Origin of the sequence: Bordetella saccharivorans (assembly GCF_045862855.1) — a bacterium.
In the GTDB taxonomy this organism is placed as follows: domain Bacteria; phylum Pseudomonadota; class Gammaproteobacteria; order Burkholderiales; family Burkholderiaceae_B; genus Bordetella_A; species Bordetella_A petrii_F.
Window position 1 is genome coordinate 2115166 of sequence record NZ_BAAFZO010000001.1, and the last position, 54097, is coordinate 2169262.

Below are 54097 nucleotides of genomic sequence, written 5' to 3' on the forward strand. Positions count from 1 at the left end.
CAAGCGGTCAAGACACTGTCGTCGGTGGGCCTGGTGCGCGCCGATGCCGACCCGGCGACGTTCTACGCGCCCGACCTGGTGCAGCCACAACGCTACGACGCCATGGTGCGGCCATGACGCAATGGGCAGTCGCGGCGCGCGAGGTCGGCAAGCAGTATCCCGGCGCGCGCGGAGTGCGCGCGCTCGATTCGGTATCGCTGCAGTTGCCGGCCGGGCGTTTCCTCAGCATCCTGGGCCCCAGCGGCTGCGGCAAGAGCACCTTCCTGCGCTGCGTGGCCGGGCTGGAAACCATCAGCCAGGGCGAGCTGGCGGTCGAAGGCCGGCCGGTGCAGGGGCCGCCCGACGGCATCGGCATGGTGTTCCAGCGCGATGCGCTGCTGGACTGGCGCAGCATCCGCCGCAACGTGCTGCTGCCGGTCGAGTTCGCCCACAAGCCGGCGGACGCCTACGCTGACAAGGTGCGCGCCTTGCTGGCGCTGACGGGGCTGCAGGACTTCGCCGAGAGTTATCCGCACGAGTTGTCGGGCGGCATGCGCCAGCGCGCCGCCATCTGCCGGGCCCTGGTCGACGATCCGCGGCTGCTGCTGATGGACGAGCCGTTCGGCGCCCTGGATGCGCTGACGCGCGACCAGATGAATGTCGAATTGCAGCGCATCTGGATGGAAACGCGCAATACCGTGCTGTTCGTCACGCACGGCATCGCCGAGGCGGTCTACTTGGGCGACGCCGTCATGGTGTTCTCGCCGCGTCCCGGCCGCGTGGTGGAGACCATCGCCATCGACTTGCCGCGGCCGCGCCCGCTGGCCATCCGCGAAACCCCCGAGTTCGGCCGCTACGTGAGCCATATCCGCGGCCTGTTCCAGCAGATGGGCCTGATCGACGAAGGAGGGCGCGCCGCATGACCGGCATTTCACGACAACTGCTGCACGGCGCGGCCGGCCTGGCTTCGCTGCTGCTGTTCCTGCTGCTGTGGGAAGTCCTGGCCCGCGCGCTGCATGTGCGTCCCATCATGCTGCCGCTGCCGACGCAGATCGCCGCCGAGCTGGCGGCCGACTGGCGCTGGTACGCCGGCCATGCCTGGTACACCCTGCTGACCACCGTGGGCGGCTTCCTGGCGGCGGTGGTGGGCGGCGTACTGACGGCCGTGCTGCTGGTCGGATCGCGCTGGTTCGAGAGCGTGTGCTATCCCCTTATCGTGGCGCTCAACAGCGTGCCCAAGGTGGCCGTGGCGCCACTGTTCGTCATCTGGCTCGGCACGGGCGCCGAGCCCAAGATCGCCATCGCGTTCCTGATCGCGGTGTTCGCCATCGTGGTGGACACCGTGCACGGACTGAAGTCGGTGCCGCAGGACGTGCTGGACCTGGGCCGGGTGCTGAAGGGCTCGCGGCGCGATTTCTTTTTCAAGGTGCGGCTGCCGGCCGCCCTGCCTTCCATCGTGACCGGCATGAAGGTGGCGATCTCGCTGGCGCTGGTGGGCGCCATCGTCGGCGAGTTCGTCTCGTCGCAGCGCGGCCTGGGCTACGTGATCATGAGCGCGCAGGGCACGTTCGACACCGTCCGGGTGTTCGCCGCCCTGTTCGTGCTGGCGCTGATGGGCATGGCGCTGTTCGCGCTGCTGGCCTGGCTGGAGCGCAAGGCCACGCCATGGCGCCGCCACGATGCCGGGCATTGACGGCGGCAAGGCGCGCCGGCGGCGGTGCCAGTCAGCCATCATGCGCCGCCAGGTGCCAGACACGCAAGGCGCCTGACACCACCCCATAGCAGCAGGTGTCAGACACCTTGCGTGTCTGGCACCAACGCATCAACCGCATTACAGAGAAAACCTCCAATGACACCCCCAAGGGAATCTTCATGAAAGCATTACTCGCTATCTCGCGCGGCATAGACGCGCTGAACCTGCGGGTGGGGCGAGCCGTGACGTGGATCACGCTGCTGGTGGTGCTGGTGAGCGCCGGCAACGCCCTGGTCCGCAAGGTGTTCGAGACGAGCTCGAACGCGTGGCTGGAACTGCAGTGGTACATGTTCGGTGCCATGTTCCTGCTCACGGCCGGCTACACCCTGCTCAAGAACGAACACGTGCGGGTGGACATCCTGTCCTCGCGCCTGTCCAAGCGCACGCAGATCTACATCGAGATCTTCGGCGTGTTGTTTTTCCTGTTGCCGATGGCGATCCTGATCATGTACCTGTCGTGGCCGATGTTCATGGACTCGTACGTGTCGAACGAGCAGTCGTCGAATTCGGGCGGGCTGGTGCGCTGGCCGGTCAAGCTGCTGATCCCGGTGGGGTTCGGGCTGCTGGTGCTGGCGGGCGTGTCGCGGCTGATCAAGTGCGTGGGGTACCTGCTGGGGCAGGCGCCGGACCCGCTGGCGCGCGCCGAGGGCAAGAGCGCCGAGGAGCAACTGGCCGAGGAGATCGCCCGTGAAGCGCAGGCGCGCGAAGCGGCCCTGCAACACCAACAGGACAAGGGCCGCTGATCATGATGGAATTCTTTCTGGCGAACCTGGCGCCGATCATGTTCGGCACGCTGGTGGTGTTCCTGCTGCTGGGCTTTCCGGTGGCGTTCGCGCTGGCGGCCAACGGGATCCTGTACGGGCTGGTGGGCATGGAGCTGGGGCTGTTCAACGCCTCGCTGTTCCAGGCGCTGCCGCAGCGGGTGTTCGGGATCGTGGCCAACGACACGCTGCTGGCGGTGCCGTTTTTCACGCTGATGGGGCTGGTGCTGGAGCGCTCGGGCATGGCCGAGGACCTGCTCGAGACGATCGGGCAGGTGTTCGGGCCGCTGCGCGGGGGGCTGGCCATCGCGGTGGTGGTGGTGGGCGCGATGCTGGCGGCGACCACCGGGGTGGTGTCGGCCTCGGTGATCTCCATGGGGCTGATCTCGCTGCCGATCATGCTGCGCTACGGCTACGACCGGCGGCTGGCCACGGGGGTGATCGCCGCCTCGGGCACGCTGTCGCAGATCATCCCGCCGTCGCTGGTGCTGATCATCCTGGCCGACCAGCTGGGCCGCTCGATCGGCGACATGTACCGGGGGGCGATGCTGCCGGGGTTCCTGCTGGCCGGGGCGTACATCCTGTACGTGGTGGTGGTGTCGGTGCTCAAGCCGTCGGCCGCGCCGGCGCTGCCCGAGGAGGCGCGGGCCTTCCGCGAGCCGAACGGCTCGCGCGGGGGGCGCTCGCTGCTGGTGCTGATGCTGGTCTCGGCGCTGTCGGCCTACCTGATCACGCAGTGGATCGAGAAGGCCGATGCGCCGGTCGACGAGAAGGTGGTGCTCAGCCTGCTGCTGTGGGGGCTGACGGCGTTCGTGATCGCCATCGCCAACAAGCTGTTGCGGCTGAAGATGCTGTCGGCGCTGGCCGAGCGGGTGACCTTCGTGATGATCCCGCCGCTGTTCCTGATCTTCCTGGTGCTGGGCACGATCTTCATCGGCATCGCCACGCCGACCGAGGGCGGGGCGATGGGAGCGGTGGGCGCGATCGTGATGGCGCTGATCCGCCGGCGGCTGACGCTGGACCTGCTGCGCCAGGCGATGGACACGACCACCAAGCTGTCGTGCTTCGTGGTGTTCATCCTGGTGGGCTCGACGGTGTTCGGGCTGACCTTCCGGGGCGTGAGCGGCGACCTGTGGGTCGAGCACCTGCTGACCAGCGTGCCGGGCGGGGAGTGGGGGTTCCTGATCGTGGTCAGCGTGCTGACCTTCGTGCTGGCGTTCTTCCTGGACTTCTTCGAGCTGGCGTTCATCATCGTGCCGCTGTTGGGGCCGGTGGCCGACAAGATGGGCATCGACCTGATCTGGTTCGGGGTGCTGCTGGCGGTGAACATGCAGACCTCGTTCATGCACCCGCCGTTCGGCTTCGCGCTGTTCTACCTGCGCTCGGTCGCGCCCAAGGACGCGTACCGCGACAAGGTCACCGGCCAGCGCATCGAGCCGGTGACCACCGGGCAGATCTACTGGGGCTCGGTGCCGTTCATCGTGATCCAGCTGGCGATGGTGGCCGCGGTCATGCTGTTCCCCGGCCTGGTCATGCACTACAAGGCTGGCCAGTCCACCGTCGATCCCAGTACGGTCAAGATCGAGATCGAGGGCTCCTATGGCAGCGGCGTCTACGGGGGCGGGGCGGTCGATCCGGCGGCGGCGTTCAAGTAGCGCCAGCGGCGCCGGATTCTGTCACGATTCGGTCAGCCTGGCCCGGCAAAATATAAGGGATTTCCCTAGTAAGGGTAATCCCTTGCCCTCGTCAATGGCCCATTTTCCGGGGCATTGCGCCGGGCATTCGCCCACGACCCGCGCCATTACTGGACTGTGAGTATTTACTCACTTTGTCGTCACAGACAAAAACTCATTGATTCTTGAAGTTGCGCACAAATGTCACGATTTTGATTCTTCCCGACATAAAGTTGCGGCTATCATGCAGACATAAGACACCATCGAGTGCCCCCCGGGAAGCTGCCGGGCTTCAAGGCCGAACGGTGCGCCCCTACCAACGTACATGCAAGGAGTCGGAGATGGAACAGATCCCGTTCAATTCGTCCGCCCCCAACACGCTAGGCATCGAGCTCGAACTGCAGCTCATCAATCCGCGCAGTTTCGACCTGGCCGCAGCCGCCGACGAACTGCTCGCCCAGATGGCGAACCACCCCATCGCAGACCGGGTCAAGCCAGAAATCACCCGGTCCATGATCGAACTGAATTCCTCGGTGCACGAGCACCCCATGGGCCTGCTGGCCGAAATGCGCGAAATGCGCGACGCGCTCTGCGAAGCGGCCGACGCGGTCGGCGTGGCGGTGGCCGGCGGCGGGGCGCACCCCTTCATGCGCTGGCAGGAGCGCGCCATCTCGGATTCCCCGCGCTTCCAGTACTTGGCCGAAATGTACGGCTACCTGGCGCGCCAGTTCACCGTATTCGGCCAGCACATCCACTTGGGCGTGCCGTCCGGGGACGCCGCCGTGCGCATGGTGCGCGGCCTGTCGCCCTATGTGCCGCATTTCATCGCCCTGTCCGCTTCCTCGCCCTATTACGAAGGGGTCGACACGCTGTTCTCGTGCTGCCGCCTGAACGCCGTCAGCAGCTTCCCGCTGGCTGGCCACCTGCCGGCCGAGGTCACCGACTGGTACCGCTTCGAGGCCCACATGGCGCAGTTGCGCGCCAGCGGCCTGGCCGAGAGCATCAAGGACCTGTACTGGGACATCCGGCCCAAGCCCGAATTCGGCACGGTCGAGATCCGCGTCTGCGACACGCCCCTGACGGTCGAACGCGCCTGCCAGCTGGCGGCGTTCGCCCAGGCGCTGGCGGTGCTGGTCTCGCGCGAGCCCGAACCGCCGCAGACGGCCTGGCTGGCCTATCGTAGCAACCATTTCCAGGCGTGCCGGTTCGGCCTGCAGGGCAGCTACGTCACGCCCGACGGCCAGCGCCTGCGGCTCATCGACCATCTGCGCGGCCTGTTCCAGCGCCTGCTGCCGATCGCCGACGAACTGGGCACCGGCGACATGCTGGCGGCGCTGCGCGACGAGTCGATCCGCAGCGGCAACGACGCGCGCTGGCTGCGCAGCCAGTTCCACCGGGTGCGCGACCTGCCGCTGGTGGTGGATTCCATGACCCGCGCCTGGCGCGGCGAAGGCGAGGCCGCGCCGCCGGCCGAAGTGCCGCGCCGCCGCATCCGCGCCACGTCCGAGCCGGTGCACGGCGGGGTGCAGGCCCTGGCCACGCCCGAAGTCGGCGTGCCGGGCTGGCGGCCCGACCGCCTGCACTGACGCCTAGCCCGCGCGGCGGCCGCCGATGGCGCTGACCGACAGGCGCGTTTCGCCCGGCGCGGCGCGGCGGGCGGCGGCACGCCAGGCATGGCCGTAGGCCACCTCGATACTCAGCGGAATCACCCCTTCGGCATTGCGCTGCGCCTCCAGCGCGGCGCACAGGCGGTCGCGCCAGGCGCGGCCGGCCAGCCCGCGGCGCCGGTCGCGGGCCGGGTTGCCGCCCAGCGCGCGCACGTCCTCCAATAGCCGCTGCGGGCTGCGGTACGTCAGGGTCAGGGTTTCCTGGTCCATCACCGGGTCGGCAAAGCCGTTTTCGACCAGCAGGTCGCCGAAATCGTGCATGTCCACGAACGAGGGCGTGGCGGTGCGCAGGCCGGCGTCGTCGACCGCCTGGCGCAGTTCGCGCAGGGTGCCCGGCCCCAGACAGGAGAACATCGCCAGCCCGCCGACCTTGAGCACGCGGCGCCATTCGGCCAGCGCCGCATGCGGCTCGGGGTGCCAGTGCAGGGCCAGGTTGGACCACACCAGGTCGAGCGATTCGGCCGCCAGCCCCGTGTCGGCCAGGTCGCCCCGCACGAAGCGCGGACCGTCGCCGCCGCGCCCCACCAGCTTGCCCAGCCATTGCGTCACACCGCCCGCCGCATGGCGCTTGCGGGCATGCGCCAGCAGCGGCTCGCAGGCATCCAGCCCCAGGTAGGCCGCCTCCGGGTAGCGTTCGCGCAAGAGCGGCAGGTTGTCGCCGGCGCCGCAGCCCGCGTCCAGCATGGATGCCGGGCGCAGGCGGATGTACTGCAGGCGGCCCAGCATGCGGCGGGCGACTTCGCCATAGAGGAACTGCGCATCGGCCAGGTCGCCGCGCCGCGCGAACTGCTGTATGACGTGGGCAGGAACCAGGGGCAGGGTGGGGGGCGTGGCGGAAGCGGACTGGGACATGAAGGTCGCGCCGCCGGGCGGCGGCGCTGCAAAAGCGTGCTGTGATATCGGCCCGCGCCAACTTGCACAGGCCGCCATGCCGTCCATTATTGCCCATCCGCGTTTTCTCTTCCCGCTGCGCGCCGCCGTCCGGCGGGTGGTGGCGCGCCTGCCTTCCGATTGCCCGCTGTGCGGCGGGACCGCGGCCGGCGGCCTGTTGTGCCATGGCTGCGCCGCCGATATCGTCCATACCATGCGCGACGGCAGCCGCCGCTGCGGCCGCTGCGCCCTGCGGCTGGCGCCCCGTACGGGCGCCTGCCCCGATTGCGCGCCGGTCGCGCCGGCCTTTGCGCGCACCATCGCCGCGTTCGACTACGAGCCGCCGTTCGACAGCCTGATCGGGCGCTACAAGGGCGAGCGCCGCCATGGCCTGAGCACCGCGCTGGCCAGTTTGCTGGCCGACGCGGTGGCGCGCGCCGCGCCGCTGCCGGCGGGCACGGTGCTGGTGCCGATTCCGGCCAGCCGCGCCTCATTGCGCCGCCGCGGCTTCAACCCCGCCGCCGAACTGGCCGCCAGCGTGGCCGACCGGCTGGGCCTGCCGGTGCGGCGCGGTGCGCTGCGGCGCCTGCGCGAGGGGCCGCGCCAGGCGGCCGGCACCCGCCAGGCGCGCCGCCGCGGCGCACAGGGCCTGTTCGCATGCGCCGCGCCGCTGGCGGGGCTGCCCGTCGGGCTGGTCGACGACGTCATGACCACCGGCAGCACCGTCGACGCCGCCGCCCGCGCCCTGCTGCAGGGCGGCGCGGTCGAGGTGACCGTCCTGGTGGCGGCGCGCACGCCCCTGGCACAATAGCGGTCGTCACTGCGCCGGCCTGGCCCGGCGCGCCAGGAAAACGCCATGTTCCACGTCGTGCTCGTCTGTCCCGAGATCCCGCCCAATACGGGCAATGCCATCCGCCTGTGCGCCAACACGGGCGCGCAACTGCACCTGGTGCGGCCGCTTGGTTTCGAGCTGGACGACGCGCGTCTGCGCCGCGCCGGGCTCGACTACCACGAGTGGCAGCCGGTGCAGGTGCACGACACGCTCGAGGCGGCGCTGGCCGCCACGGCCGCGCCGGCCGGGCACATTTATGCCCTGACCACGCGCGCGCAGCGCCATGTCGGCGATGTGGCCTTGCGGCCCGGCGACGTATTCGTGTTCGGCCGCGAAACCGCCGGGCTGTCCGACGAACATATGGCCTTGTTCGCGCCGCAGCAGCGGCTGCGCCTGCCCATGCGCGAGGGCCAGCGCAGCCTGAACCTGTCGAACGCGGTGGCGGTCACCGTGTTCGAGGCGTGGCGCCAGAACGGCTACGCCGGCGCGGCATAGCCTGGCGGCGCTAGCGGCCGTCGTAGTCGGCGGCTTCCAGCGGATACAGCGGCCGCGCGCGCTTGCGATACGGATAAACGTCGTAGTCCGACGTGGTCGGGCCCGGGCTGTCGCATTCCACCAGGCCGGCCGAGATCGGCACGAACACCGGGCGGCAGTACATGCGCGACTTCAGCAGCAGGTAGCGGGCGCGGCGCGGGTCCTGGCCGACGCTCTCGAACACGCCCAGGTCCCAGGGCTCGTGCGGGTGCTCGTTGAGCACCAGGCGCACCGCGCCGGTGTCCAGCACCACGCTGCGGCCCATCTGGCACAGCATGCCGGTGTAGGTGGGGCCGCTGATGCGGTACTGGCCGTCGGTGATGGCGCGCACCACGCCGGTCAGCGCGACCGGGCGCGCGTGGATGCCCAGGTGGGCCAGCGAGCGCTTGTTGCCGACTTCCACCGTCACGCGCGCGCCGACGCCGGCGGCGATCAGCCGCGCCACGGCCTCGGGGTCGCACAGCGGGCCGGCCAGGATGTCGTCCATGCCGGCCGCCAAGGCGGCTTCCAGCACCGCGGTGGTGTCGCAGGTGCCACCGGAATTGCAGTTGTCGCCGTGATCCAGCAGCAGCACCGGGCGGTCCTGGCCAGCGGCCAGCTCGCGGGCGCCCGCCAGCGAATCCGCCAGCGGCTCGCTGCGGTACACGAAGCCGTCGCGGTCGCGCCAGATCTGCGCCGCCACGTCGGCCGCGGCGCGGTCGGCCGCCGCCGCGTCGCCGTCGGCCACCGCGATCACGCTAATGCAGGGGTGGGCAATGTCGGCCAGGCCGAAGCCCGCCAGCACCGATACCGCCAGCAGGCCTTGTTGTTCGAGGCGGCGCGCCGCCTCGACCGCCGCCTGCATGGCGCCCTGGTCGGTCGCCGAGCGCAGCGTGTGCGTGATCAGCGGCAGGCGCCGCCATGCCATGACCGGCCTGCAGCCGCCTTCCAGCATGCCGAACAGCAGCCGCCCGGCGTGCTCGCCGGTCTCGTACATGTCCACGTGGGGATAGGTCTTGAAGGCGACGATCACGTCGGCGTTGTCGATCATGGCCTGCGTGACGTTGCCGTGCAGATCCAGCGCCACGCCGACGGGCACGCCCGGCGCGGCGGCGCGCACGCGCGCCAGCAGGCTGCCTTCGCCGTCGTCGCGGTGTTCGGCCACCATGGCGCCGTGCAGGTCCAGCAGGATCGCATCGCAGCCCGACGCGGCCGCCACGATGCGGTCGCACATCTCGTCGTAGGCCGCGGCGGCCACCGGGCCGCTGGGGTAGGCCCAGCCCGACACCGGGGTGGCCAGCGTCGCGCCGCGCGCCTCGGCCAGCTCGATGAAGGCCGACATGGCGGTGCGCTGGCCCTTGTTGGCGCGGTAGGCTGCCTCGTCGTACTGCGGGCCGCCGTCGCCGAACGACGACAAGGGCGTGGGCACCGGCGAGAAAGTATTGGTCTCGTGGTTCAGGCGGGCGATCAGGACTTTCATGCGGGATGCTTCCAGTGGGCGCTACGCGGCACGGCGCAGCATGGCGTGCAGCAGGACATTGCAGCCTGCTTCCAGGTGGTCGGGGCGGGCGTCCTCGATCTCGTTGTGGCTGATGCCGTCCTTGCAGGGCACGAAGATCATGGCGGTTGGCGCCACGCGCGCCATGTAGACGGCGTCGTGGCCGGCCCCGCTGATGACGTCCATGGCCGACAGGCCCAGCGCCGCGGCGCCGTCGCGCACCGCGCCGACCAGGGCCGGGTCGAACGGCTGCGGCGGGAAGTACACCACTTGCTCGACCTGCACGTCGAGCCCCTGGGCCGCCGCCGCGCAACCGTCGCGCAGCGCGCGGTCCATGGCCGACAGGGTGGCGTCGTCGGCCGCGCGCATATCCACGGTCAGGCGCACGCGGCCGGGGATCACGTTGCGCGAGTTGGGGTAGTTCTCGATCCAGCCCACGGTGCCGCGCCCGTGCGGCGCGTGGTCGAGTGCAATGCGGTTGACCAGGCGGACCAGCTCGGCGGCCCCCAGCAGCGCATCGCGGCGCAGCTCCATGGGCGTGGGGCCGGCGTGGGCTTCCATGCCGGTGACCGTGATGTCGTACCAGCGCTGGCCCAGCGCGCCCTGGACCACGCCGATGACCGTATCGTGGGCTTCCAGCACCGGGCCCTGCTCGATGTGCGCCTCGAAGTAGGCGCCCACCGGGGTCTGCCCGGCCGGTTCGCTGCCGGCGTAGCCGATGGCGCGCAGCGCGTCGCCCACCGAGGTGCCGTCGCGGTCGCGCTGCGCCAGCGCGTGTTCCAGCGTGAACGCGCCGGCGAACACGCCGGAGCCCATCATCACCGGCACGAAACGCGAGCCTTCTTCATTGGTCCAGACCGCCACCTCCAGCGGCGCCTCGGTGACGATGCCGTGGTCGTGCAGGGTGCGCAGCACCTCGATGCCGGCCAGCACGCCGAAGTTGCCGTCGAACTTGCCGCCGGTCGGCTGCGTGTCCAGGTGGCTGCCAGTCATCACCGGCGGCAGGTCGTCGCGACGACCGGGGCGGCGCATGAATATGTTGCCGATGGCGTCCACCCGTACCGCGCAGCCCAGTTCGCGGGCCCAGGACACGACCAGGTCGCGGCCCTGGCGGTCCAGGTCGGTCAGCGCCAGCCGGCACACGCCGCCTTTGTCGGTGGCGCCGATGCGGGCCAGCTCCATTAGGGAATCCCACAGGCGCCGGCCGTCGATGCGCAGCGCGGCGGTGGCGGAAGTTTGGCGCGTGTCCATGATTGCTCCTAATAATGTGACCGACCCTAGACGCCCACGCTCAGGTAGCGGTCCTTGATGGCGTCGTCGCGCCGGAAGGCTTCGTTGTCGCCTTCGAACACGATGGTGCCCTGCTCAATAATGTAGTGCCGGTCGGCCAATTGCGTGCAGACCTCCAGGTTCTGTTCCACCAGCAAAATGGCGATGCCCTGCTGGCGGATCAGCTTGAGCTGGGCGACGATCTCCTCGACGATGACCGGCGCCAGGCCTTCCACCGGTTCGTCCAGCATCAGCAGGCGCGGGTGGTTCATCAAGGCGCGGCCGATCGACAGCATCTGCTGTTCGCCGCCCGACAGTTGCCCGCCGCCGTTGCGGCGCCGCTCTTTCAGGCGCGGGAAGATGCGGTAGATGTCGTCCAGCTGCCAGGGCGAGTCGCGGCGCGCGGCCAGCTTCAGGTTCTCTTCCACCGTCAGCAGCTTGAAAATGCCGCGGTGCTCGGGCACCAGGCACACGCCGCCCGCCGCCACCTTGTGGGCCGGCAGGCCGCCGATGGCCCGATCGCGGAAGGTGATGGCGCCCTGGGTCGGCGCCAGCAGGCCGGCAATGGTCTTGAGCGTGGTGGACTTGCCCGCGCCATTGCGGCCCAACAGCGTCACCAGCTCGCCTTCCCCCACCGACAGCGTCACGCCCTGCAGGATATGGCTCTTGCCGTAGCAGCTGTGCACCTGTTCCAGTCGCAGCGTCATTGACCGCCTCCGGTGATCATGTTGCCCAGGTACGCGGCCCGCACCCGGGCATCGTTGCGGATCTCGCCCGGCTTGCCCTCGACCAGCACGCGGCCCTGCTGCATCACCGTCACCGTGTCGGAGATATCCATCACGATGTTCATGTTGTGCTCGATCAGCACCACCGTGTAGTCGGCCGCCAGCGCGCGGATCAACTGCTTCATGCCGTCCAGGTCGTCGATGCCCATGCCGGAGGTGGGTTCGTCCAGGAAGATCGCCTGGGGCCGCGCCGCCAGCGCCATGCCGACCTCCAGCCGGCGCTGCTGGCCGTGCGACAGCGCCGCCGCGGCGCTGTCGGCGCGCCGCTGCAGGCCCAGCTTTTCCAGGATGCTGTCGACCAGTTCGGCATGCGCGCGCGGGCCGTCCGGGCGGCGCCAGGCGTCGAAGGCGCCGGACGGGTGCGCGCCTTGCACGGCCAGCCGCAGGTTCTCGCGCACGCTCAGGTTATTGAACAGGCTGGTCACCTGGAACGAGCGGGCGATGCCGTGGCGCACCCGCACGTGGTCCGGCGCACGGGTGACGTCGCGGCCGTCGAACACGATGCGGCCCTCGCTGACCGGCACGGTACCGGTCAGCATGTGGAACAGCGTGGTCTTGCCGGCGCCGTTGGGGCCGATCACCGAATGCACGGTGCGTGGCATCACGGCCAGGTCCACGCCCGCCAGCGCGGTGAACTTGCCGTAGCGCTTGACCACGCCGGTGGCTTGCAGAATGGGCTGGGCGGCGCTGTTCACGATTCGGCCCCCTCGGCCCGCGCGGCGCCGTCGCGCCGCAGCGCCTGCCACAGGCGCACGCCCAGGCCCCACAACCCCTTGTGCATGAACAGGCTCACCGCGATCAGCAGCATGCCCAGCAGCAGCAGCCAGCGCGGCCACAGCGCCGACAGCCAGTCGGCCATCAGCACATAGAACGCCGCGCCCAGCAGCGAGGCGAACAGGTTGCCGGTGCCGCCGATGACCGTCATGACCAGGATCATCTCGCTGGCGTGGTATTCGATGTTCGACAATGGCGCGATGCCCGTCATCAGCGCATGGAAGGCGCCGGCCAGCGCGGTCACCGCGCCCGACAGCGCGAACACCGCCAGCTTGAACAGGCGCGTGTTGTAGCCCACCGCCATGGCGCGCGCCTCGTTCTCGCGGATGGCCAGCAGCGTGCGGCCGAACACCGAATCGGTCACGCGCTGCAGCAGCCAGAACACCAGCAGGAAGCAGATCGCCACGAAACCGTAGAACTGCCAAGGCGAATCCAGCGGCATCAGCGTCAGGCCCAGCAGCGACGGCCCCGGCCGGGGAATATCGAGCAGGCCGTTGTCGCCGCCGGTCCAGTCGGGCAGGCTGTAGGCCAGGAAGTAGAACATCTGCGCGAAGGCCAGCGTCAGCATCACGAAATACGCGCCGCGCTGGCGGATCGCGAACCAGCCCACCGCGGCGGCCACCAGCGCGCCGGCCACGATCGTCAGCAGCAGGGTGGGCAGCAGCGGCAGGCCGGCGCGCGTCAGCAGGATGCCGGCGGCGTAGCTGCCGATGCCGAAGAAAATGCCCTGGCCGAACGACAGCAGGCCGGTATAGCCCAGCAGCAAGTTGCAGCCCAGCACCGCCAGGGCGTAGATCAGCACTTCGGTGGCCAGCGAGCCGGACGTCATGACCAGCGGCAGGGCCAGCGTCACGGCGGCCGCCAGCAGCAGGGTGAGGTGTCGCGCGAACCAGTCCATCATCCTCTCCCCAGCAGGCCATGCGGCCGCAGCAGCAGCACGGCGGCCATGGCGATGTAGATCATCAGGCGCGCGCCTTCCGGCCACAGCGTGCTCATCACGCTTTGCACCACGCCGATCAGCAGGCCGCCGACCAGCGCGCCGCCGAAACTGCCCATGCCGCCCACCACCACGATGACGAACGCGATGCCCAGCGCCTCCAGCGCCATGAACGGATCGACGCCGCGCACCGGCGCGGCCAGCACCCCGGCCAGCGCCGCGGTGGCCGCGCCCAGCGCGAACACCAGGCTGAACACGCGGAACACATTGATGCCCAGCAGCGACACCATCTCGGTCGACTCGCTGCCGGCGCGCACCGCGCTGCCCAGGCGCGTGCCTTCCAGCACCCACCACAACAGCAGCGCGAACACTGCCGTGAAGCCGATCAGGAACAGCCGGTACTTGGGATAGATGAAGCCGCCCCACATCACCACGCCCTGCAGGCCGGCGGGGGTGGCGACGTTGTCGCCCAGCGGCCCCCACACCAGGATGACCGCCTCCTGCAACACCAGCGCCAGGCCGACCGTGATGAGAATGTGGAACTCGTGCGGCTGGTCGTACACGTGCCGCAGCAGGATGCGCTCGGCCAGCCAGCCCAGCAGGCCGACGACCACCGGCACGACCGCCAGCGCGACCCAGAAATTCAGGCCCCAGGCCAGCGCCTGGAAGCAGAAGTAGGCGCCCAGCAGGTAGAACGCGCCGTGCGCGAAATTGACGAAGCGCAGCAGCCCGAAAATAATGGACAGGCCCACGGCCAGCAGGAAGTACAGCATCCCGATGCCGAGGCCGTTGATGATCTGCAGCAGGTAGACATTCATGGGCGAGGCGGGCGCTCCCGGTCGAGGAAAGACGCGGCGGCCGGCGGCCGCCGCGGGCGGGATCAGAGCTTGCAGCCCGTCTGCTCGACCGGCAGGAACGACTTGCCGAAGCTCAGGATGTCGGCATAGTCGTCGGCCGCCTTCATGGCCGACTTGGCCTTGCCCTTGAGCAGGTAATAATTCTTCAGCACTTGGTGATCCCCCCGGCGGATCTCCTCCGGCCCGGTCAGGCCGTCGTACTGCATGTCCTCCATCACGGCGATCACCTTGGCCGGATCGTCGGTGCCGGCCTTGATGATGGCGTCGATCAGGATCTTGGTGCAGATGTACGAGCCGGCCAGGCTGTAGTTAGGGCTGGCCTTGAACTTGTCGGCGCAGCGCTTGACCAGCTCGTGGTTCAGCGGCGCATCGATGGCATGCCAGTACTGCGCGCCGAAATACACCCCCTCGCACAGGTCGGCGCCGAGCGACTCGAACTGCTCCAGGCCGGACGCCCAGGCCATCAGGATGGTGGTGTTCTGCTTCATGCCGAAATTGGCCGCCTGCCGCAGCGCGTCCGACGACTGCGAGCCGAAATTCAGCAGCAGCAGCACGTCCGGCTGGGCCGCCATGGCGTTGGTCAGGTAGCCGCTGAATTCCTTCTCGGTCAGCGAGTGATAGCTGTTGCCGACGTGCTCGATGCCCTTTTCCTCGAAGATGCGCTTGGCGGCCGACAGCAGGCCGTCACCGAACACATACTGGGGCGTGATGGTGTACCAGCGCTTGGCCTTGGGCAGCGACTCGATCAGCGGACGCACCGTGCGCTCGATGGCGCCATAGGTCGGCACCGACCAGCGGAACGTGGCGCGGTTGCAGTCCTTGCCGGTGATCTCGTCGGCGCCGGCGGTGGTGATGAAGACCCCGCCGGCTTTTTCCACCTGCTTGCCCATGCCCAGGGACTCTGACGACAGGATGCCGCCGGCGAAGAACCGCGCGCCTTTCTGCTGCGCCAGTTCCTGCACCTTGCGCACCGCCGTGGCCGGCTTGCCTTCCGTGTCCAGCAGCGTATAGGCCAGCGGGCGGCCCAGCGCCTTGTCGTACTGCTCGATGGCCAGCTTCATGCCCAGGTCGGCGTACTTGCCGTTGGCCGCGAACGGGCCCGACATCGGCACCGGACAGCCGAACTGGATCGGCCCGGCGCCCTGCGCGAAGACGCTGCGGCCGGCCAGCGACCCGGGCAGGGCCGACGCAGCGGCCAGCTTCAAGAGATCACGACGCTTCAAGGCATTCTCCTTGCGGCGCGCCCCGCTGGGCGCGCATGGAACATCGGTGGATCAGCACGGCCGGCGCGGCCGCCGCTCGCCGGGGCGAGACACGAATCTATTTATCATGATAAATAGGATGAAATCGATCATATCGGCAGGCAAATTTGCGCGTCAATACGAGGGGCATCAGGTATAACCCTTGGCTGCCCGCGCAGCCGGGCCGCATCGACCACAGGAGACAACATGACGCGCCAACCGGACATCTCGGGCCTGGGCCTCGCGATCGGTAAGCCCAAGCGCGGCGACCTGGTCGCCGAGGAGATCAAGCGCCTGATCACCGAGCGCGACCTCAAGCCCGGCGACCGCCTGCCGCGCGAAGGCGAGCTGCAGCAGCTGTTCTCGGTCAGCAAGAGCACCATCCGCGAAGCGCTGAAGTCGCTGGAAGTGCAGGGCCTGATCAAGATCAGCACCGGCCCGTCGGGCGGCGGGCAGATCGTCGAGGTGCCGCTGAACCGCACCTTCCAGCTGATGCAGAACTACCTGTTCTTCAAGGAAGTGACCATCGACGACATCTACACCGCGCGCAAGCTGCTCGAACCGGAGCTGGCGGCGGGCGCCGTGCCGCACCTGACCGAAGCCGACTTCGAGGCCCTGGAACACAGCATCGACTGTTGCGATCCGTCGTCCGGCAAGACCCGCGACGTGGTCGCGCAGCGCACCGAAGACCTGAACTTCCACGACATCCTGGCGGCCGCCAACCCCAACTCATTCCTGCGCTTCACCTGCCAGATGATCAACGAAATGCTGCGGCAGCTCACGGTGTTCGAGAACGACACGCCCACCCGCACCCAGCGGCGCTTCGGCGACGCCAATGCGCAGGTCCACAAGGCCATCGTGGCCGCCGCGCGGGCGCGCGACGCGGAACAGGTGCGCAAGCTGATGGCCGAGCACATGCAGGAGGCGTCGGGCTTCGTCAAGCAGCTCAATGGCAAGCTGCAGGGGCGGCTGATACTGGATTCGGAGATGTCGCGGCGGGCGCCGGCGCGGCGGGGGAGATAAAGCTTCGCGAGGGCTGGGCCCGCGCCGCTACTGCACTTCCTTGTCCACGTGCTGCACCACCAGGTCGATGACGCGCGGCGTATTCTTCGATGCCAGCGCCTCGATGATGGCGCAGTGTTCCTGGTGCAGCGTCTCGCGGCTTTCCGGCACGAAGCCGTAGACGCGCCAGGCCTGGGTCCACAGTTGGTGGATCTGCCGCTGCATGGCGGACAGAATCGGGTTGCCGGCCAGCTCGGCCACCTTGGCTTCGAAGCTCAGGTCCAGGCCGGCATTTTCCTCGAACTCGTCCTTGGCGGTCTTGTCCTGGGCGTTCTCGTCGATCAGTTCCTTCAGGACGCGGATGCTGCTCTTGTTGGCCTTGATGGAATACGCCTCGAAAACCGCGCGCTCGACCGCCGTGCGCGCCGCGATCAACTGCTGCATGAACTCCGTGTTCACGCCCTGCGCCAGCAACGCATTGAGGTTGTCGCCGCCGGTGGCGATGGCTTGTTTCTCGACGAAGTAGGTGCCGCTGCCCACGCGGGTCTCAATGCGTCCGGCGGCTTCCAGGACCTTGAGCGCCTGGCGGATCGACGAGCGGCTCACGGAAAAGCTCTCGGACAGCTCCCGTTCGGATGGCAGCTTGTCCCCGATCTGGAACTGGCCGCTGTTAAGCAGATTCTCGAGCTGCTGGCAGACCTCCTGGAAGATGTCTGTGCGCTTGATGGGGAGCATTGAAAAACGGGGCTTGCTCATGTGGCTCGATGCCGGACATCCGAAATGAGGGACTAGGAACTTTACCATTCTTCGGTCAAATGGTCCGTCCACTTTCCCATACATCGCTGCCAACTCGCCCGCAATTGGGGTAAATCTGGGTAAATTGGTTAGTTGTCAGACCACTTTTAGTCGGATAGCATACCAATCATCCCAAGCTCCATCCGTGGGCGGAACGGCGCGCGGGCAGCAAATCCAGGAGACAGCAGCGATGTACAGAAGCAATTTCGAACCCGGCTCCACCCGTTGGGCGGTGCGGCGCAGCCAGTGGCGCAGCATGGGCATCCGCGAAGAGGACATGGACAAGCCCAAGATCGCCATCATCAACACCTCCAACAAGCTGTCCTGCTGTTATGTGCACCTGGACGCCATCAGCGCCCTGGTGCAGCAAGCCATTCGCGATGCCGGCGGCCTGGCCTTCGAGGTGCGCACCGTCGCCCCCAGCGATTTCGTCACTAGCGCTGGCAAGAAAGCGCGCTACCTCATGCCGACCCGCGACCTGATGGTCAACGAAGTGGAATGCATGATGGAAGGCGCGGTGCTGGACGGCATGATCTGCCTGTCGTCCTGCGACAAGACCACGCCCGCCCACCTGATGGCGGCCGCGCGCCTGGACGTGCCGTCCCTGCTGCTGACCTGCGGCTACCAGGTCGGCGGCAAGTGTTCCAACGAAAAATTCGAGGACCAGTTCTTCGACATCGACGACGTCTACGAGCAGATCGGCGCGCTGGCGACCCGCACGATCACGCTCAAGGACCTCACCGACATGACGGACGTGGCGATCCAGTCGCCCGGCGTATGCGCCGGCCTGGGCACCGCCAACTCCATGCACATCGTGGCGGAGGCCATGGGCATGACCCTGCCCGGCAATTCTCCCATCTGGGCCAACGGCCGCCGCCTGAACGAATACGCGCAGGCCGCCGGCCGCCAGATCGTCGAACTGACCCGCCATGGCGTCTCGGCGCGCCAGATCATCACCGAAAAGGCCATCCGCAATGCGGTCATGATGGTGCTGGCGGTGGGCGGCTCGGTCAACACGGTGCGTCATATTGCCGCCATCGCCACCGAGGCCGAGCTGCCGCTGGACGTGGTGAAGCTGTATGAGGAATACGGCAAGTCCATCAAGCTGCTGACGGCCGTGCGCCCCAACGGCCCCTTCCGCACCGAAGACCTGGAAGCGGCCGGCGGCACGCCCGCCGTCATGAGCCAGTTGCGCGAGCACCTGCACCTGGATGCCCTCACCGTCACGCGCCAGCCCCTGGGCGAGAACATCGCCGATGCCCGCGTCAAGGACGCCAAGATCATCCGGTCGCAGGCCGACCCGGTCAGCCAGCGGCCCGGCGTCGGCATTCTGCGCGGCAACCTGGCGCCCAACGGCGCCATCGTGAAGCTGTCCGCCGTGCCGGGCGAGCGGGCGGGGTTTTCCGGCCCCGCCAATATCTACGAAGGCGAGGACGAAGCCATTGCCGCCCTGGGCGCAGGCAAGATCAACAAGGGCGACGTGATCGTGCTGCGCAACATGGGCCCCAGCGGCGGTCCGGGCACCGTGTTCGCCTGCAGCTTCGTGGCGGCCCTGAACGGCGCCGGCATCGCCGAACACGTGGCAGTCGTCACCGACGGCGAGCTGTCCGGCCTGAACCGCGGCATCATCGTCGGCCAACTGATGCCCGAGTCGGCCGCCGGCGGGCCGCTGGCAGTGGTCAGGCAAGGCGAGACCATCCATATCGACTTCGCCAACCGCAAGATCGACATGGACGTCCCGCAGGACGAGATCCACCGCCGCCTGGCCGAATGGCGGCCGCGCGAGCTCGAACTGGGCGGCGGCAACAGTACCTATCTTCTGCAGTACGCCCAGCTGGTGCAGCCTATCGAACAGGGTGCGGTGCTGGGCAAGCGCAAGGTGCACGCGCACACCCCGTGATCCGGGCGGGCGCCCCGGCCCGGGCGCCCGCGCCGGCGAACCATAACAACGACATACGGAGATAGCCCATCATGTCTACGCAGGCAGAGGCACAGAAATCCAGGAAAGCAGGCTTGGCGGCGTTCATCGGCACCGTCCTGGAATGGTATGACTTCATCATCTATGGCACGGCGGCAGCCATCGTGCTGAACAAGGTGTTCTTCCCGAACAGCGACCCGCTGGTCGGCACGCTGGCCGCCTTCGCCACCTATGCGGTCGGGTTCCTCGCCCGTCCGCTGGGCGGGCTGTTCCTCGGCTACCTGGGCGACAAGGTCGGCCGCAAGACGGTGCTGGTGTTGACGCTCTTCCTGATGGGCGGCGCCACCACCGCCATCGGCCTGCTGCCCGGCTATGACAGCATCGGCCTGTGGGCGCCGGCATTGCTGGTGCTGATGCGCCTGATCCAGGGCTTCGGCGCGGGCGGCGAATACGCGGGCGCCGTGGTGCTGTCGGTAGAGCACGCGCAAAAGGGCAAGCGCGGCGCCGCCGGCGCCTGGGCGCCCCTGGGCTTTGCCGCGGCCACGCTGCTGGCCAACGCAGTGTTCTTCTTCTTCCTGAACGTGCTCAGCGAAGAGCAGTTCATGGCCTGGGGCTGGCGCATTCCGTTCCTGCTGGGCGCAGCCTGCGTGCTGGTCGGCTACCTCATCCGCCGCAACATCGAAGAGCCGCCGGCCTTCGAGAAAGCCCAACAGTCGTTGCAGACCAAGAAAATCGGCCTGCTCTCGGCCATCAAGCACCATCCGCGCAGCTTCTTCATCGTCATCGGCTCGCGCATGGGCGAGAACGGCTTTGCCTACCTCTACCCGGTGTTCTGCGTGTCGTACATGGTGACCACGCTGCACATGGAAAAGTCGCTGGCATTGTGGGCCGTCATCATCGCCTCGGCCATCCAGCTGGTGACCATCCCGTTCTACGGCGCGCTGTCCGACCGCATCGGCCGCAAGAAGGTCTACCTGGGCGGCGTGGTCTTCTCGGTGCTGTGGCTGGCTCCCTTCTTCATGCTGCTGGATGTGCAGGCGTTCTGGGCCGTGGCCCTGGGCTTCGCGGTCGGCCTGGGTTTCGCCTACCCCGCCATGCTCTCGCCGCAGGCGGCCTGGTACGCCGAGCTGTTCGACACCGAGTTCCGCCTGGCCGGCTTCGCCTTCTCGCGCGAGCTTGGCTCGCTGCTGGCCGGCGGCCTGGCCCCCTTCATCGCGACGGCGCTCTACACCTATTATCAGCATTGGTGGCCCATCGTGGTCTACATGGGCGCCATGGGCGTCCTGACCGTGATCGCGCTCGCACTGGGGCCCGAAACCGTGCACAAGAACATCGATTGACGCGGGCGCGGGCCGCCACCACCGGCGGCCGCGCCCTTGAAGGAGGCAGCATGGACAGCAACAACAACGATTTCCCGGCCTGGCACCTGGTCAGCCGCTACGACGCCGTGCCCGACCTGCCGGTCCTGGCCGAGGTCGATGTGCTGGTGGTGGGCGGCGGCGCCGCCGGGGTGGCCGCCGCGACCACGGCGGCCGAGCACGGCAAGCGCACCATGGTGATCGAGCGCTACGGATTCTTCGGCGGCGCGGCCGTGGCCGGCATGTCGGGCACCATCTGCGGCATGTACCTGGCCAGCGACGTCCATGCCGAACCGCGCCAGGTCGTGCAGGGGTTCACCGAGCGCTTCCGCGCCGAACTGGCGCGCCGCAACGGTGTGACGGGGCCCCAGCGCTACGGCAAGACCTGGACCGTCACCCACGACCCCCTCATGTGGAGCGAGACGGCGGATCAACTGGTCGAGGCCGCCGGCGCCAAGACGCTGTTCCACACCAGCGTGAGCGGCGTCATCGTGGAGGACGGCGCCTGCGCCGGCGTGGTCATCGAATCGGCCGCCGGGCGGTCGGTGGTCCTGGCCCGGCGCATCATCGACGCCTCCGGCGATGCGGCCGTGGTCGCGCGCGCCGGCTACCGCTATGTGTTCGGCGACCACGGCAAGATCCAGAACCCCACCATGTTCTTCCGGCTTGGCCAGATCGACATGCCGCGCTTCCTGGCCTACTGGGGCGAGGACACCATCAACCCGCCCAAGGTCAGCGAGGCGATCGAGCAGGCCGACGCCGCCGGGCGCTACGACCTGCCGCGCAAGAAAATCTGGATCTTCCCGACCACCCGGCCCGGCGAACTGCTGGTCAACGCGACCCGGCTGACCGCGCGCGACGGCCACATGCTGAACGTCATCGACCCGGAAGACTTCACCGAGGCCGAAATCGCCGGGCGCCGCCAGGTGCGCCAATACGCGGCCTTCCTGGCCGACACCATCCCCGGCTGCGAAGCCAGCTACGTGATGAACACCGGCACCCAAGTCGGCGTGCGCCAGACGCGCAGTATCGTCGGCGTGGAAACGCTGACCAACGACGACGTGCTGTCCTGCCGCAAGCGCGACGACGGCATCTGCCGGGTGCCATGGCCGATCGAGCTGCACGCGGGCGAAAAGCCCAAGCTGCACTGGCTGCTGGACGACTACTACGAGGTGCCGTACCTGGCGCTGGTGCCCGAGCAGGGCGAGAACCTGATCGTCGCCGGCCGCTGCCTGAGCGCCCAGCATGAAGCGCTGGCTTCGGCGCGCGTCACTGCGCAGTGCTTTGAATATGGCCGGGCAGCCGCCGTCGCGGCCGTCCTGTCGCTCGATACCGGCCGGCGCTTGCGGGATATTCCGGGCGAGGAGGTGCGGGGGAGGATGCGGGGGTTGGGGAGTGCGCTGTAGGCAGTGGGGCGGGCAGTCTATCTGGGGTTTCTCACGCGCACGGTGTGTGGCTATCAATGATGACGTCGACGGGTAAAGAAGCCAGCAGGCGTGCTGTTTTCTTTCGATCCGTTCGGGTCGGTCACCGAGTTTTGCAATACTGGTCCAGGTACTCTTGCAATACGACCGCCCGATCCCCGGCAAAGACGCCCGCCAGGTACCCGTCCGGCCTGACCAGCGCGGCAGCGCCCTTCGCGAGGCCGTAGAACCTGGCGAACTGGTCCAGGTGGTCTTCGATCTCCATGCCAGGCCCAATGCTGTGGATGTGCAAGCCTGCGCTTGGCAGAAAGGTTGAGGGGCCGTTGACCAGTAAGGTCCAGTGCGTGCCCTTGAACACGCAGAACAGGCGCGTGGGGCTGCCGCCTGCGCCACGCACAATGGCATCGGGCGCACGATTGCCCGGGACAAGCCTGCTGTCGGCTTGCGACGGAAGCGATAGCGGCGAGGCGGGATAACCGATGTCCAGTTGCTGGACTTCACGGGTCCGCCTGTTGTCCCCCGTCTTGAAACCAGCAAGCAACCGTGTGGACAGGCCAAGCACTTCCGCGGCCACGGGCCGGCGTTCGGCTTCGTAGGATTCCAATAGCCCCTCGGGTGCGCCAGCGAGCACGGCCGCTAGCTTCCAGCCCAGGTTGTAGGCGTCCTGCACGCTGGTGTTGAGGCCTTGTCCGCCGGTGGGAGGATGGACATGTGCTGCATCACCGACCAGGAAGACGGGGCCATCCCGGTAACGGTCGGCTAGCCTGGCGTTCATGGTGTAGGTCGAAGACCAAGCAACTGAATGGACGGTAACGTCCGCGCGCGCGGTGTGCAGGGCAACGCGTTCAGTCAACGCAGCAGCGGAAAGGTTGATGTCGCCCTCCAGAGGAACGGGCGCCTGGATCTGGAACAGGTCGGTGCCCGCGAGCGGGCAGATGGCCAGGGGCCCCGCGCCGTTACCGTCGAACTGGTGCCACACATCGCGCGACAACCCTTCCAGCACGACATCGGCCACGATTGCCCGCACGCCTAAAGTCCTGCCCTGAAAGCCTATGCCCAGAGTGCGACGCACCAGGCTGCGCCCGCCGTCGGCGCCCACCAGGTAGCGGGTGTGGAGCCACTGCTCGCCCTCCGGGGTGGCCAGCACCGCTTCTATCCCGCCGGCGCCGACCTCCATTCCGATCAGCTCCACACCATACTCAGGTGCATGGCCCAGTTCCAACAGGCGCTCGCGCATTATCGCTTCGGTCTTGAACTGCGGAACCATCAACGGAAGCGAGTAGGGCTCGGCAGGCGTAGGTGCGGCAACCGTCGTCACTTCCTGGTCCACATGACAGCCGTCAGCCGAGTATTTCCGAACCTTGGGATAGATGCCACCCGCAGCCATGGCTCGGTCCAGGATTCCCAGGTCTTCGAAGACCTCTTGGGTGCGCGGTTGAATCCCTTTCCCGCGTGAGCCCGGAAAGGGGGATGGGAGCTTTTCGACAAGGGCAAAGCGCACGCCGCGACGCGCCAGTTCTATTGCCAGGGTCAGGCCGGCAGTCCCGGCGCCGCAGATCAGGACGTCAACGGGCTCACGCATATCAGTTCTCCAAAGTATGTGTAATATGCACATATTTAGAGGGCAGTCTATGGCCACAAAAGAGAAAGTGCAAGATACACATATCTCGGCGCAGTTGAAGGACCTTCATCGGTCCTTGATCACGATCGTGAGCGTGATGAACCGCCCTAGGAACGACGAACGACTGATCGCGGAAGCCGGCGTGCAGTTGGACCAGGCGCTCTTTCGCCTATTGGTGGTGATTGAAAGGGTGGGCCCGATCGGGGTGGTGGACCTGGCGGATCGCCTCGGCAGGGATTACACGACCATCAGCCGCCAGGTCGCCAAGCTGGAACGGATGGGGATGGTGATGCGGCACGCGAATCCGGAAGATCGCCGGATGCGCGAAACGGTGGTGTCTTCCAAGGGCAAAGCCGTGACTGACAAGCTTGACCAAGCCCGCGAGCGCCTGGCACGGGGAATCTTTCAGGACTGGGCCGCCGAAGACGTCGCGGATTTAGTGCGCCTGATGCGGAAATTCGCAGAGGCGCTGGAACTGGGTACACGAGCTTGAGGTGGCTCGCGTTGAGGCATGAAGCGCGTCGAACGCTTGGACTTGCCACGCTGCTGCTGCGCTGCGCCCCATAACGTAAGAAACAGGTCGCAAAGGCCAAATGGAAGAAATTCCCTTGAAGCTCTTGATTCGAGCCGCACTGAACGAGGACAAAGAGGCCCTTGGCACGCTCAAGCCGCGATCGACCGGCCCTAGCATGGGGCAACTTGTCGACGGCCGACCTTGGCCGGAAACGGACGTTCGTGTCCATCAAGCAACAACGAGATCCAGGCTCTCGTAATGGTGGTACCAGGCTTCAGTCGAGCCGCCCCCCACCCCCAAACCGCAAATACCAAAACAAAGCAACTTCATCCCGCACCTCATCAAGCGCAGAATAAACATAGCGGTCATACCCCCCCAATACGAACCCGTACCGTTGGTAAAACACGCAAGCACCCACGTTATTAGACTGCGTCTCCAGCCGCACCCCCGCCAGGCCTTCGCCCCGCGCCCACGCGACGGCCGCATCCATCAGCTTGCGCGCGGCGCCCAGGCGCCGATGCGCGGCGTCGATCGCGATGTCGTCGATGCTGGCAAACCGGTTCCAGGCGTGTGAGATGGCGAGGTAGCCGACGGCCTGGCTGGATTTCGTCTCCACCACGAACAATGCCCGGTCGCGGGCATTGAGATAACCGGCCAGCTCGTCCGCATCGAACGCATATTGCTTGGCGCGTGGTGGCTGCACTGGCTCGGTATGGGTGATGCCTGGCCCATCGAAAGGCCCCATGGCAACGCGCTCGATCGTGAACGAGAAATCGCATGCGGCCAGTGCAACCAGGTCGTGGGGATGGGCCAGGCGGATTTCTATCATGCGGCAATTTCCTTTGCGCGAGTTCAGGCAATATAGCGAAGCCGCCATCCGGGCGAAACTTTGCATCGGCCGAGCCGGCAGCGACCGCTCGCGTTTGTCCGGCCAGCACGAGTTTAGTAACCTGGGCGGTACGCCTGGAGGACTGAGTATGTCACGCACACTGCCAACCCTGCATGGGGAATTCGTCGAGCGGGTTCGCAGCGTAGTGCAGCGCGACCGGCGGCTGACTGCCTTGCTGGCCGGCGGTTCGTATATCCACGGAGGACTCGATCGACATTCGGACCTCGATTTTGTCGTGGTCGCGGAGGAAGAGAGCTACGGCGAGGTCATGGCGTCGCGAAAAGAAATAGCGACGCGGGTCGGAGATTTATTGGCGGCGTTCAGCGGCGAGCACGTCGGGGAACCGAGGCTGCTGATCTGCCTTTACGGGCCACCGCTGATACATGTCGACCTGAAGTTCGTGACGGCGTCCAGCCTGGACCGCCTTGTCGAGCGCCCCGCCGTGTTGTTCTCGCGCGATCCGGGCCGGCTGGAAGCCTGTCTCGATGCGGCCGTCATCGCGTGGCCAAATGCATCGCCGGACTGGTTCGAACAGCGGGCGTGGATATGGTTGCATTACGGGGCGACCAAACTTGCCCGCGGCGAGCTGTTCGAGGCAATCGGGATGCTGGGCTTTTTCCGCGACCAGGTGCTGGGCCCCATGCTGCACCGCCGTGCCGGGCGGCCGCAGCGGGGCGTGCGGCGCATCGAGATGCTGGACGGGCCCTGCGCCGAACAGTTGGCGAAAACGATCCCGACGTATGATGCGGTATCGGTGCGCAACGCATACATGCAGGCAGTGGATCTGTACGTGGACCTTCGTACCGATGAGCCTCCGGGTCAATCGGTCAAACACATGCCGGAAGCGATTCGGAGCTATCTCGACGCCAGTTCGTAAGCAGCAGGCAGTGGCCGGCGGTTGCCGCCAGCGGAAACCAGGACATCATGACGCCCCTTCGTTCAACACTGCGACCAATCCTTGCCGCGATGGCGTGCGCGTTGCTTGCCGCCTGCGCGGATAGCCCGCCCCGGCAGGCCGACATGGACTACCGCAGCCGGCCGCCTTCCACGGCGCCGGCTTCCAGCGGCGCTTCCGACCCGTCGGGCCAGCGCCTGATCATCAAGTCCGGCGAGGGGGAAAGGTTGAACCTTCCCTGGTTCATCCGCGATGCCCAGCACTGGATCAACACCAACTGATCCCGGTCCCGCTCGCTAGCCGCGCGCGGCCGCCCTGGGTCGCGGTGCCCCGTTGCGGGCACGGCAATTGCTGCGCCGCCCTCCGCAATCGTGCGTCCGGCCCGGCAAGGAGGCGATCAAGGTGACCCCAATCATTGAACATCGGTACGCGCTGACGGTGCACCCGGTGCACGCGGTATTCCTGGCGGGGATGCTGTCCTTGTTTCTCGGCGCGGCACTCAGCGATGCGGCGTATGCGAAAACTTTCCATATCCAGTGGAATAATTTCGCCTCGTGGCTGCTGGTGGGGGCGCTGGTGTTCAACGGCATCGCGCTGGTTCTCGCCATTATCGATCTGTTCCGGCCTTACCAGCGCGCCCGGGGAATCGTGCCCTACGTGCTGGCGTTGCTGGCGGTCTGGGTCGTGGGCATTTTCAATGCGCTGATCCATGCGCGCGACGCATGGGGCAGCATGCCCGCCGGCCTGATCTTGTCGGTGGTCACCGTGGTGCTGGCCTGCGCGGCGATATGGCTGGGCTTCCGCACCCCGCATATCAGGGGCGCCGTATGAAATACCGTAGCCTGCTTGCCGTTTTTCCCCTGTCCGTCGCGGTGGGCGTTTGCAGCGGCCAGGCCGGGCCCGCGCAGGTCGGGCCCGACCCCGAGCTGCCCAAGCCAGAGCGGGGGCTGCTGCCGGATATGGTGATCGCGCAACCGGCGGAGTGGGGCGACAAGATGCCGATAGTGCCTGACGGGTATACGGTCACCGCCATCGCGACCGGCTTGAAGATCCCGCGCCAGACGCTGCTGTTGCCCAATGGCGATATCCTGGTGGCCGAGGGCCGGGGCGGCAATGCCGCCCAGCTCAAGCCCAAGGATGTGATCGCCGGCATCATCAAGGCCCGCGGCACCAGCCCGGTAAAGGGCGGCAACCGCCTGACCCTGCTGCGCGACGCCGAGGGCGACGGCACTTATGAAGCCTCGACGTTCGCGGAAGACCTCAACGCGCCGTACGGCCTCGCGTTGGTGGGCGACAAGCTCTATGTGGCCAACCAGGACGCCTTGGTGCGGTTCGATTACCAGCCGGGGCAGACCAAGGCGAGCGGCCCGCCCGAGACAGTGACGCCCCTGCCGTCGGAAATCAACCACCACTGGACCAAGGCCATGACCGCCAGCGCCGACGGCCAGTATCTGTATGTGGGCATCGGCTCCAACAGCAATATCACCGAACGCGGCATGACGGCGGAGGCCGACCGCGCGCGCATCTGGCGGGTCAATGCCCGCACTGGCGAATACAAGACCTACGCCACCGGGCTGCGCAATCCCACCGCGCTGACCATCCAGCCGGATACCGGCCAGTTGTGGGCGGTCGTGAACGAACGCGACGAGATCGGTCCGGACCTGGTTCCCGATTATCTGACCGCGGTGCAGGAAGGCGGTTTCTATGGCTGGCCGTACAGCTATTGGGGGCAAAACGTGGACGAGCGGGTTCGCCCCCAGGACCCGGAAAAGGTCGCGGCGGCGATCAAGCCGGACTACAGCCTGGGCTCGCACGTCGCGGCGCTGGGCGTGGATTTCTCGACCGACGCGATGGGCGGCCAGTTCGCCAGCGGGGCCTTCGTCGGCGAACACGGCAGCTGGAACCGCAGCGAGCCCGTCGGCTACAAGGTGGTGTTCGTGCCGTTCCGCGACGGGCGGCCGGCCGGCCCGCCCATCGATTTCGTCACGGGGTTTCGCGACAGTGATGGCACGACCCGTGGCCGTCCGGTGGGGGTGACGGTCGACCCGAATGGCGCGCTGATCGTCGCCGACGATTTGTCGAACACGATCTGGCGCATAACGCCAGCGCGCACCGCGCAGTCGCCGCAGCCCGTCGCGGCGGCGCGGTCGCCGGCATCTTCCTTGCCGGCGCAAGTCAGATAACCGGTTTGACGAGCGGTACGTCCGTGCGAAAACGACCGCGGCCATCGGCGGCGGCGTGCCGCCAGTGGTGAAGTGCCAAGAGGCCGCCATTGGGCCCGGGCCGATGGCGGCAGGTAAAGCAGTGCTTCAAGCTAGCTTCCGGGCGCCCCTGGCGCTGTCTTGCTGAAGTAGTCTCGGCATATCTGGACGAACTCGGCCACCGGCGGCGATGCCATATCTTCACGCCAGGCCAGCCCGACCGACAACTCGGGCGATGGTTCGCGAAACGGCCGATAAGCCACGCCGTTCAGCCGCAGCGCCATCTGCGACCGGGGCACCGGGGCGTATCCGCGTCCCGCCGCCACCAGCGCCAGCGCGGCATGCATGGTCTTGACCTCAAACCGGTCGGAGGGGTGGACCGCATACTGGTGGAAAAAATCGCGGAACAAGCTTTGCGTGCTGCGCCTGTGATCGTGGCTGGGGTAGCCGATCATGGTGCGTCCGTCCAGGTCGCGCACCGGCAAGGCCTTCTTGCGGGCAATATCCCATGTGGCGGGCACCGCTACCGCATAGTTTTCCGAGAACAGGCGCTGAGTACGCAACGACGGGTGGTAGATCGGTTCCCGCACCAGCCCGATGTCGATCGTGCCTTCCAGCAACCTGCCGATCTGTTCGGTAGTGGAATATTCAACCAGGTGGATCCGATAGGCCGGATGCCGCGAAAAATAATTGCGCAGCAGGCCGGGAAGAAAGGTATAGGTGTGGGCGTGCAGGATACCGAGCGTCAGCGATTCGATGTTTTTCTGGCGCGCCGCATTGACGATCTCCTGGCAACGGTCAGTGTCGTGCAGGATGGCGCGGGCATGCTTGAGCAGGGCTTCGCCCTCGACGGTCAGGCGTACCGACCGCGTCGTGCGGAACAGCAGCTTGGCATTAAGGCTGGCCTCCAGCGCCTGGATGTGTTCGCTTAATGGTGGCTGGCTGATGCCAAGGCGATTGGCGGCCCGGCCGAAATGGGCTTCTTCGGCGACCGCCACAAAATAGCGCAGGCGTTTCAAGTCCACCATTATTCTATTTTTTCCTATCAATCGCAGGATAAAACTGTATTAGACATGAATAATGCCGCTCCATACACTGGCCCGACCAAGTTGAGGTCCGCCCCAGAACAAGGAGAGAGGCATGCAAGTACGCAAGCTGACTGGCGTCATCGGCGCCGAGCTGCTCGACATTGATTTGTCCGGCGATCTGTCGGACGGCGACATCGCCGTGATCCGGCAGGCCCTGCTGGATCACCAAGTCATCTTCTTCCGCGACCAGACGCTGACCCCCGAGCAGCACATTGGCTTCGCGCGCCGCTTTGGCCAGATCAGCATGACACCGGTATATCGCACGCTGGATGAATACCCCGAGATCATGCCGGTGATCAAGGAGCCTACCGACCAGGACATCATTGGCGATACCTGGCATACCGACGAAACCTATCATCCAACCCCGCCGATGGGCTCCATCCTGTACGGGCGGGAGGTCCCGGAGGTAGGCGGCGACACTTTATGGGCCAACATGTACCGGGCGTACGAGACCCTGTCCGACGGCATGAAAGCCCGGCTGGCGGATCTGCGCGCCGTACATACCAACGATTTCCTGTCGGCCAATTCCAGATCCCGCAATAGCACCCGCTCGACCAAGCTGCGCGAAGACGTGGGCTCGATCACCAGCGTGCATCCCGTGGTGCGGACTCATGAGGAAACCGGCCGCAAGTGCTTGTTCGTGAACCATCCCTTTACCTATTCGTTCGAGAACATGACGCGCGAGGAAAGCCTGCCCCTGCTGCAGTTCCTCTACCAGCACAGCGCCAAGCCGGAGAACACCTGCCGCTTCCGCTGGCGCAAAGGGTCGATCGCGTTCTGGGATAACCGCTGCACCATGCATTACGCCATCAACGATTACCCGGGCCAGCGCCGGGCCATGCACCGCATTACGGTGCAGGGTTCCGTGCCCGCCTGAGTGCCGGGGCGCGCTGCGCGCGCCAGGCATGCCAATAACCACAATACCCACCGGAGAGACAACATGTTCAGAAGCTTCGTCTTTTGCGTACTGGCCCTGGCCCTGCCGCCTGCCGCCGGGGCCGCGGCGCCGGCCGATTCCTGGCCCGCGCGGCCCGTCACGTGGGTCGTGGGCTATGCGGCGGGCGGCACGACCGACATCATCGCCCGCACCCTCGCCCAGGCCCTGGGCGAGCAGACCGGACAGACTTTCGTGGTGGAGAATCGCACCGGGGCCAACAGTAATATCGGCGCCGAGATCGTCACGCGGGCCGCTCCCGACGGTTACACGTTCTATGTGGGATCCACCGCCAACGCGATCAACCGCACGCTGTACAAGAACTTGAATTACGACGTGGTCAAGGACTTTTCCAGTGTAGCCATGCTGGGCACTGTGCCGAACCTGCTGGTGGTGAACCCGTCTTTGCCGATCAAGAGCGTGCGGGACTACATCGACTATGCCAAGGCGCATCCCGGCAAGCTGACCTGCGCGTCGTCGGGCGCTGGTTCGGCCATTCATATGTCCTGCGAGCTTTTCAAGCTGCAGACGGGAACGAATATCCTGCACGTTCCGTACCGCGGCAGCGGGCCCGCCATGACAGACCTGCTGGGCGGGCAGGTCGATTCCATCTTCGACAACATGCCCACCGTGCTGCCCAACGCCCAGGCCGGCAAACTGCGCGCCCTGGGCGTAACGACGGCCGAGCGCTCGCCCTCCGCCCCGGACATTCCCACGCTGGCCGAATCGGGCGTGCCGGAGTTCCAGGTGCAATCCTGGTTCGGCCTGTTCGCTCCCGCCGCCACCGACCCGGCCCTGGTGCAGAAGATGAACCAGGCCGTCAACAAGGCATTGGCCAGCGACAGTGTGCGCCAGGTGTTCGCCCAGCGCGGTGTCGTAATGCCGCCGGCGCCCAACACTGCCTCGACCTTCGCCAAGTTCGTGCAGGGCGAGGTCGACAAGTGGGCCGAGGTCGTGAAGAAGTCCGGCGCCCGGGTCGAGTGAGGTCATCGTGAAGCCGCGTATTACCTTGATTACCGGTGCCAGCCGTGGCATCGGCCTGGCGACCGCCCAGCGCCTGGCGCGCGACGGCCATCTCGTGGTCGGCCTGGCTCGCAGCGCGCCCGGGGAGGCGTTCCCGGGTGATTTCTTCCATGCCGACCTGGCCGATACCCAGGCCACGGCGGAGGTGCTCGCCCGCATTGTGGCGAAGTTCGAGATCGACAGCATTGTGAACAATGCGGGCTTGACGACCTCGCATACGCTGCCGGAAACCTCGCCCGACGAACTGGACCGCTTATTGGCGGTGAACTTGCGCGCGCCCATGCAGTGTGTGCAGGCCTGCCTGCCTTCAATGATACGTAGCGGCCAGGGCAGCATCGTCAATATCGCCAGCCGCGCCGCGCTGGGCATGCCGCGGCGCACGGCCTATGCGGCGGCCAAGAGCGGCCTGCTGGGTTTCACGCGCACCTGGGCACTGGAGTTGGGCGTTCATGGCATTACTGTCAACGCGGTGGCGCCCGGTCCTGTCATGACCGAGCTATATCGCCGCAACAACCCCATGGACACCCGGCAGCGCCATGAACTCGAACAGCGCGTGCCGTTGCGGCGCTTGGGGCAGCCGGAAGACATTGCCGGCGTCATTGCCTTCTTCTTGTCGGGCGACGCCCGTTTCGTGACCGGCCAGACGCTGTACGCCTGCGGCGGCCTTTCGGTCGGGGCGGCGCCTTTGTAGGCTGCGCTCATGCACTGGCGGCCAGGGGCCGGTTCACCTGTGGGTGCCCGGCCCCTGCGGCGTATCGCGGGCATGGCGTCGGGCGCGAAATGCACGCGCCCGCCACCCATCACCATTGGTTCCCCCAGCACAACAGCGTGCTTCCCCCGGCGTGCCTACCGCTTGCGCGGCGTCGATCCTACGATGCATCCATCGTTTCCACCCGCGACGCAACGCCCACCCCAACCGGAGCACGCCCATGACCCGCAATACCTTCACCGCCCAGGACGGCACGCAGATCTATTACAAAGACTGGGGCGATGGCCCGGTCGTCACCTTTTCCCATGGCTGGCCGCTCAATGCGGACGCCTGGGACGGGCAGATGCATTTCCTGGCGCGCCATGGCTTTCGCGTCATCGCGCACGACCGCCGCGGCCACGGCCGTTCCTCCCAGCCGTCGTCCGGCAACGATATGAATGGCTACGCCGATGACCTGGCGCAGCTGATCGAGGCGCTGGACTTGCGGCAGATCACCATGGTCGGCCATTCCACCGGCGGCGGCGAGGTGGTGCGCTACATCGCCCGCCACGGCAGCCAGCGCGTGGCTCGGGCGGTGCTGATCGGCGCGGTGCCGCCGGTGATGGTGAAGTCGGCCTCCAACCCCGACGGCCTGCCCATGGATGTCTTCGATGGCATCCGCGCCGGCGTGGCGGGCGATCGTTCGCAGTTCTACAAGGAGCTGGCCGTTCCGTTCTACGGCGCCAACCGCGACGGCGCCACGGTGTCACAGGGCCTGCTGGACCAGTTCTGGCTGTGGAGCATGCAAAGCGGCCAGAAGAACGCCTACGAATGCGTCAAGGCGTTCTCCGAGACGGATTTCACCGAAGACCTGAAGAAAATCGACGTGCCGACCTTGTTTATGCACGGCGATGACGACCAGATTGTGCCGGTGCGGAACTCCGCCAGGAAGGCGGCGCGGCTGGTGAAGCGCGCCAGCGAAATCTACTACCCGGGCGCGCCGCACGGCCTCACCGCCACCCTGCAGGACCGCGTCAACGCCGACCTGCTCGCTTTCATCCGCGCCCAGGCCTGAGACGCACCCACCCCGTCGTGCCCTGGCCGACCGGCCCGGTCGACCCCTTGTTGCTCATCCGGAGATTCCGCCATGCTTTCCGTAGAAGATACTCTGCAGCCTCGCACCCAGACAGCGCCCGACCTGGTGCCCTCCCGTTACGCCGTCAGCATCGGCGAGATCGATGCGCTGGTGATCAGCGACGGGGTGCTGCCGCTGCCCACCGCGACAATGGCCACCAATGCCGACCCGGCCGACCTGGCCAAATGGCTGGACCACATGTTCATGCCGCCGGATGCGTTCGACTGGCCGCTGAACGTGATGGTGGCCCGCAGCGGCGACCAGACCATTCTCATCGATGCGGGCCTGGGCGGCCAGTTCCCGGGCTTCCCGCGTGCCGGGCAGTTTCCGCAGCGGCTGGCGGCCGCCGGTATTGCGCTGGAGTCCGTGACGGACGTGATCATTACCCATATGCACATGGATCACGTCGGCGGCCTGCTGGTCGCCGGCGTGAAAGAGCGCCTGCGTCCGGATGTGCGCATCCACGTTTGCGCCACCGAAGTCGAATTCTGGACCTCGCCGGATTTCTCGCAGACGGTGATGCCCAAGCCGGTGCCCAATGTGCTGCGCGCCACCGCCACCAGCTTCTACAACGAGTATCGCGACCGGCTGCGCATCTTCAAGGACAGGCACGAGGTCGCGCCGGGGGTGGTCGTGCGCATGACCGGCGGCCATACCCCCGGGCATAGCGTGGTCGACCTGGTCTCGGGCGGCGAACGCCTGACCTTTGCCGGCGACGCCGTGTTTCCGGTGGGCTTCGACCATCCCGAATGGCACAACGGCTTCGAGCACGACCCCGAGGAATCGGCCCGCGTGCGGATGCGCCTGTTCCACGAGCTGGCGCAGAACCGTGGCTTGCTGGTGGCCGCCCACCTGCCGTTCCCATCGGTGGGTCGGGTCGCCGTCGACGGCGGGGCGTTTCGCTGGGTGCCGGTGATCTGGGATTACTGAGCGCCGCTCGCAACCCTCCGCCACGCCAATGATGGGAACGTATATGAACAGGCTTTCAGGCAAGACCGCCGTCGTCACCGGGGGCAACAGCGGCATCGGCCTGGCCGCCGCCCGGGCTTTCGTGGAAGAAGGCGCGCGAGTGGCCATCCTCGGGCGGCGGCAGCAGGCCGTCGACGCCGCGGTGGCGCAACTGGGGCCCGCGGCTTTCGGCGTGGTCGGCGACGTTGCCGACTTGTCCACGCATGATCGCTTGGTGGCCGAGGTGCGCGAGCGCTGCGGCGCCATCGACATCTACATGGCCAATGCCGGCATGAACCAGATCGAGCCGTCTCCGGCCGTCAGCGCGGCCAGCTACGACGCCCAGTTCGACACCAACACGCGGGCCGTGTTCTTCGGTGTCACGAAGGCCTTGCCGCTGATGCGCGACGGCGCCTCCATCATCCTCACGGGCTCCATCGCCAGCGCGAAGGTGCTGGAGAATCACGCGGTATACGCGGCCTCCAAGGCGGCCATCGGCGCTTTCGCGCGCGCCTGGGCGCTGGAGTTCGCGGCCAGGCGCATCCGTGTCAACGTCTTGAGCCCCGGCCCCACCGATACTCCCATCCTCGCCAAGCTGGGGGTGGCCGAAGCCGACCGGCCGGCGTTCGACCAGGGCATGGCGGCCGCCATTCCGCTGGGGCGGCTGGCGCGATCCGATGAACTGGCCCGCGCCGCGCTGTTCCTGGCCTCGGACGACAGCAGCTTCGTTACCGGGGTGGATCTGCGGGTGGATGGGGGGATTGCGTTGAGTTGAAGGGCGGGGCGGACGCGTCGCTCGACACTTATCCGATATTGAAGATCGGGCGTGTCGTCGGCGATCCCGCGGGGCCGCTGAAACCGGCCCCGCCAGCCTGTACGCCCTAGAGTTGCGGAATATCGAACTTCTGGACCAGACTGACTTCACGCGTGATCTCGGACTCCTGGAATTGGCGCAGTTCCTGGGCATCGGCCGTGAATGCGCTGAAGTTGTTCTGGTCCAGATAAGCTTTGCTTTCTGCGTCTGAGTAAATGCTCAACAGGGCGTTCTCCATCGTGTCGATCACCCCTTTCGGAGTGGATCGCGGCGCGAACACGCCCCACCATGCCACTTGGAAAAAATCGCCGTAGCCGAGCTCCTGCAGCGTGGGAACGTCGGGGAGCGAAGGCATGCGCTTTTCGGACGTCACGGCAAGGATCTTGACCTTGCCAGCCTGCACCAGCGGTAGCGCGGCACTGAGCTCCACGATCGTGAAGTCGACTTGGCCGCCCGCCACGTCGGCGATGGTCGGCGCCGATCCCTTGTAGTTGATGGCGGCCGCGCGGCCACCCGCGATGGAGAGCAGCCATTCGGTTGCGATGTTGTAAGTGGCGCTGCCGCTTCCATAGTTGAGCGTCATGGGATCGCTCTTGGTGCGATCCAGTAGCTCGGTCGCCGTCTTGTAGGGGGAGTTCGCCGGCACGAACAGCCCCATCGGTGAATAGGCCACTCGCGCTACGGGCGCGAGATCGGCCAGTGGATCATACGGAAGCTTCTTGTATAGCGCGACATTGGTGGTGACGGGCCCGTTCGCAGCCCAGAGCAGCGTGTAGCCGTCGGAAGGCGAGTTGATGACGGCCTGCGCGGCAATGATCGCATTACCACCGGTGCGGTTTTCCACGACGATGGGTTGTCCCAGCGAGGTTTCCAGGCGGCGGGCCGTATATCTCGCGACCGTATCCGTGCCCGATCCTGGCGGATAGGGCACGATGAGCTTTATCGGCTTGTCCGGATAGGTCGCCTGCGCTTCGCCCGCCATGGCTGCGAACGACAACGTGGCCGCGGCGAGTGTGAGAAGTAACTTCTTCATGATGTCTCCCTGTTTCTCCTGGCGGTTATGCCTGCTTTTCTATGGGTTGAGCACGCTTCTTCCAATGACGCTGCGGCTGGACAGGGCCTGCAGCGCCTGGCGAAAGTCGGCCAACGGATAGGCCGATTGTGTTCTGGGATTCAGCAGGCCGGATGACGTCCACTCCAGCATCTCCTGGAATGCCTTCCGGACGCGCGCCGGCATGCCGGCTGGCGGCGCTTGCCGGCCCCAGCCCATGTAGTAGCCCCAGTAGAGGCCGACCACAGTGATGTTCTTGACCAGGGCGATGTTGGCCGGAACGGATGGGATGATTCCGCTGGCGAAGCCCATCGGGATGATGCGCCCTTCGGGGGCGATGCACCGGAGCGATTCCTCGAAGGCCTTGCCCCCTACCGGGTCGAAGATGACGTCGGCGCCGCGGCCGTCGGTCTTGGCGAGCACGATGTCGCGGAAGCCGTTCGCGCTGTAGTCGATGCAGATGTCGGCGCCGTGTTCGGCCGCCACGCGCAGCTTTTCAGGGCTGCCGGCGCTGGCGATGACCGTTGCCCCCATGACCTTGCCCAGCTCGATCGCGGCCAGGCCGCTGCCGCCGGCGGCGCCATGGACCAGGAGCGTCTCGCCGGGGGCCAGCCGGGCGCGCCACTTGAGCGCCGCGTAAGCCGTGGCATAGATGGTCGGGAAATGCACGGCGGCGTCGAACGACACATCAGCCGGCAGCGCGAAGACATTGCACTCCGGAGCGGCTACTTCTTCGCTGAAGCCGCCTCTCCGTACACCGGCGACCACGCGGTCGCCGGGCTTGAAAAGCGAGGTCCGCGCGCCCCGCTCGAGCACGATGCCGGCCACCTCCGTGCCAGGCGTGAAGGGCGGGTCGGCCCGATTCTGGTGCTTGCCTTCGATCGCCAGCAGATTGGCGAAGCTGACGCCGGCCGAACAAACCTTGATGCGAATGTCCTGTGGCCCGACCGGCGGCGGCGGCACGTCGGCCAATCGCGCATGGTCCAACCCGTAATCTTCAACGACGACGGCCTTCATTTGAGTTTCCCGTGACGCCCATCCCCAGATGCGAAACGGGCCGCGCCATGGACGGCTTCCCGGGCCTTGGCGTTGCTGGCGTACTCGTTCTCGGCCACCAATGCCTCGGCCAGGGACAGGGCCTCCTGGTGATACGCGGAAGCCCTGTCGGAAGCCATGGCGATGGGGGGGAATTGGCACATGGCGTGCGCCAGGGCCTCCGCCTCGGCTCGGGCCTTGCCGTCTTCGACCACGCGGTTTGCCAGGCCCATCGTCAATGCTTCATCGGCCGGGACGATCCGCGCGGTCAGCAGCATATCCAACGCGCGGCTCATACCGACCAAGCGGGGAAGGCGGACGGTCGTGCCGTCGCTCATCGGCACGCCCCAGCGGCGCGACAGCACGGCAAAGGAGGCGGAACGCTCGGCCACTCGCAGGTCGCACCACAGCGCCAAGCCCAGGCCTCCCGCGCAGGCATGTCCGGACACCGCCGCGATGATCGGCTTGGCGGCCGGCCGGGACAGCGGGCCGTCGGCGCCCGCCCACGCCTCGTAGACGACGCCGTTCGCGAGCTCTTTCAGGTCGGCGCCGGAGCAAAAGCTGCCGCCGGCGCCGTAGAGCACGGCGACCAGGGCGGTGGCGTCGGCTTCGAAAGCGTGCACGGCTTCGCCAAGCGCAGCGGTGGCTTCGCGATCCAGGGCATTCCTGACCTCCGGCCGATTGATAATGATCGTGGTGACCGGACCGTTCTTCTCGACAAGAATCTTCGCGCTCATTTGACCGACTTCAGCACACGTTCGGGAAGCAGCGCATGCACTGCGAAATTGGCGATCTCTTCCGCAAGCAGGATGCGGTCGGCGCGGGTTTCGCCGTCGCGCGGGTGATACCAGCGCGATGTCCAGTTCAATGCGCCGAGCAGCGGCTTGACCGCGACCCTGGCATTGACATTGCGGAATTCGCCGCTGCGCACGCCTTGTTCGATGACGTCCAGATAGAGCCTTTCGTTGCCGTCACGCAGGGCGGTGATGCTCGATATTTCCTGCCGCTCTTCCTCGGTGGTGCGGCCGCTCAGGTGCATTTCCAGGCCCTGGGCCGCAACACGTAGATAATCCAGGTGTTCCATCATCAACAACGTATGGGCGACCGCCATGGCCTTCAGGCGCTCGCGGGGCGTGCCGGGGCCTGTCGCGATGCCCGATATGGCTTCCCGGGTAAGCTCCATGGCGCGTCGCTGGACCGCAAAGAACAGCTTGGTCTTGTTGCGGAAGTGGTAATAGATGATCCCCTTGGAGGCGCCGTAGTTGTCGCTGATATCGTCCAGCGAGGTGGCGGCAAAACCTTGCTTCATGAAAACCGCGGCCGCGGCGTCAAGAATGGCGGACTGTTTTTCGTCGCCGATGGGCGTGCCTATTTCGCGTTTTCTACCCAAGACTGTTCTCCCGAATTTCCCGGCGCCGCTGCGAACCGGCCCACATGAAGGGAGAGTGGCACGTCGCGGCAAAGTACGTTAAATTAATACTACGACGTATCATTATTATTTGTCCAGTGGCTGGGAGACATGACATGCAGCCGGGTGTGCGCGGCCAGGAACATCTGCAGTGGCCTTTTTTCGAGACTCGACACGCCACGCTGGCGGCCACGCTGCACGCCTGGGCCGGCAGGCTGCAATTGCCCGCGCTGGGCGATCCCCAACCGTCGAGACGGGCAGTGGACGACGCGTGCCGCCAGATCGTCCGCGAGTTGGGCGAGGCGGGCTTTCTGAGCCTGTGCGTGCATACGGGGGAAACAGATGCTGGCGGGCTGGACTGCCGGTCGATCTGCGTGGCGCGCGAGTCATTGGCGCGGCGTCATGCTTTGCTGGATTTTGCCTTCGCCATGCAAGGGCTGGGCTCGGGGGCGATTTCGTTGGCGGGAACGCCGGCGCAGCGCGCCCGCTACCTGCCCGAGGTGGCCGCCGGCAAGCGTATCGCCGCGTTCGCCCTGTCCGAGCCGGAGGCGGGCTCCGACGTGAGCGGGATGTCCTGTGTTGCCCGGCCGGACGGTGACGGTTATGTGCTGAATGGAGAAAAGACGTGGATATCCAACGGAGGCATCGCGGACTTCTATGTGGTGTTCGCCCGGATGCCGGGCTCGGAGCGATCCAAGGGCATCTGCGCGTTTGTCGTTGACGCCGGCACGCCGGGGTTCGAGGTCGTGGAACGGCTCGACGTGATGTCGCCCCATCCGCTGGCGCGCATCCGCTTCAAGGACTGCCGGGTTCCGGCCGCCAGCTTGCTGGGCGGAGCGGGCGACGGCTTCAAGCTCGCCATGCGCACGTTGGATGTCTTTCGCACGTCCGTGGGCGCGGCGGCATTGGGCTTTGCCCGTTGCGCCCTGGATGCCGCGGTGGCGCGCGCCAATGATCGCCATATGTTCGGCGCGACGCTGGCCGCCATGCAACTGGCGCAGGCGAAGATCGCCCAGATGGCCACCCGGACCGATGCCGCCGCGTTGCTGGTGTACCGGGCCGCGTGGCTGAGCGACCAGGGTGTGCGCATTACCCGCGAGGCGGCCATGGCCAAGCTGGAGGCTACGGAAGCGGCGCAGTTCGTCATAGATTCGGCCGTTCAATTGCATGGGGCGGCCGGGGTCCGGCTGGGGGCGACCGTCGAACGGTTGTATCGGGACATACGCGCGCTCCGCATCTATGAGGGCGCCACCGAGGTTCAACAGATCATCATCGGCAGCGATGTGCTGAAGGCGGCCCGGGAACAGGCCGCCGGCACGGACGTCAACAGTGCCGCATAGGAGCAACTCAATGGAGGGCAAGGGCGCATTGTCGGGCATTGTCGTAATCGATGCCTCGAATTTTGTCTTCGGGCCGGTGGCGACCCAGATGCTGGGGGATATGGGCGCCGATGTCATCAAGATCGAACCGCCGGAAGGCGATCCCACGCGGGGGATCGGCGCGAGCCACAACCCTGGCATGGGCTCGTTCTTCCTGAACTTGAATCGCAACAAACGCAGTGTCGTGCTGGACTTGAAATCGGACGCCGGCAGGCAAGACCTGCGCCGGCTGCTCGCGACCGCCGACGTGTTTGTCCACAACATGCGCAGCGCCGCGCTGCGGCGCCTGGGCTTGGCATACGAAGCGCTGGCGGCGGAGTTCCCGCGCCTGGTCCATGCATCCGCCCAAGGTTTCGGGTCTGGCGGCGACTACTTCGACCGTCCCGCGTACGACGACGTGATCCAGGGCCTGAGCGGGGTCGCCGGCATCAACGCGGCGGCCACGGGGACGCCGTCGTATTGGCCTGCCCTCATATCTGACAAACTGTGTGGCGTGTACCTGGCGCATGCCATCACGACCGCATTGCTGCACCGGGAAAGAACCGGCCAGGCCCAGAAAGTCGAAGTGCCGATGTTCGAGACGATGACCGCATTCAACTTGCTGGAGCACCTGGCGGATGGCGTGTTCGCCGCGGCGGACGGCTCCCGGCCGGGGTGGCGCGGTTATTCGCGGGTGCAAAGCTCGCATCACCGGCCGCTTGCGACGAAGGACGGGTATATCAGCCTGGTGGCCAACACTGACGGCCAGTGGCGCCGATTGTTCGATTTGATAGGACGCCCGGAGCTGGCGAACGACCCCAGGTTCAGCACGCTGGGCAACCGCATACGGAACATCGGCGAACTGTACGAGATCATAGAACAGGGACTGGCCCGCCATACCTCATCCCGCTGGCTGGAAATGCTCGAGGCCGCCGACGTGCCCGCCGGCCCGATCCACGGCATGGACGATCTGCGCGAGGATGCCCACCTGAAGCACGCCGGGTTCTTCCAGACGCTCGATCATCCCACCGAAGGGCCGCTGGTGATGCCGGGCGTGCCACTCAGGTTCTCCGCGTCGCCTGGGTCGGTCAGGCTTGGGCCCCCGATGCTGGGGGAACACAATGGCGACCTGCTTGGCGAGCCGCATGGGGGCGGACAAACGGACGAAGGGCGATAGCTGGGCAATCGCATCAGTTGCCCAGGAACACGAATCGGGAAGGTGGAGTCGAATATGGGATACCCGCTTGAAGGAATAACTGTTGTCGCCGTGGAGCAAGCCGCGGCCGCGCCCTATGCATCCAGCCGCCTGGCAGACGCGGGCGCGCGGGTCATCAAGATAGAGCGCCCACAGGGGGATTTCGCCCGTGGTTATGACAACGCGGTTGATGGAGACAGTACCTACTTCGTCTGGCTCAATCGCGGCAAGGAATCCGTGGTGCTGGACTACACCCAGCCCGAGGACGCTGCGCTGTTGCAAAGGCTGATCGCCAAAGCCGACGTACTGATCCAGAATCTTGGCCCCGGGGCGGCCGCGCGCGCCGGGTTCGGCTGGGAGAAAATGCGTCAGCTCCACCCGCGCCTGATTACCTGCGATATCACCGGGTATGGCGAACAAGGGCCGAACGCCGAAATGCGCGCATACGACCTGCTGGTGCAAGCGGAGAGCGGCATTGCGTCGGTTACCGGTACGCCGGAAGCGCCGGGACGGATCGGTATTTCAGCATGCGATGTCGGAACGGGCATGTATGCGCACGCCGCGATATTGGAGGCGTTGCTGGAGCGCGGGCGGACGGGGCAGGGTAGCGCTATTCATGTGTCATTGTTCGACTCGATGTGCGACTGGATGACAGTCCCGCTGCTGCACTACGACTATGCCAGGACGGTGTGGCCCCGGGTCGGCTTGGCCCACCCGACCATAGCTCCGTATGGCGCTTATGAAGTGGGCGGCGAACTGGGCGAGCCAAAGGCCATTCTCGTGGGGGTGCAGAATGACGGCGAATGGCGGCGTTTTGCGACGCAGGTTCTGGAGCGGCCCGATTTGGTAGATGCCACGGACTACGCCACCAATATGCTGCGCGTCCAGAACCGCGAGCGGCTTGACCGAGAAATCAAGGCGATCCTCGCGGGTTTGTCCGCGGACGAGGTCCGCCAGAGAATGCGGACCGCGCAAGTGGCGTTCGCGCAAGTCAATGGCGTAGAGGAATTGACGGCCCATCCCCATTTGCGCAGGATTTCCGTTCCCACGGCAGCGGGGGAAGTGGCGCTTGTCGCGCCGCCGGCAATTGTGCGGGGAGACGAGCGTCAATATCGCGCCATTCCCGCCTTGGGCGAGCATACCGAGAAAATCCGCGCCGAATTCGCTGGCGGGGCCGCCGATTGACCGGCGCAGGCCGTTGGGGGTAGCGGGCGCGCCGCTCAATTGTCCAGCACCACGCCCGACTCGCGCACGATGGCCTCCCACTGCGGCGCTTCGCGCATCCATTCGGCCCGCAATGCCGCGGGCGTCCCAGGCCCGGCCACGAAGCCGTTGGCCAGGTATGCCTGGCGCACCTCGGGCAGGGCCAGCACTTCGCGCAGCGCGTCGGAGAAGCGGGCAATGGCTTGCGGATCCGTGCCCTTGGGCGCGGCGAACGCCCACCAGTTGCTCTTCACGGCATCCGGAAGGCCGGCTTCGGCGGTGGTGGGAATATCCGGCAACGCGGCAAAGCGCTCGGGCGCGGCCACTGCCAGTACGCGCAACTTGCCTTGCGGCAGGAAGGCCGCGGCCACGCTGTAGCCGCCGATGTAAAGTTGGATCTCGCCGGCCAGCAAGGCCTGCACGGCCGGCGCGGAGCCGCGATACGCGATATGTGTCATCTCGGCCCCCAGCGCCTTGACCAGCCGATAGGCGGAAAGGTGCGGCGTGGTGCCCATGCCGGGCGATCCGTAGTTCAGCTTGCCTGCCTGGGCGCGGGCATAGTCGCGGAACTGTGCCAGCGTGCCGGCCGGCACCGCGCCGGCGGCGTAGACGAAGGCTGGCACATCGACCAGCTTGCCCACCGGTTCCAGGTCGCGCAGCGGGTCGAAACCGAGCCCGCGATACAAGTACTGGTTGATGACGAAGTTGTTGGTTGCCCCAAGCACCAGCGTGTAGCCGTCCGGCCTGGCGCGCACGGCTTCCTGCACGCCGATGTTGCCGCCCGCGCCGCTGCGATAGTCGAGCACGACCGGCTGGCCCAGGCGCTTTTCCAGCAGCGGCTGGATCTGGCGCATGGCAACGTCGCCGGCCGCGCCGGGCGCGTACGGCAGGACGATGCGGATCGGGCGATCCGGGTAGGCCGCGCCGGCGGCCATGGACCAGCAGATCGCCAGCAGGATCGACAAGGCTTGATGTCGCAACCGCATGATGCTTCTCCGCAAAGTGGCGCGGGCCAGGCCCGCGGTGTCGACGGCGCTAGAGGTCGATGCGCATCAGGTCGTGAGCCAGCCGCAGGGGACCCTGGTAATGCTGGCGGATGTCGGCCACGATTTCGTCCATCAAGTGCGGCCCCATCAGCTCCACCGGCAAGTGCTTGGCGGCGGCGCGCTTGATGACCGGACTGGTCGAGTCGAAGTGGCCGAAGTGCGTGGCCACCAGGCTTTTCACGTTGGCCCGCCGGGCGATCCGGCCCAGGTCGGTGGGGCTGGTATGCGCATAGGTGCCTACGCCGGTCTTGGCGCGATGCGCGATGAACGATTCGGGGAACGTGCATTCATGGATCAGCAGGTCGGCATCCTGCGCCAGCCGTACCATGGCGTCGCACGGCGCAGTGTCGCCGCTGAAGGCGACGACCTTGCCTTCGGCCTCGACGCGCACGCCGAAGCACTCGCAGATCTCGCGCGGAATGTGCTCGACCCAGTCCACGCTGATCTTGACCTTGTCGTCCTCGAACACCACGCCCGGCCGCACTTCGCGCACTTCCGGACGCATGGCTTCCAGGTTGGACTGCCGCGCCGGATAGGCGGCTCGCGCCTGGAAGTCGGTACGGTAGGCGCCTTCTTCGAACAGGTGGTCGACGAAATGGCGCGTGCCCTTCGGTCCCAGCACGAGCGGGGCGCCTGTCTTGTTCAGCATCCAGCTCGAGATCACGAAGTAGGGGTAGTCGCAGATATGGTCGTGGTGCAGATGTGTCAGGAACACGAAGCCGACCTTGGCGGGATCGACATTGGCGCGCACCATCTGGCGCGTGGCGCCTTCCCCGCAATCGAACAGGTAGTGCCTGTCATCATCGAGCGTCAGCAGGATGGCCGACTGGCCGCGGTCCGGATCCGGCAGGGCGGCGCCCGTGCCCAGCATGGTGATCTTCATGGATGGTCCCTCTGACAATTACCGGATGTCCGGACCAGTATAGGAGTGCGGTGCATACCTTCTAATCAATTATTAGAATGTTGTGATAACTCTTGGGAATCACTGGCCATGCCCGACTCCACCCGCATCCCCGGCCTCGGCCATATCCACGGCCGTTTGCGCCTGCGCCACCTGAATCTGCTGGCGGCGCTGCGCGAGCAGGGCAGTGTGCACAAGGCCGCCGCACGCCTGGGCATGACGCAGCCGGCCGCCAGCAAACTGCTGCTGGAACTCGAAGACATGTTCGGCGTGCCGCTGTTCATCCGCTCGCGCCGGGGCATCGTGCCGACCGCGTTCGGGCACGCGCTGGCGCGCAGCACCGATGTGCTGTTGGCCGACTTGTCGGGGGCACGCGACGAGCTGGTCGCGCTGGCCGCCGGCGCGGCCGGCCGGTTGCGCGTGGGGGTACAGCAAGTGGCCCTGCCCGTGCTGCTGCCGCGCGCGGCGCGCCGGCTGCGGACCGAATATCCCGGTGTGACCGTGCTGGTGCAGGAGGGCTCGCACGATATGCTCCTGGCCAGCCTGGCGCGTGGCGAGCTGGATTGTGTACTGGGCCGGCTGGGGGCGGGCGCGGCGCAGGCGTCCTTCACTACTGAAGTGCTGTACGACGAACCGATCCTGGTGGTGGCGCGCGTCGGTCATCCGCTGGCCCGCTCCACCCGCATCACACCCGCCGCGCTGGCGCGCCAGGCCTGGATCCTGCCGCCGCCCGAAGCGCCGCTACGGCAGCGTATCGACGCTTATTTCGCGCAGGCCGGGCTGGCGCTGCAGGCGCCGGTCATAGAGTCGGTATCGTTGCTGGCCAACGAAGTCTTCCTGCGCGACGGCGACATGCTGGCCGCCATGCCGCGCGCTGTGGCCCAGCACTACGCCGCGCTCGGCATACTGGCCGTGCTCAAGTTCAAGCCGGACTGGGCCATGCCGACGGTGGGGGTGGTACGGCGCCGGCAGGTCGAGCCCGCGCCGGCGCTGCTGCATTTCTTGCAGGCGCTGCGCATCGAGGCGCAGGCCTTGCAGTGCTGAAAGGCCACGCCGCCCGGCTGGCGGCATTGGCTGCCATCCGGCTGGAGCCATCTGGTAACAAACATAGCGACCTGTATACGCTTGGAATCAGGCCCCGGCGCGAGGATCGGAAATAATGGTTTTTTCATCATTGGCCGGAGGGCGCTCATGCGTTTTACGCCTATCCCGTTCATGCCTGCACAGTACTCCCGGTTCGCAACCCGGGCCGGCCTGCTGGCCTCGCTGATGCTGCTGGCCGCCTGCGCGGCCACGCCGCCGATCGACGAACGCGATTCCTTCACCCAGCGGGACACGTATTCCCGCAATTTCGCCGGCTCCAGCCAGGCGGCCTGCGAAGCGGGACGGCGTTCGCTGCTGGGCCAGGGCTACATCATCGACAAGGCCGAACCCAACCGGGTCAGCGGGCACAAGAACTACCAGGACCAGGAAAACGACAACCAGCACGCGCAGATCGTCTTCAATGTCGATTGCGCGCCTACTGGCAGCGGCGGCGCCGTGGTCTACGCCAGCGCGCTGCGCGAGCTGTACACCATCAAGAAGTCGAGCAATTCGGCCAGCGTGGGCCTGAGCGTGCTGGGCGCGGTATCCATGCCGGTGGGGGCCAGCGACGATTCGCTGGTCAAGACCTCCAGCGAAACGATCGCGCGCGGCGCATTCTACGAAGGCTTCTTCGAACAAGTGGCGCGCAACCTGGCCTCTGCCCAGGCCGCGATCGACGCCGGCACCACGCCGGGCCAACAACCCCGGGCGCCTGACGCCGGCACGGCCAAGCCGGCAACCGGCAGTTCAGGCACGCAGCCGGCGCGGCCTGGAACCACGGCACCGGCCCACGCCGGCCAACGCCAACCTGCCTCGGGCAACCCGCCGGCCCAGCCACCCACCCCGGCCGCGCCGTCCACGAGCGGCAGCGGCGACAACGGCACGCCGGCGCCGACCCCGGCGCCTACCTCGCCACCTTGATCGATCTTCGGGCTGCTCCAGCCGCGCACCGCAAGACAAGGCCATCCGAACCCGGAATGCGTCAGCCAGCCGCGCAGGGCGGCTGGCTGACGCGGCCCTGCAAGACCCTTCCGCCTAAAACGCGCCCGCCTACAAGCGCAAGAACACCACCCGCCCCAGCATCGCGACAATCCGCGTCATCGCGAGTCGGGTCGTGCGGGCAGGGAGTGGCGGGGCGCCTCGGGGACAAGCGAGGGAAACCGAAGGAAGCCGCAGGCTGACGAGGTTGACGACGCGGTGCCGGGCGCGCTGGGCGCCCGGCTGGCCCCGTGAAGCCCCGCCACTCCCTGCCCGCACGGCCCGACGCCAGAAGAACGCCGCCGCCGCGATCAATCCAGCGATAGCTTCAAGCGCCCAATCACCGCATCCCAGCGCGCCTTTTCCGTCTGGATCCGCTCGGTGAGCGCCTGCGGGCTCGACGGCGCGGGCGTGAAGTATTGCTGCGCCAGTTGCTTGCGCACCGCTTCGCTGTCGATGATGCGCGCCAGCTCGCGGTTCAGGCGGTCGACGATGGGCGCCGGCGTGCCGGCCGGCGCCAGGATGGCGTTCCAGGATATTGCCTCGAAGCCGGGATAGCCTTGCGCCGCCATGGTCGGAATGCCCGGCAGCGCGTCGCTGGGCTCCAGGCTGGTGATCGCCAGCGCCTTGACCTTGCCGCTGCGCACCTGCGGCATGGCAATCGCCGGCACCATGAAGCCGGCCTGCACGTCGCCGCCGATGATGGCGCTGATCACCTGCGGAAAGCCCGAATAGGGAATATGCGCCAGGTCGATGCGCGCGTCGTTCTTGAACATCTCCATCGCCAGGTGGGCGGAGCTGCCCGGGCCCACCGAGCCGTAGTTCAGCGCCCCGTTCTTCTCGCGCGCCAGCTTCACGAAGCCGGCCACGTCCTCGACCGGCAGGTTGCCCGGCACGGTCAGCACGTTGGGGCTGGTGGCCACCAGCGTGATGGGCGCCAGGTCCTTCAGCGGGTCGTAGCCCAGCGTCTTCTTGTACAGCGTGGGCGCGGTCACCAGCGGGCCGTTGATGGTGTACACCAGGGTGTAGCCGTCGGGCGTGCCCTTGGCCACCAGGCGCGTGCCGATATTGCCGCCCGCGCCCGGCTTGTTGTCGATGACCACCGGCTGCCCCAGTGCCTGCGCCAGCGGCTCGGCAATCGTGCGGGCCAGCAGGTCGGGCGACGAGCCGGGCGGGAAGGGCACCACCATGTGGATGGCGCGCTCGGGCCAGTCGGCATGGGCGGCGGCCGGCAGCAGCGTGGCGGCCGCCAGGGCCAGGAACAGGCGGCGCAGCAGCGCGCCGGCCCGGGACGGACGGGCTGTGGACATGACGGGGGCTCCTTGGGTTGTCTCGCTAATGACGCGGTTGTTGTTGGTCGTTCTTCAGGTCTCGAGCCGCGCTTCGCGCGCCAGCAGCGCGGAGACGGCGGTCATGGGCGCCACGCCGTCGAACAGCACGGCGCACACCGCTTCGGTAATGGGCAGCTCGACGCCCAGCGCGCGGGCGCGCTGCAGGGCGGCGCGCGCGCAGCGCACGCCTTCGGCGGTGATGCCGCTGGCCAGGATGTCGGCCAGCTTGCGGCCGGCGCCGATCTCCAGGCCCACGCGGCGGTTGCGCGACAGTTCGCCCGTGGCGGTCAGCACCAGGTCGCCCAGGCCGGTCAGGCCGGCGAAGGTCTCGGCCTGGGCGCCCAGCGCCACGCCGAAGCGGGTCATTTCCGCCAGGCCGCGGGTGATGAGGGCGGCGCGCGCATTGGTGCCCAGCGCCAGCCCGTCGCCAATGCCGCAGGCCACGGCGATGACGTTTTTCAGGGCGCCGCCGACCTCGACGCCGACCACGTCGGTGCTGGCGTACACGCGCACCGCCCCGCCATGCAGGGCGCGGGTGGTGGCTTCGCGCACGGGCTCGAGCGTGCTGGCAATGGTCAGGGCCACCGGCAAGCCCTGGGCGACTTCGCGGGCAAACGAAGGGCCCGACAGCACGCCGCCGGCGCTGCCCGGCATGCCGGCCAGCGCTTCGGCGACGATTTCGTGGGGCAGGCGGGCGGTGTCGGCTTCGAAGCCTTTGCAGGTCCAGACGACGGGGGCTTGCGCCAGGCCCAGGGCGGGCAGGCGCGCCGCCAGTTCGCGGCAGGTGGCATCCAGGCCGGCCACCGGCACGCCCAAGATGATCAGGGCGCGCGCGGGGTCGGCCGCAAGCGGCGCGAGCGCCGCCGAGAGGTCGCTGGTGACGGCCAGGGCGTCCGGCAGGGCGACGCCCGGCAGGTAGCGCGCATTTTCGCGAGCGTCGGCCATGGCGGAGGCCTGGGCGGCATCGCGCGCCCACAGCACGGCGCGGTGGCGGCGGCTGGCCACGGCGGCCAGCGCCGTGCCCCAGCTGCCCGCGCCCAGCACGGCGACGCTCAGCGGGGCGGGCAGCGAGGTCATGGGCAGGCCTGTCGGGTTACTGGCGGGTGGTGCCCGGCGGCAGGATGATGCCGGAGTCGTTGCCGTTGGCGCCGCCCTGTTGCTGCTGGGCCAGTTCGGCCAGGCGCTGCTCGTACAGGGCCTGGAAGTTCACTTCGGCCAGGTGCAGGGCCGGCAGCGAGGTGCGGGTGATGGCGTCGGCCACGTTGGCGCGCAGGTAGGGGTACAGCATGGTGGGGCAGACGATGCCCAGCAGCGCGTCCATTTGCTCGGCCGGGATGTTGGCCAGTTCGAAGATGCCGGCCTGGGTGCCCTCGACCAGGTACAGGACCTTGTCGTTGATGCGGGTGGTCACGGTGGCGGTGACGGTCGACTCGAACACCGTCTCGGCCAGGCGCTGCCCACCCACGTTGATGCTGACCTCGACTTGCGGCTGCTCTTGTTCCAGGAACACGTGCGGCGCGTTGGGCATTTCCAGCGACAGGTCTTTCAGGTAGACGCGCTGCAGATTGAACGAAGGCGCGTCGCCGCCTGCCTGCTGGGTGTTTTGGTCCTGTTCAGCCATGAGAATTTCCGGGTAGTAGGGTGGACAAAAGAAGAATGCGGCGGCGCGCCGCGATCAGGCGTTGAGCAGCGGCTCGAGGCCGCCGGCGCGGTCCAGCGCGACCAGGTCGTCGCAGCCGCCGATGTGCTTGTCGCCGATGAAGATCTGCGGCACGGTGCGCCGGCCGGTGCGCTCGATCATGACGTCGCGCTGCGACGGGTCCTGGTCGATGCGGATGATTTCCAGGTCGGCCACGCCGCGCTGCTTCAGCAGGGCCTGGGCGCGCGCGCAGTAGGGGCAATAATCCTTGGAATACATGACAACCTTGCTCATGCGGAGGCTCCGGGTCAGGATTTCTGGGTGACGGGCAGGCCGGCGGACGACCATGCACGCATGCCGCCTTCCATGACGGCGACTTCGGCAAAACCTTGCGAACGCAGGCGGCTGGCGATGCGGGTGGCATCGCGGCCGGTTTCGCACACCAGCACCAGCGGCTTGTTCTTGGGCAGGGAGCCGGCTTTTTGCTCGACCTCGGCCGCCGGCAAGCTGCGTGCCTGGGCGATGTGGCCGGCGCGGAATTGCTCGGCGGGGCGCACGTCGACCCACACGGCCTGGCGCTGGTTCACCATCTGGATGGCTTCGGAGGTGCTGATGCCCCCGCCGCTGCGGCCCTTGCGCAGCGCCGGCACGGCCAGCATGACGCCGGACACCAGCGCCACGGCGACGATGAAGATGTTGTTTTTGTCGAGCAAGAATTGCAGAAGATCCACGGAGGTTCCTGAGATGCGGCGGGCCTGCGCGCGGCGCGGCGCCTGGCTTTGAAACGGCAACCCCGGCGGGGCCCGCCCATGGGGGGCGATGGGCCGGTCTGCCGGGGAAACACGGGCAAAATCGCACAATTATAAAATGACCGCATTCTTCAACCCTGATCCCGCCCCGCGCGGCCCCGAATCATGCACAAACTCGTACTGATGCGTCACGGCGAAAGCCAGTGGAACCTCGAAAACCGCTTCACCGGCTGGACCGACGTCGACCTCACCGACACCGGCCGCGAGCAGGCCCGCAAGGCGGGCGAATTGCTCAAGAAAGAGGGCTACGAATTCGACCTGGCCTACACCTCGGTGCTCAAGCGCGCCATCCGCACCCTCTGGATCGCGCTGGACGCCATGGACGCGATGTACACCCCGGTGGGGATCAGCTGGCGCCTGAACGAGCGCCACTACGGCAGCCTGCAGGGCCTGAACAAGGCCGAGACCGCCGCCAAGTACGGCGACGAGCAGGTCCTGGTCTGGCGCCGCGCCTATGCCATCGCGCCCGAGCCGCTGGCCCTGGACGACGAGCGCCATCCGCGCTTCGACAGCCGCTACGCCAAGATCCCGGCCGACCAGCTGCCGGCCACCGAATGCCTGAAGGACACGGTCGCGCGCGTGCTGCCGTTCTGGAACGAGTCGATCGCCCCGGCCATCCGGTCCGGCCGCCGGGTGCTGGTGGCGGCCCACGGCAACAGCCTGCGCGCCCTGATCAAGCACCTGGACAACATCTCCGATGACGATATCGTCGGCCTGAACATCCCCACCGGCCAGCCGCTGGTCTACGAACTGGATGACGCGTTGCGCCCGATCCGCCATTATTATCTGGGCGATGCCGCGGAAATCGAGGCCGCCATGGCGGCGGTCGCGGCCCAGGGCAAGGCGAAAAAGGACTGATTCATGCGGTTTGCGGCAGGTGTGCTGTTGATGGCCGTGCTGGCGGCGTCGCCGTGGCCGGCCGCCGCGGCCGCATCGGACCTGGCCGATCGCCAGTCCGAGGCCGAGAAGCAGCAGGCCGCGCTGCGCGACCGCATCGGGTCGCTGCAGAAGGAAATCGACGCGCGCGAGGCCGCCCGCAAGGAAGCGGCCGACGCGCTGAAGGAATCGGAATCGGCGATCTCGCGCATCAACCGCCGGCTGCGCGAGCTGGCCGACGCCAACCGCCGCGCCGAAGCCGAGCTGGCCAGCCTGGAGCAGCAGATCGGCGTCCAGCAGCAGGCGCTGCAGCAGCGCCGCGGCGAACTGGCCGATCAATTGCGCACCCAATACGCCAGCGGCCTGTCGCCCTGGACGGCGCTGCTCTCGGGCGACGATCCGCAGCAGTTGGGGCGCAACCTGGGCTACCTGGGCTATGTATCGCGCGCCCGCGCCCAGACCGTGACGGCGTTGCGGCAGGACCTGGACCGCCTGGCGGCCCTGCAGGCCCAGGCCGACGTGCGTCGCGACGAAATCCAGAAAGTGGCGGCCGAGACCGCCGAGCAGAAGACTGAACTGGTGGCCCAGCAGAAAGAGCGGGCCACGCTGCTGGCGCAGCTCGAGGGACAGATCGCCGCGCAGCGCGCCGAGGCGCGCCAGTTGGGGCGCGACGACAGCCGCCTGTCGAACCTGATCGGCGACCTGGAAAAGGCTATTGCCGAGCAGGCCGAGGCGGCGCGCCGCGCCGAGGAAGCGCGCCTGCGCGCCGAGGCAGTGCGGCGCGCACAGGAGGCGCGGCTGGCCGAGGAAGCCCGCCAGAAGGCCGAGGCCGAACGCAAGGCCGCGGCGGCGCGCCAGGCCGCCCAGGCCCGCCGCGATGCCGAGGCGCGCGACGCCGCCCAGGCGCGCGAGCAGGTCGAGGCCGCCGCGCGCGGCCGCGAAACCGGGCGCGACGACGGCCCGGTGGCGCTGGCCGACCCGGACGCGGCCGGGCTGCGCCCTGCCGGCCCGGGCGATGCCCGCGTGGCCAGGCCGGAAGACCGGCCCGCCGCGCCGCCGCCGCAATCCCGCGCGCCCGCCCCGCAGGCCGAGGAGCCGGCCGAGGACGAATCCGCCCGCCAGCCGGCCCCGCGCCGCGCGGCGCCGCCGCCGGGCGGGGGCAACGGGTTGCGACAGGGCCTGCCGGTGCCGGTGCGTGGTACGGTACAGGGGCGTTTCGGGGTCGACCGCCCCGACGGCGGCGTCTGGCGCGGCATCGTGCTGCGCGCGCCGGCCGGCACGGCGGTCAAGGCCGTGGCGCCCGGCACGGTGGTCTATGCAGACTGGCTGCGCGGGTTCGGCAACCTGATCATCGTCGACCACGGCAAGCAGTACATGACCGTGTACGCTTATAACCAGAGCCTGCTCAAGCAGGTCGGGGACCCGGTCGCCGCGGGTGACGCCATCGCCACGGTGGGCGCCACGGGCGGGCAGGTGGAATCGGGCCTATACTTTGAGATTCGCCATCGTGGCGCCCCGGTGGATCCGGCCCAGTGGCTGGCTCTGTAGCCGGGTATCAAAATCAGGAAGTGTGCATGGGCACTCGCAAGTTTCGTGGTTTCGGTCTGGTCGCTATCGGCGCGGTGGCGGGCATCTTGCTCAGCGTGGGCGTCTCGGCGCTCGCCCAGCGCGGCAGCCCCTTGCCGCTCGACGAGCTCCGGCAGCTCAGCAACGTGTTCGCCGCCATCAAGAACAACTACGTCGAGGCGGTCGACGACAAGACCCTCATCAACAACGCCATTTCCGGCATGGTGTCGAACCTGGATCCGCATTCCGCGTATCTGGACGCCGACGCCTTCCGCGAAATGCAGACCACCACGCAGGGTGAATTCGGCGGCCTGGGCATCGAGGTCGGCGCCGAAGACGGCTTCGTCAAGGTCATCTCGCCCATCGAGGACACCCCGGCCGCGCGCGCCGGCGTCATGGCGGGCGACCTCATCATCAAGATCGACGACACGCCCACCAAGGGCATGTCGCTGAACGAAGCGGTCAAGCTGATGCGCGGCGCGCCCAAGACGCCCATCAACCTGACCATCATGCGCGCCGACAACCCGCAGCCCATCGTGGTGCACATCGTGCGCGACATCATCAAGGTGCGCAGCGTGCGCAGCAAGATGCTGGACGACGGCGTGGCCTACGTGCGCATCGCGCAGTTCCAGGAAAAGACCGGCGCCGACCTAGCCCGCCAACTCAAGGAACTGGGCGCCAAGGGCGCGCCCAAGGGCCTGGTGCTCGACCTGCGCAACGACCCGGGCGGCCTGCTGACCAGCGCCATCGGCGTGTCGGCGGCCTTCCTGCCGCCCGACGTGCTGGTCGTGTCCACCGATGGCCGCACGGCCGATTCGCGCCACAAGTACCTGGCCACGCCGTCCGAATATGCGCGCGGCGAAGGCAACTACCTGAGCGGCTTGCCCGGCTGGGTCAAGACCGTGCCCATGGTGGTGCTGGTCAATGTCGGCTCGGCCTCGGCTTCCGAGATCGTGGCCGGCGCGCTGCAGGACCACAAGCGCGCCAAGGTGCTGGGCAACCGTACGTTCGGCAAGGGCTCGGTGCAGATCATCCTGCCGCTCAGCCAGGACACCGGGGTCAAGCTCACCACTTCGCGCTATTTCACGCCCAGCGGCCGCTCCATCCAGGCCACCGGCATCGAGCCCGACTACGTCGTGGCCGACACCGCCGAGGGCGACCTGTTCCGCCTGCCGCGCGAAGCCGACCTGCAGCGCCACCTGTCCAACAAGCAGGGCGACGAGATCAAGTCCACGCTCGATCCCGAAGCGCCGCCGCTGCCGGCCAAGATGTTCGAGTTCGGCGGCAAGGACGACTTCCAGCTCAAGCAGGCGCTCAACCTGTTGGCCGGCCGCCCGGTCGAGAAGGGCAGCGCCCGCGCCCAGGCCAAGGCCAATGCCAAGCCCAGCGCCGGCGCGCCCGAGCGCATGACCATCACGCCGTCCGGAGTCGAACCCGCCAAGGGCCAATGAACGACCAGCAACTGCTGCGCTACGCCCGGCACATCCTGCTCGACGAGCTGGGCATCGAAGGCCAGGAGCAATTCCTGGCCGGCAGGGTGCTGATCATCGGCGCCGGCGGGCTGGGCTCGCCGGCCGCGCTGTACCTGGCCACCGCCGGGGTGGGCGACATCACCCTGGCGGACGACGACGTGGTCGAGCTGAGCAACCTGCAGCGCCAGATCCTGCACCAGGACGCCAGCGTGGGCCGCCCCAAGGCCGAATCGGGCCGCGATACGCTGGCCGCCTACAACCCCGAAGCCCATGTGACGGCGCGTGTCGAGCGCCTGGACGGCGCGCGGCTGGACGATGCCGTGGCGGCCGCCGACGTGGTGCTGGATTGCACCGACAATTTCACTACCCGGCATGCCATCAACCGTGCCTGCGTGCGACACCGCAAGCCCCTGGTGTCGGGGGCGGCGATCCGCTTCGACGGCCAGGTCAGCGTCTACGACCTGCGCCGCGACGACGCGCCCTGCTACCA

55 protein-coding genes (2 of these 55 running past the window's edge) are annotated in these 54097 nt (G+C 67.3%); 32 read left to right on the plus strand and 23 right to left on the minus strand.

Translation table 11 applies throughout. The features are described from left to right. The 6 genes from ACKTT0_RS10165 to ACKTT0_RS10190 form a co-directional block, all read left to right on the plus strand. Window positions 1–117 carry the 3' end of an ABC transporter substrate-binding protein gene (locus ACKTT0_RS10165; RefSeq protein WP_407849786.1) on the plus strand. 897 nt of this gene lie to the left of the window's left edge, so the window shows 117 of its 1014 coding nt (coding positions 898–1014); its start codon lies beyond the left edge, outside the window; its stop codon occupies window positions 115–117. Further along, window positions 114–902: an ABC transporter ATP-binding protein gene (locus tag ACKTT0_RS10170; protein ID WP_407849787.1), complete on the plus strand. Its 789-nt coding sequence runs from the start codon at window positions 114–116 to the stop codon at window positions 900–902. Before ACKTT0_RS10165 ends, ACKTT0_RS10170 begins: the two co-directional genes overlap by 4 nt. Continuing rightward, window positions 899–1672 carry an ABC transporter permease gene (locus ACKTT0_RS10175; protein ID WP_407849789.1) on the plus strand — a complete coding sequence of 258 codons (774 nt, stop codon included), beginning with the start codon at window positions 899–901 and terminating at the stop codon, window positions 1670–1672. The genes ACKTT0_RS10170 and ACKTT0_RS10175 overlap by 4 nt, the downstream gene beginning before the upstream one ends. Window positions 1673–1851: 179 nt before the next feature. Further along, window positions 1852–2475 carry a TRAP transporter small permease subunit gene (locus tag ACKTT0_RS10180; RefSeq protein WP_407849790.1) on the plus strand — a complete coding sequence of 208 codons (624 nt, stop codon included), beginning with the start codon at window positions 1852–1854 and terminating at the stop codon, window positions 2473–2475. A 5-nt stretch (window positions 2476–2480) separates the two neighbouring features. Then, complete coding sequence (locus ACKTT0_RS10185; RefSeq protein ID WP_407852410.1) at window positions 2481–4148, plus strand: TRAP transporter large permease; 1668 nt, start codon at window positions 2481–2483, stop codon at window positions 4146–4148. A 359-nt stretch (window positions 4149–4507) separates the two neighbouring features. Next, the gene (locus ACKTT0_RS10190) at window positions 4508–5752 is read left to right on the plus strand and encodes a YbdK family carboxylate-amine ligase (RefSeq protein WP_407849791.1); all 1245 of its coding nucleotides are present in this window, start codon (window positions 4508–4510) and stop codon (window positions 5750–5752) included. Between the two features lie 3 nt (window positions 5753–5755). Here the strand turns inward: ACKTT0_RS10190 and ACKTT0_RS10195 are convergent, their stop codons facing one another. Then, window positions 5756–6685: a methyltransferase domain-containing protein gene (locus ACKTT0_RS10195; RefSeq protein ID WP_407849792.1), complete on the minus strand. Its 930-nt coding sequence runs from the start codon at window positions 6683–6685 to the stop codon at window positions 5756–5758. 76 nt (window positions 6686–6761) lie between these two features. Between ACKTT0_RS10195 and ACKTT0_RS10200 the strand changes: the two genes are divergently transcribed. Both ACKTT0_RS10200 and ACKTT0_RS10205 read left to right on the plus strand, forming a co-directional pair. Further along, window positions 6762–7514, plus strand: coding sequence for a ComF family protein (locus ACKTT0_RS10200; protein WP_407849793.1), 753 nt, complete (start codon window positions 6762–6764; stop codon window positions 7512–7514). A 45-nt stretch (window positions 7515–7559) separates the two neighbouring features. Next, a complete protein-coding gene (locus ACKTT0_RS10205) occupies window positions 7560–8030 on the plus strand; it encodes a tRNA (cytidine(34)-2'-O)-methyltransferase (protein ID WP_407849794.1) in 471 nt (156 codons plus the stop codon). Window positions 8031–8040: 10 nt separating this feature from the next. On the opposite strand, the gene ACKTT0_RS10210 is transcribed toward ACKTT0_RS10205, so the two are convergent. The 7 genes from ACKTT0_RS10210 to ACKTT0_RS10240 form a co-directional block, all read right to left on the minus strand. After that, on the minus strand, window positions 8041–9528 hold the full coding sequence (locus tag ACKTT0_RS10210; RefSeq protein ID WP_407849795.1) for a M81 family metallopeptidase: 1488 nt from the start codon (window positions 9526–9528) through the stop codon (window positions 8041–8043). A 21-nt stretch (window positions 9529–9549) separates the two neighbouring features. Continuing rightward, window positions 9550–10797, minus strand: coding sequence for a Zn-dependent hydrolase (locus ACKTT0_RS10215; protein ID WP_407849796.1), 1248 nt, complete (start codon window positions 10795–10797; stop codon window positions 9550–9552). A gap of 26 nt (window positions 10798–10823) precedes the next feature. Continuing rightward, the gene (locus tag ACKTT0_RS10220) at window positions 10824–11522 is read right to left on the minus strand and encodes an ABC transporter ATP-binding protein (RefSeq protein WP_407849797.1); all 699 of its coding nucleotides are present in this window, start codon (window positions 11520–11522) and stop codon (window positions 10824–10826) included. Next, complete coding sequence (locus ACKTT0_RS10225; protein ID WP_407849798.1) at window positions 11519–12295, minus strand: ABC transporter ATP-binding protein; 777 nt, start codon at window positions 12293–12295, stop codon at window positions 11519–11521. Before ACKTT0_RS10225 ends, ACKTT0_RS10220 begins: the two co-directional genes overlap by 4 nt. After that, entirely contained in the window at window positions 12292–13275 is a 984-nt protein-coding gene (locus tag ACKTT0_RS10230; RefSeq protein WP_407849799.1) for a branched-chain amino acid ABC transporter permease, read from the minus strand. The genes ACKTT0_RS10225 and ACKTT0_RS10230 overlap by 4 nt, the downstream gene beginning before the upstream one ends. After that, entirely contained in the window at window positions 13272–14129 is an 858-nt protein-coding gene (locus ACKTT0_RS10235; RefSeq protein ID WP_407849800.1) for a branched-chain amino acid ABC transporter permease, read from the minus strand. Before ACKTT0_RS10235 ends, ACKTT0_RS10230 begins: the two co-directional genes overlap by 4 nt. Window positions 14130–14191: 62 nt before the next feature. Beyond that, window positions 14192–15391 (minus strand): ABC transporter substrate-binding protein, encoded by a 1200-nt coding sequence (locus ACKTT0_RS10240; RefSeq protein ID WP_407849801.1) that lies wholly within the window; start codon window positions 15389–15391, stop codon window positions 14192–14194. Window positions 15392–15616: 225 nt separating this feature from the next. Between ACKTT0_RS10240 and ACKTT0_RS10245 the strand changes: the two genes are divergently transcribed. Next, window positions 15617–16432: a FadR/GntR family transcriptional regulator gene (locus tag ACKTT0_RS10245; RefSeq protein ID WP_407849802.1), complete on the plus strand. Its 816-nt coding sequence runs from the start codon at window positions 15617–15619 to the stop codon at window positions 16430–16432. Window positions 16433–16459: 27 nt separating this feature from the next. On the opposite strand, the gene ACKTT0_RS10250 is transcribed toward ACKTT0_RS10245, so the two are convergent. Continuing rightward, window positions 16460–17167: a FadR/GntR family transcriptional regulator gene (locus tag ACKTT0_RS10250; RefSeq protein ID WP_407849803.1), complete on the minus strand. Its 708-nt coding sequence runs from the start codon at window positions 17165–17167 to the stop codon at window positions 16460–16462. Window positions 17168–17396: 229 nt separating this feature from the next. Here ACKTT0_RS10250 and ilvD point away from each other — a divergent pair, with 229 nt between their 5' ends. From ilvD to ACKTT0_RS10265, 3 genes are all read left to right on the plus strand, one after another. Continuing rightward, complete coding sequence (ilvD, locus tag ACKTT0_RS10255; RefSeq protein WP_407849804.1) at window positions 17397–19106, plus strand: dihydroxy-acid dehydratase; 1710 nt, start codon at window positions 17397–17399, stop codon at window positions 19104–19106. A gap of 71 nt (window positions 19107–19177) precedes the next feature. Continuing rightward, window positions 19178–20464, plus strand: a complete 1287-nt coding sequence (locus ACKTT0_RS10260) for an MFS transporter (protein WP_407849805.1) — start codon at window positions 19178–19180, stop codon at window positions 20462–20464. A gap of 50 nt (window positions 20465–20514) precedes the next feature. Next, on the plus strand, window positions 20515–21888 hold the full coding sequence (locus ACKTT0_RS10265) for an FAD-dependent oxidoreductase (RefSeq protein WP_407849806.1): 1374 nt from the start codon (window positions 20515–20517) through the stop codon (window positions 21886–21888). A gap of 121 nt (window positions 21889–22009) precedes the next feature. On the opposite strand, the gene ACKTT0_RS10270 is transcribed toward ACKTT0_RS10265, so the two are convergent. Next, on the minus strand, window positions 22010–23488 hold the full coding sequence (locus ACKTT0_RS10270) for an FAD-dependent oxidoreductase (RefSeq protein WP_407849807.1): 1479 nt from the start codon (window positions 23486–23488) through the stop codon (window positions 22010–22012). A 115-nt stretch (window positions 23489–23603) separates the two neighbouring features. On the opposite strand from ACKTT0_RS10270, the gene ACKTT0_RS10275 reads away from it, so the two are divergent. Continuing rightward, window positions 23604–24020 carry a MarR family winged helix-turn-helix transcriptional regulator gene (locus ACKTT0_RS10275; protein ID WP_407849808.1) on the plus strand — a complete coding sequence of 139 codons (417 nt, stop codon included), beginning with the start codon at window positions 23604–23606 and terminating at the stop codon, window positions 24018–24020. 295 nt (window positions 24021–24315) lie between these two features. Here ACKTT0_RS10275 and ACKTT0_RS10280 read toward each other — a convergent pair whose 3' ends face one another. Then, window positions 24316–24918 (minus strand): GNAT family N-acetyltransferase, encoded by a 603-nt coding sequence (locus tag ACKTT0_RS10280; RefSeq protein WP_407852411.1) that lies wholly within the window; start codon window positions 24916–24918, stop codon window positions 24316–24318. Between the two features lie 100 nt (window positions 24919–25018). Between ACKTT0_RS10280 and ACKTT0_RS10285 the strand changes: the two genes are divergently transcribed. The 4 genes from ACKTT0_RS10285 to ACKTT0_RS10300 all read left to right on the plus strand — a co-directional run bounded on the left by ACKTT0_RS10285 (window position 25019) and on the right by ACKTT0_RS10300 (window position 28008). Then, on the plus strand, window positions 25019–25807 hold the full coding sequence (locus ACKTT0_RS10285; protein ID WP_407849809.1) for a nucleotidyltransferase domain-containing protein: 789 nt from the start codon (window positions 25019–25021) through the stop codon (window positions 25805–25807). Window positions 25808–25854: 47 nt separating this feature from the next. Next, window positions 25855–26106, plus strand: a complete 252-nt coding sequence (locus tag ACKTT0_RS10290) for a hypothetical protein (protein ID WP_407849810.1) — start codon at window positions 25855–25857, stop codon at window positions 26104–26106. Window positions 26107–26173: 67 nt separating this feature from the next. Continuing rightward, entirely contained in the window at window positions 26174–26656 is a 483-nt protein-coding gene (locus tag ACKTT0_RS10295) for a DUF2231 domain-containing protein (RefSeq protein WP_407849811.1), read from the plus strand. Continuing rightward, window positions 26653–28008, plus strand: a complete 1356-nt coding sequence (locus ACKTT0_RS10300; protein WP_407849812.1) for a PQQ-dependent sugar dehydrogenase — start codon at window positions 26653–26655, stop codon at window positions 28006–28008. Before ACKTT0_RS10295 ends, ACKTT0_RS10300 begins: the two co-directional genes overlap by 4 nt. 131 nt (window positions 28009–28139) lie before the next feature. Here the strand turns inward: ACKTT0_RS10300 and ACKTT0_RS10305 are convergent, their stop codons facing one another. Then, window positions 28140–29045 (minus strand): LysR family transcriptional regulator, encoded by a 906-nt coding sequence (locus tag ACKTT0_RS10305; protein WP_407849813.1) that lies wholly within the window; start codon window positions 29043–29045, stop codon window positions 28140–28142. A gap of 121 nt (window positions 29046–29166) precedes the next feature. Here ACKTT0_RS10305 and ACKTT0_RS10310 point away from each other — a divergent pair, with 121 nt between their 5' ends. From ACKTT0_RS10310 to ACKTT0_RS10335, 6 genes are all read left to right on the plus strand, one after another. After that, window positions 29167–29991, plus strand: coding sequence for a TauD/TfdA dioxygenase family protein (locus tag ACKTT0_RS10310; protein WP_407849814.1), 825 nt, complete (start codon window positions 29167–29169; stop codon window positions 29989–29991). 63 nt (window positions 29992–30054) lie between these two features. Continuing rightward, on the plus strand, window positions 30055–31032 hold the full coding sequence (locus ACKTT0_RS10315) for a Bug family tripartite tricarboxylate transporter substrate binding protein (protein WP_407849815.1): 978 nt from the start codon (window positions 30055–30057) through the stop codon (window positions 31030–31032). 7 nt (window positions 31033–31039) lie between these two features. After that, window positions 31040–31762, plus strand: coding sequence for an SDR family oxidoreductase (locus tag ACKTT0_RS10320; protein ID WP_407849816.1), 723 nt, complete (start codon window positions 31040–31042; stop codon window positions 31760–31762). A 238-nt stretch (window positions 31763–32000) separates the two neighbouring features. Beyond that, a complete protein-coding gene (locus ACKTT0_RS10325; RefSeq protein WP_407849817.1) occupies window positions 32001–32834 on the plus strand; it encodes an alpha/beta fold hydrolase in 834 nt (277 codons plus the stop codon). Between the two features lie 72 nt (window positions 32835–32906). After that, entirely contained in the window at window positions 32907–33824 is a 918-nt protein-coding gene (locus ACKTT0_RS10330; protein ID WP_407849818.1) for an MBL fold metallo-hydrolase, read from the plus strand. Window positions 33825–33867: 43 nt separating this feature from the next. Then, entirely contained in the window at window positions 33868–34617 is a 750-nt protein-coding gene (locus ACKTT0_RS10335; protein WP_407849819.1) for an SDR family NAD(P)-dependent oxidoreductase, read from the plus strand. Window positions 34618–34723: 106 nt separating this feature from the next. Here the strand turns inward: ACKTT0_RS10335 and ACKTT0_RS10340 are convergent, their stop codons facing one another. From ACKTT0_RS10340 to ACKTT0_RS10355, 4 genes are read right to left on the minus strand one after another with little or no spacing between them, the layout of a single operon-like run. After that, entirely contained in the window at window positions 34724–35689 is a 966-nt protein-coding gene (locus tag ACKTT0_RS10340) for a Bug family tripartite tricarboxylate transporter substrate binding protein (RefSeq protein WP_407849820.1), read from the minus strand. A gap of 39 nt (window positions 35690–35728) precedes the next feature. Further along, window positions 35729–36724 carry an NADPH:quinone oxidoreductase family protein gene (locus ACKTT0_RS10345; protein ID WP_407849821.1) on the minus strand — a complete coding sequence of 332 codons (996 nt, stop codon included), beginning with the start codon at window positions 36722–36724 and terminating at the stop codon, window positions 35729–35731. Continuing rightward, a complete protein-coding gene (locus ACKTT0_RS10350) occupies window positions 36721–37479 on the minus strand; it encodes a crotonase/enoyl-CoA hydratase family protein (protein ID WP_407849822.1) in 759 nt (252 codons plus the stop codon). Before ACKTT0_RS10350 ends, ACKTT0_RS10345 begins: the two co-directional genes overlap by 4 nt. Next, the gene (locus ACKTT0_RS10355; RefSeq protein ID WP_407849823.1) at window positions 37476–38132 is read right to left on the minus strand and encodes a TetR-type transcription factor C-terminal domain-containing protein; all 657 of its coding nucleotides are present in this window, start codon (window positions 38130–38132) and stop codon (window positions 37476–37478) included. Before ACKTT0_RS10355 ends, ACKTT0_RS10350 begins: the two co-directional genes overlap by 4 nt. Window positions 38133–38266: 134 nt before the next feature. Between ACKTT0_RS10355 and ACKTT0_RS10360 the strand changes: the two genes are divergently transcribed. The 3 genes from ACKTT0_RS10360 to ACKTT0_RS10370 are packed head-to-tail and all read left to right on the plus strand — an operon-like array spanning window position 38267 to window position 41888. After that, window positions 38267–39490 carry an acyl-CoA dehydrogenase family protein gene (locus tag ACKTT0_RS10360; RefSeq protein ID WP_407849824.1) on the plus strand — a complete coding sequence of 408 codons (1224 nt, stop codon included), beginning with the start codon at window positions 38267–38269 and terminating at the stop codon, window positions 39488–39490. 10 nt (window positions 39491–39500) lie between these two features. Then, window positions 39501–40685: a CaiB/BaiF CoA transferase family protein gene (locus ACKTT0_RS10365; RefSeq protein ID WP_407849825.1), complete on the plus strand. Its 1185-nt coding sequence runs from the start codon at window positions 39501–39503 to the stop codon at window positions 40683–40685. 54 nt (window positions 40686–40739) lie between these two features. After that, window positions 40740–41888, plus strand: coding sequence for a CaiB/BaiF CoA transferase family protein (locus ACKTT0_RS10370; RefSeq protein ID WP_407849826.1), 1149 nt, complete (start codon window positions 40740–40742; stop codon window positions 41886–41888). A gap of 35 nt (window positions 41889–41923) precedes the next feature. Here ACKTT0_RS10370 and ACKTT0_RS10375 read toward each other — a convergent pair whose 3' ends face one another. Beyond that, window positions 41924–42892, minus strand: a complete 969-nt coding sequence (locus ACKTT0_RS10375; protein ID WP_407849827.1) for a Bug family tripartite tricarboxylate transporter substrate binding protein — start codon at window positions 42890–42892, stop codon at window positions 41924–41926. A 49-nt stretch (window positions 42893–42941) separates the two neighbouring features. Then, a complete protein-coding gene (locus tag ACKTT0_RS10380; RefSeq protein WP_407849828.1) occupies window positions 42942–43835 on the minus strand; it encodes an MBL fold metallo-hydrolase in 894 nt (297 codons plus the stop codon). Window positions 43836–43943: 108 nt separating this feature from the next. Here ACKTT0_RS10380 and ACKTT0_RS10385 point away from each other — a divergent pair, with 108 nt between their 5' ends. Together ACKTT0_RS10385 and ACKTT0_RS10390 are read left to right on the plus strand one after the other, a co-directional pair. Continuing rightward, window positions 43944–44897 (plus strand): LysR family transcriptional regulator, encoded by a 954-nt coding sequence (locus tag ACKTT0_RS10385; protein ID WP_407849829.1) that lies wholly within the window; start codon window positions 43944–43946, stop codon window positions 44895–44897. A gap of 147 nt (window positions 44898–45044) precedes the next feature. Next, on the plus strand, window positions 45045–45857 hold the full coding sequence (locus tag ACKTT0_RS10390; protein WP_407849830.1) for a DUF2242 domain-containing protein: 813 nt from the start codon (window positions 45045–45047) through the stop codon (window positions 45855–45857). A 368-nt stretch (window positions 45858–46225) separates the two neighbouring features. On the opposite strand, the gene ACKTT0_RS10395 is transcribed toward ACKTT0_RS10390, so the two are convergent. The 5 genes from ACKTT0_RS10395 to ACKTT0_RS10415 are packed head-to-tail and all read right to left on the minus strand — an operon-like array spanning window position 46226 to window position 49615. Further along, window positions 46226–47224 (minus strand): Bug family tripartite tricarboxylate transporter substrate binding protein, encoded by a 999-nt coding sequence (locus tag ACKTT0_RS10395; RefSeq protein WP_407849831.1) that lies wholly within the window; start codon window positions 47222–47224, stop codon window positions 46226–46228. A gap of 54 nt (window positions 47225–47278) precedes the next feature. After that, window positions 47279–48322 (minus strand): NAD(P)H-dependent glycerol-3-phosphate dehydrogenase, encoded by a 1044-nt coding sequence (locus tag ACKTT0_RS10400; protein ID WP_407849832.1) that lies wholly within the window; start codon window positions 48320–48322, stop codon window positions 47279–47281. Between the two features lie 16 nt (window positions 48323–48338). After that, window positions 48339–48866 carry a protein-export chaperone SecB gene (gene secB / locus ACKTT0_RS10405; protein ID WP_407849833.1) on the minus strand — a complete coding sequence of 176 codons (528 nt, stop codon included), beginning with the start codon at window positions 48864–48866 and terminating at the stop codon, window positions 48339–48341. Between the two features lie 54 nt (window positions 48867–48920). Continuing rightward, window positions 48921–49178: a glutaredoxin 3 gene (gene grxC / locus ACKTT0_RS10410; protein WP_407849834.1), complete on the minus strand. Its 258-nt coding sequence runs from the start codon at window positions 49176–49178 to the stop codon at window positions 48921–48923. Between the two features lie 14 nt (window positions 49179–49192). After that, complete coding sequence (locus tag ACKTT0_RS10415) at window positions 49193–49615, minus strand: rhodanese-like domain-containing protein (RefSeq protein ID WP_407849835.1); 423 nt, start codon at window positions 49613–49615, stop codon at window positions 49193–49195. Window positions 49616–49798: 183 nt separating this feature from the next. Between ACKTT0_RS10415 and gpmA the strand changes: the two genes are divergently transcribed. The 4 genes in view from gpmA to ACKTT0_RS10435 are tightly spaced (at most 26 nt apart) and all read left to right on the plus strand, a layout consistent with a single transcriptional unit that may run on beyond the window. Further along, a complete protein-coding gene (gpmA, locus tag ACKTT0_RS10420) occupies window positions 49799–50551 on the plus strand; it encodes a 2,3-diphosphoglycerate-dependent phosphoglycerate mutase (protein ID WP_407849836.1) in 753 nt (250 codons plus the stop codon). A 3-nt stretch (window positions 50552–50554) separates the two neighbouring features. Beyond that, window positions 50555–52117: a peptidoglycan DD-metalloendopeptidase family protein gene (locus ACKTT0_RS10425; RefSeq protein WP_407849837.1), complete on the plus strand. Its 1563-nt coding sequence runs from the start codon at window positions 50555–50557 to the stop codon at window positions 52115–52117. Between the two features lie 26 nt (window positions 52118–52143). Then, the gene (locus ACKTT0_RS10430) at window positions 52144–53586 is read left to right on the plus strand and encodes a S41 family peptidase (protein ID WP_407849838.1); all 1443 of its coding nucleotides are present in this window, start codon (window positions 52144–52146) and stop codon (window positions 53584–53586) included. Further along, window positions 53583–54097, plus strand: the 5' portion of a protein-coding gene (locus tag ACKTT0_RS10435; RefSeq protein ID WP_407849839.1) for a HesA/MoeB/ThiF family protein. Its footprint extends 256 nt past the window's final position; 515 of the gene's 771 nt are visible here — the first part of the coding sequence; the start codon lies at window positions 53583–53585; its stop codon lies beyond the right edge, outside the window. The genes ACKTT0_RS10430 and ACKTT0_RS10435 overlap by 4 nt, the downstream gene beginning before the upstream one ends.

Excerpts from the sequence above, each read along its gene's own strand:
- ACKTT0_RS10335 (WP_407849819.1), top strand. The coding sequence starts at position 33,868 with ATGAACAGGCTTTCAGGCAAGACCGCCGTCGTCACCGGGGGCAACAGC.
- ACKTT0_RS10265 (WP_407849806.1), top strand. The coding sequence starts at position 20,515 with ATGGACAGCAACAACAACGATTTCCCGGCCTGGCACCTGGTCAGCCGC.
- ACKTT0_RS10190 (WP_407849791.1), top strand. The coding sequence starts at position 4,508 with ATGGAACAGATCCCGTTCAATTCGTCCGCCCCCAACACGCTAGGCATC.
- ACKTT0_RS10345 (WP_407849821.1), bottom strand. The coding sequence starts at position 36,724 with ATGAAGGCCGTCGTCGTTGAAGATTACGGGTTGGACCATGCGCGATTG.
- ilvD (WP_407849804.1), top strand. The coding sequence starts at position 17,397 with ATGTACAGAAGCAATTTCGAACCCGGCTCCACCCGTTGGGCGGTGCGG.
- ACKTT0_RS10360 (WP_407849824.1), top strand. The coding sequence starts at position 38,267 with ATGCAGCCGGGTGTGCGCGGCCAGGAACATCTGCAGTGGCCTTTTTTC.
- ACKTT0_RS10220 (WP_407849797.1), bottom strand. The coding sequence starts at position 11,522 with ATGACGCTGCGACTGGAACAGGTGCACAGCTGCTACGGCAAGAGCCAT.
- ACKTT0_RS10180 (WP_407849790.1), top strand. The coding sequence starts at position 1,852 with ATGAAAGCATTACTCGCTATCTCGCGCGGCATAGACGCGCTGAACCTG.
- ACKTT0_RS10310 (WP_407849814.1), top strand. The coding sequence starts at position 29,167 with ATGCAAGTACGCAAGCTGACTGGCGTCATCGGCGCCGAGCTGCTCGAC.
- ACKTT0_RS10215 (WP_407849796.1), bottom strand. The coding sequence starts at position 10,797 with ATGGACACGCGCCAAACTTCCGCCACCGCCGCGCTGCGCATCGACGGC.
- ACKTT0_RS10395 (WP_407849831.1), bottom strand. The coding sequence starts at position 47,224 with ATGTCCACAGCCCGTCCGTCCCGGGCCGGCGCGCTGCTGCGCCGCCTG.
- ACKTT0_RS10370 (WP_407849826.1), top strand. The coding sequence starts at position 40,740 with ATGGGATACCCGCTTGAAGGAATAACTGTTGTCGCCGTGGAGCAAGCC.
- ACKTT0_RS10205 (WP_407849794.1), top strand. The coding sequence starts at position 7,560 with ATGTTCCACGTCGTGCTCGTCTGTCCCGAGATCCCGCCCAATACGGGC.
- ACKTT0_RS10245 (WP_407849802.1), top strand. The coding sequence starts at position 15,617 with ATGACGCGCCAACCGGACATCTCGGGCCTGGGCCTCGCGATCGGTAAG.
- ACKTT0_RS10170 (WP_407849787.1), top strand. The coding sequence starts at position 114 with ATGACGCAATGGGCAGTCGCGGCGCGCGAGGTCGGCAAGCAGTATCCC.
- ACKTT0_RS10270 (WP_407849807.1), bottom strand. The coding sequence starts at position 23,488 with ATGCGTGAGCCCGTTGACGTCCTGATCTGCGGCGCCGGGACTGCCGGC.
- ACKTT0_RS10390 (WP_407849830.1), top strand. The coding sequence starts at position 45,045 with ATGCGTTTTACGCCTATCCCGTTCATGCCTGCACAGTACTCCCGGTTC.
- ACKTT0_RS10365 (WP_407849825.1), top strand. The coding sequence starts at position 39,501 with ATGGAGGGCAAGGGCGCATTGTCGGGCATTGTCGTAATCGATGCCTCG.
- ACKTT0_RS10315 (WP_407849815.1), top strand. The coding sequence starts at position 30,055 with ATGTTCAGAAGCTTCGTCTTTTGCGTACTGGCCCTGGCCCTGCCGCCT.
- ACKTT0_RS10340 (WP_407849820.1), bottom strand. The coding sequence starts at position 35,689 with ATGAAGAAGTTACTTCTCACACTCGCCGCGGCCACGTTGTCGTTCGCA.
- gpmA (WP_407849836.1), top strand. The coding sequence starts at position 49,799 with ATGCACAAACTCGTACTGATGCGTCACGGCGAAAGCCAGTGGAACCTC.
- ACKTT0_RS10430 (WP_407849838.1), top strand. The coding sequence starts at position 52,144 with ATGGGCACTCGCAAGTTTCGTGGTTTCGGTCTGGTCGCTATCGGCGCG.
- ACKTT0_RS10260 (WP_407849805.1), top strand. The coding sequence starts at position 19,178 with ATGTCTACGCAGGCAGAGGCACAGAAATCCAGGAAAGCAGGCTTGGCG.
- secB (WP_407849833.1), bottom strand. The coding sequence starts at position 48,866 with ATGGCTGAACAGGACCAAAACACCCAGCAGGCAGGCGGCGACGCGCCT.
- grxC (WP_407849834.1), bottom strand. The coding sequence starts at position 49,178 with ATGAGCAAGGTTGTCATGTATTCCAAGGATTATTGCCCCTACTGCGCG.
- ACKTT0_RS10385 (WP_407849829.1), top strand. The coding sequence starts at position 43,944 with ATGCCCGACTCCACCCGCATCCCCGGCCTCGGCCATATCCACGGCCGT.
- ACKTT0_RS10325 (WP_407849817.1), top strand. The coding sequence starts at position 32,001 with ATGACCCGCAATACCTTCACCGCCCAGGACGGCACGCAGATCTATTAC.
- ACKTT0_RS10200 (WP_407849793.1), top strand. The coding sequence starts at position 6,762 with ATGCCGTCCATTATTGCCCATCCGCGTTTTCTCTTCCCGCTGCGCGCC.
- ACKTT0_RS10280 (WP_407852411.1), bottom strand. The coding sequence starts at position 24,918 with ATGGCGGCTTCGCTATATTGCCTGAACTCGCGCAAAGGAAATTGCCGC.
- ACKTT0_RS10375 (WP_407849827.1), bottom strand. The coding sequence starts at position 42,892 with ATGCGGTTGCGACATCAAGCCTTGTCGATCCTGCTGGCGATCTGCTGG.
- ACKTT0_RS10250 (WP_407849803.1), bottom strand. The coding sequence starts at position 17,167 with ATGAGCAAGCCCCGTTTTTCAATGCTCCCCATCAAGCGCACAGACATC.
- ACKTT0_RS10185 (WP_407852410.1), top strand. The coding sequence starts at position 2,481 with ATGGAATTCTTTCTGGCGAACCTGGCGCCGATCATGTTCGGCACGCTG.
- ACKTT0_RS10175 (WP_407849789.1), top strand. The coding sequence starts at position 899 with ATGACCGGCATTTCACGACAACTGCTGCACGGCGCGGCCGGCCTGGCT.
- ACKTT0_RS10400 (WP_407849832.1), bottom strand. The coding sequence starts at position 48,322 with ATGACCTCGCTGCCCGCCCCGCTGAGCGTCGCCGTGCTGGGCGCGGGC.
- ACKTT0_RS10290 (WP_407849810.1), top strand. The coding sequence starts at position 25,855 with ATGACGCCCCTTCGTTCAACACTGCGACCAATCCTTGCCGCGATGGCG.
- ACKTT0_RS10285 (WP_407849809.1), top strand. The coding sequence starts at position 25,019 with ATGTCACGCACACTGCCAACCCTGCATGGGGAATTCGTCGAGCGGGTT.
- ACKTT0_RS10425 (WP_407849837.1), top strand. The coding sequence starts at position 50,555 with ATGCGGTTTGCGGCAGGTGTGCTGTTGATGGCCGTGCTGGCGGCGTCG.
- ACKTT0_RS10210 (WP_407849795.1), bottom strand. The coding sequence starts at position 9,528 with ATGAAAGTCCTGATCGCCCGCCTGAACCACGAGACCAATACTTTCTCG.
- ACKTT0_RS10230 (WP_407849799.1), bottom strand. The coding sequence starts at position 13,275 with ATGATGGACTGGTTCGCGCGACACCTCACCCTGCTGCTGGCGGCCGCC.
- ACKTT0_RS10300 (WP_407849812.1), top strand. The coding sequence starts at position 26,653 with ATGAAATACCGTAGCCTGCTTGCCGTTTTTCCCCTGTCCGTCGCGGTG.
- ACKTT0_RS10235 (WP_407849800.1), bottom strand. The coding sequence starts at position 14,129 with ATGAATGTCTACCTGCTGCAGATCATCAACGGCCTCGGCATCGGGATG.
- ACKTT0_RS10380 (WP_407849828.1), bottom strand. The coding sequence starts at position 43,835 with ATGAAGATCACCATGCTGGGCACGGGCGCCGCCCTGCCGGATCCGGAC.
- ACKTT0_RS10330 (WP_407849818.1), top strand. The coding sequence starts at position 32,907 with ATGCTTTCCGTAGAAGATACTCTGCAGCCTCGCACCCAGACAGCGCCC.
- ACKTT0_RS10195 (WP_407849792.1), bottom strand. The coding sequence starts at position 6,685 with ATGTCCCAGTCCGCTTCCGCCACGCCCCCCACCCTGCCCCTGGTTCCT.
- ACKTT0_RS10350 (WP_407849822.1), bottom strand. The coding sequence starts at position 37,479 with ATGAGCGCGAAGATTCTTGTCGAGAAGAACGGTCCGGTCACCACGATC.